This window comes from Microbulbifer discodermiae, assembly GCF_040742695.1.
Taxonomy (GTDB): domain Bacteria; phylum Pseudomonadota; class Gammaproteobacteria; order Pseudomonadales; family Cellvibrionaceae; genus Microbulbifer.
The window spans coordinates 1-47,244 of the sequence record NZ_JBFLAB010000032.1; the positions used below are offsets into that span (position 1 = coordinate 1).

General features: G+C 53.5%; 30 protein-coding genes and 1 pseudogene. 10 read left to right on the forward strand and 21 right to left on the reverse strand.

The features are described 5' to 3' along the window. The 5 genes and pseudogenes from AB1S50_RS12215 to AB1S50_RS12235 all read left to right on the forward strand — a co-directional run. Window positions 1–486, forward strand: a 486-nt coding sequence (locus AB1S50_RS12215; protein ID WP_367151021.1) for an FHA domain-containing protein, incomplete at its 5' end; no start/stop codon positions are given. A 1,375-nt stretch (window positions 487–1,861) separates the two neighbouring features. Beyond that, window positions 1,862–2,479, forward strand: a complete 618-nt coding sequence (locus tag AB1S50_RS12220) for a sigma-70 family RNA polymerase sigma factor (protein WP_367151022.1) — start codon at window positions 1,862–1,864, stop codon at window positions 2,477–2,479. A gap of 278 nt (window positions 2,480–2,757) precedes the next feature. Beyond that, window positions 2,758–3,859, forward strand: a pseudogene (locus AB1S50_RS12225) (IS3 family transposase). A 459-nt stretch (window positions 3,860–4,318) separates the two neighbouring features. Then, complete coding sequence (locus AB1S50_RS12230) at window positions 4,319–7,258, forward strand: TonB-dependent receptor plug domain-containing protein (protein ID WP_367151023.1); 2,940 nt, start codon at window positions 4,319–4,321, stop codon at window positions 7,256–7,258. A 506-nt stretch (window positions 7,259–7,764) separates the two neighbouring features. After that, window positions 7,765–10,098 (forward strand): S8 family peptidase, encoded by a 2,334-nt coding sequence (locus AB1S50_RS12235; protein ID WP_367151024.1) that lies wholly within the window; start codon window positions 7,765–7,767, stop codon window positions 10,096–10,098. A 265-nt stretch (window positions 10,099–10,363) separates the two neighbouring features. Here the strand turns inward: AB1S50_RS12235 and arsB are convergent, their stop codons facing one another. The 14 genes from arsB to phhA all read right to left on the reverse strand — a co-directional run bounded on the left by arsB (window position 10,364) and on the right by phhA (window position 26,066). Continuing rightward, window positions 10,364–11,386: an ACR3 family arsenite efflux transporter gene (gene arsB, locus AB1S50_RS12240; protein WP_367151052.1), complete on the reverse strand. Its 1,023-nt coding sequence runs from the start codon at window positions 11,384–11,386 to the stop codon at window positions 10,364–10,366. A gap of 20 nt (window positions 11,387–11,406) precedes the next feature. Next, on the reverse strand, window positions 11,407–11,817 hold the full coding sequence (locus AB1S50_RS12245; RefSeq protein WP_367151025.1) for an arsenate reductase ArsC: 411 nt from the start codon (window positions 11,815–11,817) through the stop codon (window positions 11,407–11,409). Window positions 11,818–11,861: 44 nt separating this feature from the next. Continuing rightward, window positions 11,862–12,287, reverse strand: a complete 426-nt coding sequence (locus AB1S50_RS12250; RefSeq protein WP_367151026.1) for an ArsI/CadI family heavy metal resistance metalloenzyme — start codon at window positions 12,285–12,287, stop codon at window positions 11,862–11,864. Window positions 12,288–12,298: 11 nt separating this feature from the next. After that, the gene (locus tag AB1S50_RS12255) at window positions 12,299–12,667 is read right to left on the reverse strand and encodes an ArsR/SmtB family transcription factor (RefSeq protein ID WP_367151027.1); all 369 of its coding nucleotides are present in this window, start codon (window positions 12,665–12,667) and stop codon (window positions 12,299–12,301) included. Window positions 12,668–12,985: 318 nt separating this feature from the next. Continuing rightward, window positions 12,986–14,689 (reverse strand): GC-type dockerin domain-anchored protein, encoded by a 1,704-nt coding sequence (locus AB1S50_RS12260; protein ID WP_367151028.1) that lies wholly within the window; start codon window positions 14,687–14,689, stop codon window positions 12,986–12,988. A 779-nt stretch (window positions 14,690–15,468) separates the two neighbouring features. Then, entirely contained in the window at window positions 15,469–16,278 is an 810-nt protein-coding gene (locus AB1S50_RS12265; RefSeq protein ID WP_367151029.1) for a GIN domain-containing protein, read from the reverse strand. Window positions 16,279–16,707: 429 nt separating this feature from the next. Next, complete coding sequence (locus tag AB1S50_RS12270; protein WP_367151030.1) at window positions 16,708–17,142, reverse strand: hypothetical protein; 435 nt, start codon at window positions 17,140–17,142, stop codon at window positions 16,708–16,710. A gap of 352 nt (window positions 17,143–17,494) precedes the next feature. Beyond that, on the reverse strand, window positions 17,495–19,054 hold the full coding sequence (locus AB1S50_RS12275; RefSeq protein WP_367151031.1) for an alpha/beta fold hydrolase: 1,560 nt from the start codon (window positions 19,052–19,054) through the stop codon (window positions 17,495–17,497). A 31-nt stretch (window positions 19,055–19,085) separates the two neighbouring features. Continuing rightward, window positions 19,086–19,703, reverse strand: coding sequence for a trimeric intracellular cation channel family protein (locus AB1S50_RS12280; RefSeq protein ID WP_367151032.1), 618 nt, complete (start codon window positions 19,701–19,703; stop codon window positions 19,086–19,088). A 65-nt stretch (window positions 19,704–19,768) separates the two neighbouring features. Then, complete coding sequence (locus AB1S50_RS12285) at window positions 19,769–20,953, reverse strand: acyl-CoA dehydrogenase (protein ID WP_367151033.1); 1,185 nt, start codon at window positions 20,951–20,953, stop codon at window positions 19,769–19,771. A 363-nt stretch (window positions 20,954–21,316) separates the two neighbouring features. Further along, window positions 21,317–22,486 carry a cation:proton antiporter domain-containing protein gene (locus AB1S50_RS12290; RefSeq protein ID WP_367151034.1) on the reverse strand — a complete coding sequence of 390 codons (1,170 nt, stop codon included), beginning with the start codon at window positions 22,484–22,486 and terminating at the stop codon, window positions 21,317–21,319. A 288-nt stretch (window positions 22,487–22,774) separates the two neighbouring features. Next, on the reverse strand, window positions 22,775–24,409 hold the full coding sequence (locus tag AB1S50_RS12295; RefSeq protein ID WP_367151035.1) for an aminotransferase class V-fold PLP-dependent enzyme: 1,635 nt from the start codon (window positions 24,407–24,409) through the stop codon (window positions 22,775–22,777). Between the two features lie 88 nt (window positions 24,410–24,497). Continuing rightward, window positions 24,498–24,968: an Lrp/AsnC family transcriptional regulator gene (locus AB1S50_RS12300; RefSeq protein WP_367151036.1), complete on the reverse strand. Its 471-nt coding sequence runs from the start codon at window positions 24,966–24,968 to the stop codon at window positions 24,498–24,500. Window positions 24,969–25,250: 282 nt separating this feature from the next. Then, entirely contained in the window at window positions 25,251–26,066 is an 816-nt protein-coding gene (gene phhA / locus AB1S50_RS12305; RefSeq protein WP_367151037.1) for a phenylalanine 4-monooxygenase, read from the reverse strand. A gap of 209 nt (window positions 26,067–26,275) precedes the next feature. Here phhA and AB1S50_RS12310 point away from each other — a divergent pair, with 209 nt between their 5' ends. Then, a complete protein-coding gene (locus tag AB1S50_RS12310; protein ID WP_367151039.1) occupies window positions 26,276–27,637 on the forward strand; it encodes a TyrR/PhhR family helix-turn-helix DNA-binding protein in 1,362 nt (453 codons plus the stop codon). 24 nt (window positions 27,638–27,661) lie between these two features. Here the strand turns inward: AB1S50_RS12310 and AB1S50_RS12315 are convergent, their stop codons facing one another. Then, the gene (locus AB1S50_RS12315) at window positions 27,662–28,006 is read right to left on the reverse strand and encodes an Mpo1-like protein (protein WP_367151041.1); all 345 of its coding nucleotides are present in this window, start codon (window positions 28,004–28,006) and stop codon (window positions 27,662–27,664) included. A 176-nt stretch (window positions 28,007–28,182) separates the two neighbouring features. Between AB1S50_RS12315 and AB1S50_RS12320 the strand changes: the two genes are divergently transcribed. Further along, on the forward strand, window positions 28,183–29,406 hold the full coding sequence (locus tag AB1S50_RS12320; RefSeq protein WP_367151042.1) for a CaiB/BaiF CoA transferase family protein: 1,224 nt from the start codon (window positions 28,183–28,185) through the stop codon (window positions 29,404–29,406). 98 nt (window positions 29,407–29,504) lie between these two features. After that, entirely contained in the window at window positions 29,505–30,095 is a 591-nt protein-coding gene (locus AB1S50_RS12325; RefSeq protein ID WP_367151043.1) for a hypothetical protein, read from the forward strand. A 25-nt stretch (window positions 30,096–30,120) separates the two neighbouring features. On the opposite strand, the gene asnS is transcribed toward AB1S50_RS12325, so the two are convergent. The 5 genes from asnS to metH form a co-directional block, all read right to left on the reverse strand. Beyond that, window positions 30,121–31,521, reverse strand: a complete 1,401-nt coding sequence (gene asnS, locus AB1S50_RS12330) for an asparagine--tRNA ligase (RefSeq protein WP_367151044.1) — start codon at window positions 31,519–31,521, stop codon at window positions 30,121–30,123. 197 nt (window positions 31,522–31,718) lie between these two features. After that, window positions 31,719–32,270: a DUF934 domain-containing protein gene (locus tag AB1S50_RS12335; RefSeq protein ID WP_367151045.1), complete on the reverse strand. Its 552-nt coding sequence runs from the start codon at window positions 32,268–32,270 to the stop codon at window positions 31,719–31,721. After that, window positions 32,254–33,915, reverse strand: a complete 1,662-nt coding sequence (locus tag AB1S50_RS12340) for a nitrite/sulfite reductase (RefSeq protein WP_367151046.1) — start codon at window positions 33,913–33,915, stop codon at window positions 32,254–32,256. The genes AB1S50_RS12335 and AB1S50_RS12340 overlap by 17 nt, the downstream gene beginning before the upstream one ends. A gap of 460 nt (window positions 33,916–34,375) precedes the next feature. After that, window positions 34,376–34,606, reverse strand: a complete 231-nt coding sequence (locus AB1S50_RS12345) for a DUF2970 domain-containing protein (RefSeq protein ID WP_367151047.1) — start codon at window positions 34,604–34,606, stop codon at window positions 34,376–34,378. A gap of 56 nt (window positions 34,607–34,662) precedes the next feature. Further along, entirely contained in the window at window positions 34,663–38,358 is a 3,696-nt protein-coding gene (gene metH / locus AB1S50_RS12350) for a methionine synthase (protein ID WP_367151048.1), read from the reverse strand. 304 nt (window positions 38,359–38,662) lie between these two features. Between metH and nfuA the strand changes: the two genes are divergently transcribed. Beyond that, entirely contained in the window at window positions 38,663–39,265 is a 603-nt protein-coding gene (nfuA, locus tag AB1S50_RS12355; RefSeq protein ID WP_367151049.1) for a Fe-S biogenesis protein NfuA, read from the forward strand. Between the two features lie 195 nt (window positions 39,266–39,460). Here nfuA and AB1S50_RS12360 read toward each other — a convergent pair whose 3' ends face one another. After that, window positions 39,461–40,459 (reverse strand): endo alpha-1,4 polygalactosaminidase, encoded by a 999-nt coding sequence (locus AB1S50_RS12360; RefSeq protein WP_367151050.1) that lies wholly within the window; start codon window positions 40,457–40,459, stop codon window positions 39,461–39,463. A gap of 1,347 nt (window positions 40,460–41,806) precedes the next feature. Here AB1S50_RS12360 and AB1S50_RS12365 point away from each other — a divergent pair. Beyond that, complete coding sequence (locus AB1S50_RS12365; protein WP_367151051.1) at window positions 41,807–47,053, forward strand: beta strand repeat-containing protein; 5,247 nt, start codon at window positions 41,807–41,809, stop codon at window positions 47,051–47,053. Window positions 47,054–47,244: the final 191 nt, after the last annotated feature.

The window sequence follows — 47,244 nt, forward strand, 5'->3', positions numbered from 1 at the left end:
AGGAACAGTTCGCGCCGTGTTTTGCGTTTCTTGATAGTGTATTCGGCTTCGGCGAAGGTCAGTTGGCTCATGATTGAATCTGTGTATGTTGGAAATGGGGTAAATTATGCCAGACTGGAGCAGTTTTTCAGAGGTTCCCTAGAAGACAACAGTGTCAAACATACCTTACTGGTTGACAAAGAATTTCGTTGGGGTGATAGAATATCGACGCGCCATTTTACTAATTCACTGACGGTTTATACTAACCACGGCAACCCGTCAGATAGCACTACCCAAATGGGAGATCTGTCTATTAACGGAAATTTTACTGGAAAATTATATGCGCCTTACGCTAAAGTGGTTCTTGGAAATGGAAAAATATTTAAGGGCTGCCTCTTTGCAAAAAATATTGAGTTACACCAAGATTCCGAAATCACAGGAACTAATGTAGAAACTAAAAGGGTCTGTGAGTGTAGGATCATTGAACCTGTTAATAATGGAATTTAATAATTAAATGAGTATGTGTAATTCTCTACTCATATACAATACTTGAAATGAGAATATGGGTAGAGAATTATACCATTTGTTTGAGGTTTAAAATAATCCGATCAAAATACAATGAAATTTACTCTATTCCATAATTACGTATTAATTTTATATTAAGCTCATGTTTATCAATCACAGATAAACTTAATCTGATTATATTTTAAATATAGTTTGGTGAGCTTCGTGTCTTTATTTTATACAAAAATGGTTTTAATGAAACTTCAAAAAAAGAATACTGTTTAGTGCTGAGCTTTTTGTAATTTTTCACGGCGAGCTTTATTACAAATCTAAATGCCCACTGTATTTTTTGAATTAATCCTAGATTATATCATAAATAAGTAGAGATTTTTCACTCTAACCAGTCGAAGTTCAAATAAATCAATTTAGTTTTAGTGCCAGTTTATTTACTACGTTTATAGCATCTTTAATTTATAGCAATGACTATTTTTGATTAAACTTTTCTTATTTAAAATAAGGCATAAAAATTTAACATTTATGGATGTTTAAATTTGCATAAATTCTTTTCAAACATATTTTAATAGATTTGGAAATATTTACATTTTTTCCGATCCATTGTTACACATTCTATCTCAGAAATCTATTGAAAATTTCATGGCATCAACAAAAATGTATCGCACGTAAATTCAATACATGCTGATGATAGCACGAGTATCCGACCATACTTCATAAATTCGAATTATTCTACATAAAAATAATAGTTTGAATAGTGGCTGACAAGCAATATATTTTTCTATTTCATGAAAACTTACACTGAAATATTTTTTTATTTTTGCATTTCGAGACACTTCTTTACGAAAGTTCTTCTATAATTAATAGACAGTTTCTGATGTATATACATTTAAATTTGAGAATGAATAAAAATTTTTATGCAATAAAGTATGTGTCACTTTATTATTTTTGTTTACCTAAATGCTCCGGACAATATTTTTATGGATTGTATTATTTATTAACAGTTACTGATTTATTATGCCGTAATTTTTATCGCCTATGCACAGATCGATACTTCTTTTAATTGCGATCACAGCGCTAAATTTTTCACTTTTTTTTGTATAAAAGAATGAGAAAAAGGAATTCCCATTGTTCTGACTTAGAGGAGAGATTCTGTATTTATCTAATGAACTGTAAAAACTTACTGGTCGTTGTTAGATCCGTGTTTAGAAATTGACTTGGATAAGGATGAGTCCTCTCTTCATACCAAAATGGAATTGGATTTGGACGACAACTAGGTCATTTGACTTGTTAGATATTTTGGCTTCGCTCTCAAGAGATAATTGATTTTGGAAGACAGGCTAGCCATCTGATGTAGGAGAGAACCATGAAACTCGATGCTATTCTAGGGAATAGTGATGGCAGATATAATGTCAACTCTGCTCCGTCCATAGATTTCGTGGAATTGGTAAAACTGAGAGAGCAAATGCTGTATTTTGCCACCTTAGACTTAGTGGACTCAGACCTAGCTGAGGATGCAGTACAGGAGGCTTTTATGACCGTATTGGAGGCTACGCTTTTCTTTGATGACTATGTTGCCCTAAAGGCCCGGATATTTCCAATCCTAAAAAGTAAGATTACTAGCTTGCTAAACCAACGAGGCCATTATATCGCTTTCGATAGCCTACGAAGTGTTGATTTAGAGGATGACGAGATCAATGAGCCATTTGATCAGCAGGACCACTGGCAAATTGAGGTATGCCCACCAAGATGGCAAGATCCACAAACCGTTGCTAGCAATAGGGATTTTTGGACTGTCTTCGGGATCTGTCTTAATCGTCTACCTGAACGTCAGGCTATGGTATTTATGATGCGGGAATTTATTGAGCTAGAGAATTGGGAGATCTGCGCCGCGGCGGACATCACTTTGAACAACTTGAATGTTATTCTACATCGGGCCAAGTTGCGTTTACGTAAGTACCTAGAAAGCAAATGGTTTATTTAACGATAAAAAATAGAGGAATGGCAATTATATGAATCTTGCCTGAAGCTAACTAAATTAATTATTTTTAGAGCTGGCTACTCGAAGGTACCTAGTTCCAGGTCTTTATCGAGGGCAATACTTTACATCTCAGGCTGCCAAGTAAAACTCCTATTTTTTAAAACGGTCTCCGGCTTGGACATAGTTTCGAAAAATATACTCGCGGACGACCGTAAGCTTCCCCTATAAGTAGACAGTGTCAAACTTAGCGCATTCTGACAAACTATGGTCAGGAGGCCGGCATGAAGAAATCACAGTACTCGGACAACCAGATTGTCTCGATCCTCAAGGAGGCCGAGGCGGGGATGAAGGTGAAGGAGCTTACAGTATCAGCTCCCCCACCTACTATGCGTGGAAGACAAAATTCGGTGGTCTGGATGTGTCGCAACTAAAGCGTATCCGGAAGCTGGAGGCAGAAAATGCCAGGCTGAAGCGTATGTACGTCGACAAGGCCATGGAAGCGGAAGCCATGCGGGATCTGATCGAAAAAAAGCTCTGAAGCCGATCGAGAAGCGTGATGCCGTAGCGCACTTGGTTAAGGCGCACGGGCTATCCAAACGCAAAGCCGCCCGCTGTATTGGGCTATCGCGATCGGCCCTGTATCAGCCGTTGGTGGACTGGTATGAACGAGATCGGGACGTGATCGAGCCTCTGTTAAAGCTGGCGGAGCAATGTCCGGGGCTCGGTTTCTGGAAGCTGTTCGACCGGTTGCGGCGCCAAGGTTGTACCGCCAACCACAAACGCGTTGGGCGTATATACCGGGAATTTAAGCTCAATAGGCGTCGTCGCACCAAGAAGCGGCTACCGGTGAGGAAGCCTCAACTGTTGGTTGCACCCCAGCAGCCTAATCAGGTCTGGTCCGCCGACTTCATGAGTGATGCAGTTTATCGAGGCCCAAGATTCCGCACCTTCAACATCGTTGATGAGTTTAACCGAGAATGTCTGGCCATTGAAATTGATACGTCACTGCCCAGTGCGCGGCTAGTCAGAGTCTTCGAACAGCTCAAGGAAGAACGCGGGTTGCCGGACATGCTGAGAACAGACAACGGCCCGGAATTTCTTGGACAGGTATTTACCGACTGGTGTCGGGAGCATGGCATTCTCATCGATTACATCGAGCCGGGCAAACTGAACCAGAATGCATTCATCGAATGGTTCAATCGCAGCTACCGAACCGAGGTCTTAGATGCGCACCTGTTCGAAAACCTCCGCCAGGCAAGGGAGGTGACATGGAACTGGCAGCTGGAATACAACGAAGAGCGTGATCACGATTCGCTCGATGGGCTCACACCCGCCGAGTTTTACCAACGAGCAGAAAGCTCTAGTTTTGAGTTGTCCACTTGACAGGGAAGCTTACGATTTATGGTTGAGAGACCAATCAAATGGGGGCAGGCCGAGTTGCCAAACCATTAGTATGCTTAAGTTTCGCCAAGGCACTGAAGTGTTCATTACCTGTTTCTAAATACTACATTTCAAAAGTGGACATCGAATTGGGTTAATGCAGTTAAAGGAAAAATAGATGATTATGTTGAGGTATGAATCAATTACCAGTATATTATATGCATATACATAGGAATTACATATAGAAATATTTATTTCTTAGACTTTATTCATTTCCTCAAATAAAGGTTATTTCTAGCCCAAAAAGCAAGTTCTACTCACCTCGATTTTCTTCAATGGCTTAATTTATTAAATGCAAACCAGAAAATTTTTGTTTTGTGATCTATGTCTTGTTTTAGCTTTGCATGACTTTCTATTAATTAGTACTTTAAGGTTGTAAAAGTTATTAATAGAGAATAAGACATGTTTACTAAAAAAAGGCTTTCGATCACGATCGCTACAGCTGTTAATTTTGTTAATCCTTCACTGGTCGCACAAACCCTACAGCAGGAAAACGTGTCAATACCAGAGCAGACTACAGAGATAAAAGCTGGAGCTCTGGAAGAAGTCTACGTAACAGGCAGCCGTATCAAGCGAGGGAATATAGAGAGCGCCAGTCCGATTAATACAATCCGAGCGGATGATATCAAGTTGACCGGCAATATTAATCTGGGTGACTTTTTGAATGAATTGCCTGCTTTTCGATCAACTTTTTCTAATAGCAATTCTGGTCGTTTTATCGGCACTGTTGGCTTAAATTTACTGGACCTACGGGGTTTGGGAACGGCTCGTACCCTGGTATTACAGGATGGGCGTCGCCATATCAGCTCTGCTATCGGCACCTCGGCTGTGGATATCAATACCATTCCCGAAGATCTTTTGTTGAGGGTAGATACCGTCACGGGGGGGCAGTCCGCAGTCTATGGTGCCGACGCAGTAACCGGTGTAGTCAATTTTATCACTCGGGATGACTTCGAGGGAATGAAAGTAAATCTTCACCGGATGGAGCCGGAAAGAAGTGGTGGTGAGGCAACCGAGTTGAGTGTGACTTGGGGTTCCAACCTGTTCGAAGGGCGTGGTAACTTTGCAGTCAGTGCTCAGCGCTCGGAAACCAGTCAGGTTTTTGGTAGAGATCGGCCTTGGATTGTCGATGCTCCAGGCTATCAGCTAAACGTCGAAAACACGGGTCCCAACGATGGTATTCCCGATGAGCTATTGGTATTTAATACTACTAATAACCTATTAAGCGAAAATGGCGTTATCTGGGGTGAGGACCAGGTTTCCAGAGCGCTTGGGTTTCCCGCTGACTTTATTTCGCTATTAGGTCTTCCCGGTGGTCCCTACAGCTTTACTGATGATGGTCAGTTTATCACCTTTGATTCTGGTATGTTTCCGCCAGGCGATACGACTTCCATCGGCGGCGATGGACTGAATTTCGCCAGTTCCACCCAGCTCTATCCGGAATTGGAGTCTAACAATATCTTTGCCAAGGGGCACTTTGACCTGAGTAATGGTGTACGCTTATTTGCGGAAGCAAAGTACAGCCAGACAAAGGCGGAGAGTTTTGGTCAACCTACGTTCGATTTTTTTGGTGACTTGGAAATCTCCTCGGACAATGCTTATTTGCCTTCACAATTGAGTCGTTTGCTGAAAGATAATGGTTTGGATAGTTTTTCTTACAATCGTTTTCACAGTGATTTAGGACTACGTGGTGATTTAGCAGATCGCAAAATACAACGCTATGTCACGGGTATGAATGGTGAATTTACCAATAACTGGAGCTACGAGGTTTCCGCAGTATATGGTAAATATCAGGGACAAGTTGATTTCCTTAACAACCGCCACAATTCTAGGTTTTTCGATGCAGTAGATGCAGTTCTAGATCATGCAAGCGGTGAGATAGTCTGTCGCAGTACCTCAGCTCGTGCCAAGGGCTGCCAACCGATCAATTTGTTTGGTTACCAGCTCAATAATGAGGGCGTCACTAATTATTTTATGCTGCAAAATACTAGTTCCTATGAATCTATGACCCAAAAAACACTTTCGGCCAGTACAAATGGTGATCTGCTCCACTTGCCTGCTGGCGGCGTGTCGACAGCTTTTGGATTGGAGTATCGTAAAGAGACTTCTTCGGTTGATTATGATCAAGTTATCAAGGATGGAGAAACTTTTCTTAATGCACTTGCCGCTTCCAGAGGAGAATATGATGTCTCCGAGGTTTATATAGAGTTTTCTATTCCATTGTTGGCTGGACTCCCGGGAATAGATGACTTAACCCTTGACAGCTCCGCGCGATTATCCGACTACAGCACGGTAGGCAATACCACGACCTGGGGAGCCTCCTTGTATTGGATAATGGCACCGGATATACGATTGCGCGCTACCACATCAGAATCCGTGCGGGCGCCGAATATCAGTGAATTGTTCGACCCTTTGGGACAAAACTTTTTCCCAGTGGACGACCCTTGTAGTAGAGAGAACTTGGACAATGGCCAGGATCCCGCGCAGAGGACAACTAATTGTCGCGCTTTAGGTGTACCGGAAGGTTTTAATTCTGTAGTTGATGACTCCACCGTCACGGGTTTTAGCGGCGGAAATCCCAAGTTGCAGGAGGAAACTGCTAAAAGCTACACTTATGGCTTGGTTTTCAATCCACAGTTTGCGCCAGATTTGACGGTGACTGTGGACTATTGGGATATCGAAATTACCGACGCCATCTCTGCAGTTTCCGGACAAAACCTCCTCGATCGCTGTGTAGATAGTGCCAACATTGACAATGTATTTTGTCCGCTGGTACCACGGGATACCAGTGGTGAGCTTATTTCCATTACCTCAACGGCTTTGAATATTGCCCGACTGACTGCCAGGGGAGTTGACTATCAGGTAAATTATGACCTGGACTTCTCCAGCTTGCTAGGTAATACCACCAATGATTGGGGTACATTCAAATTCAGTCTTATCGGCACTAAATTACTGGAACGCAATGACTATCCGTTTGAGGATGATCCGAACGACCCAGATGAAATTGCTGGAGAATTGGGAGATCCAATTCACAATTTGACTACTAATCTCACCTATCGCCGTGGTGGCATGCTATTAAACTGGCGTAGCCGCTATCTTGATGATATGTCACTAATCGATTTGGGTGATCGAACAGATCTACAAAGCCCTTATAGAACCGGATCGGTTAATTATAACGATTTACAGGCTCGTTACAATTTTGGAAAATTAGAAATCTATTCTGGTATAAATAACCTAGAAAATGTCGCGCCTCCTGTAGGGCTGTCCGGCGTTGGTGGCGGTTCTGGTATATACACTACACTTGGTCGTAGTTTCTATCTGGGAGTTAATTATTCCCTTTAACGGATTAATACAATTCCTTGAGTAATTTTCTAGCTAGGTTTGCGGTACATATTCGTAAATATTACACTAGAATCGAGACGATAGTATGCTTGATATAACAGTTCCCACTGCCATTTTATGGACTGAGGATTGCTAGTGCTTTGTTGACGCTATTATGCACAAGAGAGAGGTAGAATTTAAAATACAAAATACTTGATAAACTAAAATTTTCTAGAAATTTGACGTTACTGAGTTTCCACTTTATTTATGTGAACATAATTTAAATTTAGAATATTTTATTAGGCTGTAATTAACTATCCAGTTTGTTATAGCTTTCCAACCGTGTGGAATGAGTAATTTTTCAGATTACGGAATTCAATACTCCGTATTAGAAATTCTTCTATGTCAATAATACTATGTTTATTAAAGAATCCTTGGTCAAAGGGTATTGATCTTATGGAGATCAGAGAATAGCACGGGAAAAACCATTAAGCCTAATGCAGGCAGAGAGTTGGAGTATTTATATCATGACAATTGATATACTTTTTAGAAAAAATTTACGTCAGATTATATCGATCCTCATAGCCATTTTTTTTACGAGTGTTTCCATTGCTTCTAATGCGACAGAAGCGATTAACAATCGCATTATCATCAAGTTCAAGGACACTCAAGCAATGGTATCAGCCGACAGTACGGTCAAGGCAACGGAGTTGACTGTATCACAAATGGCCGGCAATGACCTCAAATATTTACGTAGTTTAGCGATTGGAGCACAGCTATATCAGCTCTCCAGTGGGCAAGATGAGTCGGAAATTACGGCTACACTCGATCGTCTAAATCAGGACCCAAGTGTAGAGTACGCGGAAATGGATCGTAGGATGTATCACATGTCAATGCCCAATGACCCAAGATATAGTGAACAGTGGCATTATTTCGAGTCTATCGCTGGTATAAATCTGCATGCTGCCTGGGATGTCACTCAGGGCGAGGGCTCTGTTGTGGCGGTAATCGATACGGGCTTCACCGATCATTCGGACTTAACTAGCAACATGCTACTTGGATACGATATGATCTCTGATCCCGATACCGCTCAGGACGGTGACGGTCGTGATAATGATGCTCACGACAACGGTGATTGGCAACCGCCATTAACCTGCCCTACGGATCCAGCAAGCAGAAATAGCAGTTGGCATGGCACCCATGTGGCTGGGACTATCGCTGCGGTAACTAATAATGGCATTGGCGTGGCTGGGGTCGCCTACAAAGCCAAGATTTTACCAGTTCGAGTACTGGGCCGCTGCGGTGGTTCCGTCTCTGATATCGCCGATGCAATTATCTGGAGTGCTGGAGGGGCAGTCAATGGAGTGCCAGCCAACGACCACCCAGCTCAGGTACTGAATCTAAGTCTGGGCGGAGGGGGTGCTTGTGGCAGTACCTTTCAAGATGCTATCGACACGGCAAGGAGTCTTGGAGCTACGATCATAGTGGCTGCTGGCAATGATAACGAAGATGCGGCCGACTCCAGTCCGGCAAATTGCACAGGTGTTGTCACAGTTGCTGCAGTGGACCGTGAAGGGAATCGCGCAGTTTATTCTAACTATGGTAACTCGGTGGATGTGGCAGCTCCCGGTGGCGAAACTAATATAGCCGGGAATGGCGTACTGTCGACTTTAAATAGTGGGACACAGGAACCGGGAAATGAAAGCTACGCCTTCTATCAGGGTACGAGTATGGCTACGCCACATGTGGCCGGTATCGCAGCTCTGCTATATGCGGTTGATCCCGATATTACTCCTGACGAAGTAGAGTCAACCTTGGTTAACAATACGCGGCCCTTCCCTGGCAGTTGCAGCCTGTGCGGTTCTGGTATTGTAGACGCTTCAGCTGCGATAAATGCGGCCTCCGTTGGTGTTACTCCTAATGATAATTCACTGGAAAATGGTGTGGCGAGAGTCGACCTGTCTGCGAGTGTTGAGGAAGAGCTGCTATTTACTTTGGAGGTTCCTGCGAACGCCTCCAACCTCCAGTTTAGAACCACCGGCAGCAATGGGGATGCAGATCTATATGTAAAATTCGGTTCGAGTCCAACCACCCAGGATAATGACTGCAAGTCAACTTCATCTACGAGTAACGAAATTTGTTCCATTGCCAATACGCAAGCTGGGACTTACTATGTCGTAGTACGTGCTTACAGAAATTTTTCGGAGCTAAGATTGACAGGTAGTTTCGATATAGCCCCGTTGAACTCGGATGATGGCCTACTGGAAAATGGCGTGTCCAGGCCTAATCTGTCTGCCAATGCTGAGGAAGAACTGCTCTTCACTCTGGAAGTGCCCTCAAACGCCTCCAATCTTCGGTTTCAGACCACCGGCAACAACGGGGATGCTGATCTATACGTGAAGTTTGGTTCCAGTCCGACCATTCAGGATAGCGACTGCAAATCAGACTCTTCTACCAGTAACGAAATCTGCTCCATTTCCAATGTGCAGGCCGGGACCTATTACGTACTGGTTCACGCCTATAGTAGCTTTAATGGACTAAGCCTGACCGCCAGTTACTCGGAAAACTTCAGTGAAGGCGACCTTTACGGTAGCGAGGGTAGTTTTGTTAATTACACACTACAAATTGGCACCGGTAAGTCGTCTTTGGCTGTTCAGCTTAGTGGCGGTGCAGGTGATTCAGATCTTTACTTACGCCACGGGAATGCCCCCACATTATCAATTTCTGACTGCAATTCCCGCAATCCGAGGAACTACGAAGTTTGCACTATTGCCAATCCAGAATCAGGCACCTGGTATCTAGGCATTTATGGCTACAGCGATTATTCCGGAGTCGACCTGGATGTGCAGGTAAACCCTTGAGTATGCCAAATAGGTAAGGAGTATCCTGTTTTATCGCAACAGAGTGCGGGCTCATTGCCCGCCCCGATTTTCCTGTATCAGATAAATGAAAAAACTTCTAATTCACTTAGTTCCCATTTATCTATTGCTATGCAAAAATAGAAGATAGACCCCTTTGTATATTTTTTATAGGATTTATATCGCGATGCAAGGGTGAGCAGTAATAAGACACTTGGCTTGAAACCGCGTTTATAAAATTCCTGGTTATCTAAAAAGATAGCCGAAATCAATTCTGATCAAACCAATGACGAGTACGATTGGAAAAAGCTACTAGCGTAAGCATAACTGGCACCTCTACCAAAACGCCTACGACTGTCGCGAGTGCTGCGCCTGAATTAAGACCAAAAAGTGCGATGGCCACGGCCACAGCAAGTTCGAAGAAGTTGGAAGTCCCTATCATACAAGCGGGGGCCGCAATGTTGTGAGGAAGATTCATTAATTTAGCAGCCCCATAGCTAATTGCAAAAATTCCGTAAGTTTGAATCAATAGAGGAACGGCAATAAGAGCAATCACTACAGGCTGTGATAAAATAGCATCTGCTTGCAATCCGAAAAGCAGTATTAGAGTAGCAAGAAGACCAGTAACTGAAATAGGTTTGAGTCGATGAATAAAATGATGAAACCGCACATGGTTGTTTGGGCTATCCAACAAACTACGGGTAATAATTCCCCCAATCAGGGGGATTACAACGTAAAGCAAAACCGACAGGATCAATGTATTCCACGGAACTGCAATATCGGTAACGCCTAAAAGAAATCCTGCTATGGGTGCAAATGCAAAAATCAGTATGATATCGTTTATAGAAACCTGCACTAAAGTATAGTTCGCATCCCCCTCGGTTAGATGGCTCCAGACAAATACCATAGCAGTACAGGGAGCGACTCCTAATAAAATCATACCGGCGATATACTCTGTCGCAGTCTGGGGATCGACAAAGTCAGAGAAGATGACGCGAAAGAACAGCCATCCTAAAGCCGCCATACTAAAGGGTTTCACCAGCCAGTTAATGAATAGTGTCAAGAATAAGACTTTCGGCTTTTTGCCAATATCTTTAATCGAGAAAAAGTCAATCTGAATCATCATAGGGTAAATCATCACCCAGATGAGTACTGCGACTATGAGGTTAACATTGGCATATTCAATTGCGGCTATTGTCTGGAAAATTCCTGGAAAAATTGACCCGAGGACGACTCCCAATAATATACACAAAATAACCCATATTGACAGATATCGTTCGAATGGGCCCATTGACGCTTGTGACTGCCCGCTCACAATAACTCCCTTTCTATTTTTTCCTTGAGGGAGGTGAAGGTATTTTCAAAGGCAATATCGATCTCATTTGTTGTGCCTTCTACTTTGTCCGGGTCAGGCGTATTCCAATTCAGTTTTTCGTGTTTGCCGAAAAATATAGGGCAGGGCTTATTGTCAATTTGCTCACAAACGGAAATAACCACATCAAACTGCACGCCTCGAAGTTCATCCCAGGACTTGCTGTGCAGTAGTTCTGTACTAATCCCGTGACGTCTCAATATTTCTATAGACTTTGGGTGTACATTTTCGACAGGTTCACTGCCGGCGCTTCTGGCGAAATATTTTCCTGCAGCAAGGACGTTGAAAAGTGCTTCCGCTATAATCGAACGGCACGAGTTGCCTGTGCATAGAACGAGCACATTTTTCATAGATCGATATAGCTCATTGATTTTGATAAAGAATCACAGAAATATTACTGCGCCGTGAGTGCTTGATTACAGCAGGCCTTTGATTCCGAAGCGCTGGAAGCCGAGAAATATTGTATATCCTTCAAAGTTTGATAGGCTTCCCAGGGAATTCCAGCAGGGTCAATGACCCAGGACTTGTCTGAGCGAGCGTAGCAGCAGTTGGTTTCACCCTCATTAAACAAGGATATATCCGCTTCTTTTATCCTTTCCCGTACTGACTCCAGTTCGGACCCGTTGTCGACCTGTATTCCTAGATGATTTACCCCTTTTTTAACCCGGGTTGAAATTGCCAGGTTAATGGTAGGGTCGTCAAGCATCCACTTGGCATAATCAGGTTTAACTTTTACAGGTTTAGTGTTGAAAAGGGCACTATAGAATTTAATGCTCTTGCAAAGATTCTCTACGCCGATATGTATATGCAGACGTTTCATGGGCATACCTTTTACTTCGCTTGTGGTTCACAGCAATAGCCGGCCAGTTCAATAATTGAGCATCCTTTTCGCTTATCTTCGCGGATGCTGGCAACTTCAAGGTTGCAGCAGTCTTTGACTATAAATCCGATTAAGTCCCGGATTGCATCGTAATTTGCGGAATAAATCACTGACCGGCCTTCCTTGCGTGACGATATAAGGCCTGCAGTGGAAAGGTGATTTAAGTGGAAGGACATAGTGTTGTGCGGAGTGTTCAGCTTTTTGCTCAGTGCTCCTGCAGCCAGGCCTGCTGGACCAGCTTGCACAAGCAAACGGAATGCTCTGAGTCGTGTTTCCTGAGAGAGGGCGTCGAATATGAGAATGCTATTTTGTATGTCCATATGTCCAGACTAATAGACTAATTTTGTTATGTCAATATAAGTCGACATAATTTTCCTAAATATCTGTAAAGCGCGTTAGTAGGTCGAGTTTAGAGGCAACTTTTGGAAAATTTATGACCGGAAATTTTATTTGGTCATAAATTGTGAAGTCTGGTCTAAGGGTCGCCTTCAAGTGCACAATCTGGGAATGGAGTTTCTGTCGTTGGTAAAACTACCAGGGGTGAGTCCGTCATTTGAGGTAGGTTGCGCCCCCGGAGGGGCGTCTGATGCCAGTGGACCTTCAAGTATCGGAGTGCCAGGCGAAGAGCGCTGTCCACATCATGGACAGCCCGAATTGTATAAGGCCAGGAAATGATCCGTATCATCACTGTCCAGTGTTCCGTATGGATAGGCATAATCCGCTTGAGGATCTCCTGACTGATGCAAAGCCATATAGGCACTTACATCATAGAAGTTTAAAGCGCCATCGCTATTGAGGTCATACGGACAGGTCGAAACTGCCCGGACTATATTGGTATTGATGCCAGGGCTGATGCTTATGCGGGAAATGTTGTCGCTGAGCAGAAACAGATCACCATATTGCGCGGTCTTGTTTGCAGGATTTCCAGAACCAGCGCCAAGCACATCCCCAGCATGCAACAATTCATTTGTTGAACGATCATAGCGAAGAATCGCCACTTTGGATCCCTGCGAGTAGGCAACAACAGTATCCTTGAACAATGAAACACCCATACCGAGTTTGCTCCCAGAAAAGTCAGGCCGATTCCATATAGTTGTTTGCTCCCACTCCATTAACGCGGGGTCATACTCATACATTGCCAGCCCACCAATCTCATTGTGGCCAGGTAGCGTATATTTTTTAATACCAACTACTGCGACGCCATCAGATACAGAAATCGAGGTGCTTGCAGAATTTCCAGAACTGGCCCCATTTGGAAGATTCAGCCTCAGCCCCTGAGAGAAGTGATATTTTGCTGTAATTGAATCCCACTTATACACAAATATTCCCGGCTGACCCACCGTTATCAACCAGAGACCATCTACGGCAAAATCCCTTGCACGCTCCAGATCGAATCCGATACCAGTCCTTGAATCAATCGGAGGGATTCCCTCAAATCCAAGTGAGGGGAAAGGCGAGCAATCGCCCACACTGTCCACAGGATCACCATTGGGTGGGATGCCATAATTGGCTTCATGCGGAAGGAAGGGTAATTCAATTGTCTGCGAAAGTTCAAATTTCCCGGTTTGCGAGGAAATTTCATAGACTTCAATCGAGCTGCTAATATTTTCGCAATGGCCAGTTCCTATTGGCCCTCCCGGCGCCGGACGCGGATCAGAATATCCAGGGCGAAAATTTCTCAGGGAACTGACCAGCAGTCGATTTTCGTGGAAAAAAACATTGTGCCCATACCGCTCACCATTTACAGGTTGCCTGTCGTATATCACCTGATCTAAAGTCCAAGCATTTGAAGCCGATTTTGGGCGCGTGTATACAAAAACAGCCCCTGTCTCATCTTTGTCGCCATAGCCGACCAAATTGTCCTGTACAAACCCTGGGGTTTTACTTGTCACATCATTCACATGCGGATAGTAAGGGGATCCCACTACCATTGTGTTGCCATTGATTGCCACTGTCCAACCAAACTGGTCATCAGGTTCGACCAGAGAAACTCCAGATGTTCCCACTACCGAATCATTCAGTCGCGCTACCAAATTAAACTCCTGGCCAGTACCCGAAGTATTTTTTCGATAAATTAGCAACTCTCCAGGGATCAACGGATCCTGTCCAGTTGGTGCAGTGTTGTAGTCAATCTTGTTTGTTCGGCCAATCACAAAAGTATCCCCATCCGTTGCAAGACCCTTGGCGCCATCAAACTGTTGGTCTGTAAAGGTGGGGTCAAAAACAGCACGAATATCTGCTGCTCCATTAATCTCAAATTTAACCGGTATTACAGGTTGAGCATTCGCCTCAAAAATTACAATGCCAATTGCCATCAATAAGCAATAACCATAGGTCTTCATAGTGCCTCTCTAATGATTTTTTTATCAAACAGATAGTTTATTCAGTTCATGCGATTGATATGTCTAAATTATATTTTTTGATTAGTTGCATTTTCTGGTTTTATTGTGTAAATAAATATATTGCTTGTTGGTTTTTGAAACAAGTACAAATTATGGGTGAGGTGCTGAATGCACAACTACGCCCATATTTGATCTGAAAATTTAAAATGAGCTGTAGATTGTATAAATTTAGGCTAATAAATATAGACGTAATTTTGTGCTTTATTAAAAGTTTGATTTTTGTGACACTCTTGCTGCCTGTATGCAAAATTTATTTTATTACAAAAAAGTATAAGTAATCACTTGCGTTTTACCGGTAATATTCTGAAGGGCTGCCAGGGTCTTATTCTTATTTGGGGCTACTCTGTAGCCGTAGTGGAGCTGGCTCTATAGTTGATGTATAGGTCTGATCAATCTTCTTTAAAACCTGTAGTTGGGAAGGGTAGTTTGGTGCCGTGAGAATTATGCGTTCCAGATATGATTAATCTAAATCCAATTATTCCTAAATAGATTCCTTGATGTATAAATTCGGATATCTTTTCATAATCGATAATTGGAGGAATTTGGATCAGGATACCCGCTTTGTCTATGAGGATGCGGGCTCATAACTGAAAGTTTGCGCCGAACGATTAACGACCGAATTTTTGAATCGACTAGCCGATTACCAGCGAATAGGGAACAGCTATACATGATTGTGCACATTCTCCGTGTGCCTGCTATCATGCCTGCCAACCCTGGATTCAATCCACCAGCACTATGTCTCCTGAACCCCAGGAGCTAAAGGATTGTTGCTTGGGGCGGCGCAGAATAATCTCGCCGGATCCTACTGTTGAGCCCACAGCAGAATCTGAAACCAGGTTGCGGCCAATAAAGTCCCCGGAGCCCATAATTCCGACAGCGAGTTTACTGACACGTCCATTGATCAAAATATCCCCGGTGCCTTTGATCCGTGCTGCCAAAGACTCTCCCGCCAGGCTATCCAGGTGCAGATCACCGGTTCCCGTGATTGAGGCTTCTCCCGTTACCATCAGAACGGTGCCCAAAGTCAGATTGCCTGTACCACTGATCTTCGCTGACAGTGAGTCGGTGGCCACCTTTGCTACGGTTAGTTCGCCAGAACCTGTTACCCTGAGCGCGAGTTTACTACTTTCAATGGTATCGGCCAGGGCTTTCCCGGAGCCACTGACTTGAATTGCTGAAACTTCGGGCAATGTCACATTAAAATGGATTGCTTGTTCATCTGTAATGGCAGCCATGCGGGATGAGTGCCGGTGTTTGGTTTGCATTCCCAGTTCGAGGGTGTCGCCGCGCACCCGGGCTCTGATATCTTTTAATGCCGCGGCCGGGCCGACCGCAATTACCTCAAAGCTGTCCCCTTGAAAGAGGTTCAAATTGGAATTTCCTTTAAGATCTACCCGATCAAAACCTTCCAGAGGAAATGGCCTAATGGTCTCGTCTTCCGCCAAAGAAGTTGTACCCCATGTGTTCGCGATGAGCGTAAGCATCAGTGCGAAGGCGGTTTGCATAGGCTTTCGGGTCATCATCTTCATTTCGCTCCCATAATTGTTCTATTTTGTCTTATTGACGCTGCGAAACCCGCTTCTGGATGCATGGGATTAATAATTAACCAGCGTGGACCCGGTGCGTCTCTTGTGTTGCTTCCTCAGACAGAGATCACCCCTGTGCTTCGTTATAAGTTGTATCTATTATTGTCGAATGTCGCCTATTCAACCCACTTGGCATGGACTTTTATTATAAGTATCGGGAATAGCTGGGTCAGGGTGGTGTATTGCGACCCATAGATTCAAAAACTAGATAAACTGCCTAACCGTACTTTTATTTTTAAATGGCTGGGTGGCGGTCAACAACAGGAATTCTGCTTCTGGTGGTAACACGCTCGCGAACCGTCGGGCTCTGGAATATTCTACCGGGAAAGGCCCTGTGCTAATTTAAGTCCAGTTGTGTATGAGATGGAAAAGTTACTCCTTAATGGTCGCTTTTCCCTCTCCTCCAAGCCGAGTGGCAAAGTATCCGATCACCAGCCCAACGATGGCGCCTTCAACAATAAACCAAAAGGGCGAATGTAATAGCCCTTTATCACCAAATGCGGAGATCAGTGCGGCCTGCATGGTCTTAAAAGTAAACAGGGTCAAAACAAAATTCATCCAGGCGCCTATTAAAGGCGCCCGGAACCACCATGGAAGGGGTAGCCTTAATACAGGGTGATAGGTAACCACCCCAAAGACACCAATAATGGCACCTAGCGTGGTGTACCAAAATAAAATTCCCCAGCGCAGGAACCAGTCACTTTCTGGATAAAAATATGGCAAAAAGATAAAACCGGCGAGGCCAAACAAAAAGCCAATGATTTTCCCCACCGCTATGCGGATTATTAATGACGGCTTGTCAAGCATAAGCTGATTTCCCTTTAGCAGGTTATTGCAAAAGTCCTTCCGGCTTCCTCAACCCGGGTTCGCGGGGCATATCCCCTGCAAGCCCTCTATTGCAAATCAGGCAGTTACACGCTTGATTTACGACCCGAACATAGCTACTTGGGGTAGCGGCCGGTTGAAAGTTACTTTTTCAGCAGCCTGTCAATAAGCCAAAGTGTCTACCCCAGTGGATCTGTTTTTTGATGCTGGCGCCTAAAAATTCAAAATCTGGCGTTAAGTGCTGTGATCCGTCAGGGTAAATTATAGTCTGCACCCTTGCGCAGTAGCGGCTTAACCAGAGAACCGGGAGTAAATAACGGGCAACCACAGACGTCTATTGGGTTGAGATGGGAGTTTGCAGAGTAGCAGTTATTTCCTCTGCACGACACTGAGTGACTGTCTCGGCCAGATCCGTGGCGGGGTCCTCCAGAAACCTTGCGGCGGCATTTTCGGCACAATTGCTGGCGGAGATCACATCGTGAGCCAGGTGCGGAAACAGCAGCCACTGGTGGTTTGGCAGCTTGCGGCGGGCTTTGTCCGCGTCGTCCGCGGCCAAAACCGGGTCCAGGCCACCATGCATCAGCAGTGTGGGGACCGGTGTTTCAATGGCTTGCGACTCCGCCAGTGGTGCCGGGGGCAGGGCCCAGATACGACACTGTGTCTGCAGCAGCTCCAGGTCGTGACGGGCCGACCCGCCCAGGATACCGATATCCGCGGCATCGACGCGGGCCTGATCGAAATCGACAAAGGGGGCCTCTTCCACGCAAAAGTGGCTCACCCCGGCGGCGTCGCCAAAATAGGGATCGAAAATTATATCCAAAAAGGTGGTCACGACACCGGTGGCCTCTTCCGATTCCCCTTTTTCCAACCCTTCGATAACGGCTGGTAATTTGCCGTAAAAGCGTTCGTCGTAGAGGGCCTGAAACAATACCCGCAGCAGGCGCTGTCCGGAGAGTACGAAAGGGTAGTCACCACCGGTGTAGGGGCGCTTGACGGGAATGGTTATCGGCGTCTCGTCGAGCGTTTGTACCAGGGTCTCCAGCCGGCGGCGCAAATTCGGATAGCGTTCATTGCATTGTTTGTCCGCCCGGCAGAATTCCAACCCCCGGCCATAGGCATCCACCGAGTCCTGCGCGAGTTTTTGGGTGTAGTTGATGTCGGGAAATACAGTGCTATTCAGCACCATGGCCCGCACGGATGTGGGGTAGTCGCGGGCGACGGTGAGCGCGTAACGGGAAGCATAGGAGACGCCGTAGAGGTTCAGCTGCGGCTCGCCCAGCTGTTTGCGGAGCGCTTCCACGTCCCGTGCAACCACGGCACTGTTGTATTGGGCCAGGTCCGCCTCTGCGCTCAGGCGGTTGTAGCAATGCTCCATGCTGAAGGTGAACACCCGGGTCTCCTCTTCCGGGGTAAGGTTCCGTTGAAAAGCGGTATCCGCGTCGTTGATAAACTCGGTGCAGCTCAGGCGCGGGCGCGCCATGCCGGTGCCGCGGGGGTCTATGAGAATCAGGTCCCGGCCGCTGTCGACGGTCATTTCCGCATAGTTGGCCCACAGCCATTCGCTGGCATTTTCGGGTTCCAGTCCCAGGTTTGCCCCGGGGCCGCCGGCGCCCAGATGAAGCAGGGGCCGCTTGTCCGGGTCGCGTTTCCAGGCGAGAAAGCGGACTACTGGAAACTGGATTTTGCGACCGGCCGGTTTGGCATAGTTTTCCGGCACTTCCATCATAAAGCACTGGGTGACAGGCCAGTTGCTTTCAGTTTCGAACCAGCAGGCAGTGGGTTTTAGTCGGGTGGTATCCGCATTCGCCTTGTTACTCGACCGGGGTTCGCAAGCGGAAAGCAACAGGCCGCACAGCAGCAGGGGAGTGACGGTTAGGGTTTTGGATACGGCCATCGATTGGACTCCGAAAAGGAATTCTGGGCACTCAGTCTGAGCCAAAGCGCGCAATAGGGGCGGACAGGTTCCACTTCAATGCAGCCAGCCGGATCCCCAGAGTGACCAGCATGGATATTCCAACCACTACTCCACCGGGGATCTTGCCGTCGGCTTGCAGCAGTACCAGTACGGTACAGCCGCTCAGAGCCGCAGTAGCGTATATTTCCCTTCGCAGCAGCAGTGGGATGTCGCCCGCCAGTATGTCGCGGGTTACGCCGCCAAAAGTGCCGGTGACAACCCCAAGCACTATTGCGATCGCCGGCGAGTGGCCCATGGCCAGCACTTTTTGCGTGCCGATCACTACAAAAACCGCCAGTCCCATGGCGTCGGCGATCATCAGCAGGCGCATGGGAACCCGCAGGTATCGGATCAGATAAAAGCTGACGATACCGGTGCCGGCGGCGAGCCACAGGTAGTGACTGGCCTGGAGCCAGAACACCGGGACGTTGAGGATCAGGTCGCGGACGGTGCCGCCCCCGGTGGCGGTTACGCAGGCGAGCACCACTGCGCCAAACAAATCCATTTTTTTGTGGCCTGCAGCCAGCACGCCGGTAAATGCGAACACCACTATGCCGAACAGTTCACACCAGTACAGCAGTTGTTCCATTCTATGGGCTCACAGGGCGGCCATTGCCGCGGCGGAAATGGCCGCGGCAATGGTGGTTGGATGAATCAGAAGAAGGCCTGCAGTCCGGTTTGGGCCCGACCCAGAATCAGCGCGTGGACATCGTGGGTGCCTTCGTAGGTATTGACGGCCTCGAGGTTCATGACGTGGCGGATCACATGGAATTCATCCGCGACGCCGTTGCCGCCGTGCATGTCCCGGGACACCCGGGCTATATCCAGTGCCTTGCCGCAATTGTTGCGTTTTACCAGGGAAATCATGGTGGGGTCGAAGTTGGTATCTTCATCCATGAGGCGACCGACGCGCAGTGATCCCTGCAGGCCCAGGGCGATTTCTGTCTGCATATCGGCGAGCTTTTTCTGGAACAGTTGGGTCTGCGCCAGCGGTCGATTGAACTGTTTGCGGTCCAGACCGTATTGGCGCGCCGCGTGCCAGCAGTACTCCGCGGCTCCCATCGCACCCCAGGAGATTCCGTAGCGGGCCCGGTTCAGGCAGCCGAAGGGCCCGCGCAGGCCGCCGATGTTGGGGAACTTGTTTTCTTCCGGAACGAAGACACCGTCCATCACTATTTCACCGGTAATGGAGGCCCGCAAGGAGAATTTGCCCTCGATTTTCGGCGCGCTGAGTCCCTCCATGCCCTGTTCCAGCACAAAGCCGCGAATCACGTCTTCGTCGTCCTTGGCCCAGACCACGAACACATCGGCGATGGGGCTGTTGGTGATCCACATCTTGGAGCCGGACAGGCGATAGCCGCCATCCACTTTCTTCGCGCGGGTTTTCATACCGCCCGGATCTGAGCCGGCATCCGGCTCAGTGAGTCCAAAACAGCCGACCCATTCACCACTGGCCAGTTTTGGCAGATACTTTTCTTTTTGCGCCTCACTGCCATAGGCCGCAATGGGGTACATCACCAGGCTGGACTGAACGCTCATGGCAGAGCGGTAGCCGGAGTCCACTCGCTCCACTTCTCTGGCCACGAGTCCGTAGGAAACATAGTTGAGGCCGGCGCAGCCATAACCTTCGATGGTCGAGCCCAGCAGTCCCAGGCTGCCCATTTCCCGCATGATTTCGCGGTCGAACACTTCGTGGCGGTTGGCCTCGAGAATACGCGGCATCAGCTGCGACTGGCAGTATTCGCGGGCGGTATCGCGAACCATTCGCTCTTCGTCGCTCAGCTGGCGGTCCAGCAGCAGTATATCGTCCCAGTGGGAGAGGGGCTGGTGTTTGCTCATTACTTCTCTCGTCTCATTCGTTGCTTTGTCGGTTTGAAGCGGGCCGGCGTCGCTTGGTTCACGGGCGGGGAGGTGGAAAGCAGCCGCTGAGACCGCTGCGGCGAAGCTCCGTTGACCTCCCGATTGGCGTGACAGTCGACAGGCCGAGGGATTCAGTGTCGGGCGCATGATACCGGAGTCCCGCCCCCAAGGCACTCCCCCAGACTGGTGATAACGCGGTGCTGTGGGGCAATATCGCGCCTGCTCCCATCCTGGCAGCTCCGGCCGGAAACCAGAGCTGATGCCGTTCCGGAACAGGGGGGCTGTAGCTAAGCCGATGGTTTACTTGAGACAGGCCCTGGGGCAGGGAAGCAAAGATAGGGGTCAGTCGCGCCGCAGTTCGTCCCTGATAGCGATGGGGTTGGGGAAATTCAGCACCACTATGTAGGAGGACGCCAGAAAGGTCAGTATGGCAGTGGCCTGGATCAGGTGCGAGGCGGCGCTACCGATCAGGTTCTGGTTAGCAGCCAGAAAGGCGATCAGCAGGGAAAACTCACTGATCTGGCCGAGACGGAAGCCGATATCCCAGGCCAGCACCTTGTGTTCACTCTGATTGCCCAGCAGGAAGCGAAATACCACCGGTTTGAAAGCGAGCACCGCGGCCGCGGTGATAACAGCAGGCAGAGCTATCTCGGCCAGCATGGATAGTTGAAACTGCGCTCCCAGGCTGAAGAAAAACAGAATCAGGAAAAAGTCCCGCAATGGCTTCAAGCTCAGCGCGATATACTGCGAGATCCGGCTGGTGGCCAAGGTGATTCCCGCAATAAATGCGCCTATTTCCCGTGAAAGTCCACTCATTTCCGCCAGCTCCGCCAAACCCATGCACCAGCCCAGCGCCAGCAGAAATACGTATTCGTGAAAGCGGTCAAAGCGGGTCAACAGGGGCAGCAGCAGGAATTTCACCGTCACCCAGGCAAACAGGCTCAGCAGAGGTAGTGCGGCGAAGGACAGCGCCAGTTGTGGCAGGTCCAGTTGGTTGCTGTTGCCACTAAGAAGGATCATCAGGCAGACAATGGCGACGAAATCCTGGAACAGTAGCAGCCCCACCATCAGCTCCCCCAGATGCTTGTGGTGCAATACTGTGGTGGGCAGCAGTTTGATGCCGATGATGGTGCTGGAAAACATCATCGCCATACCGATTACCCAGGACTCTGTCCCGCTAAAGCCGAACAGCTGACCGATGGTGAACCCCAGTGCCAGGAAAACAGCGCAACTGGCAATACCTACAAAGGTGGCTTTGCGCATGACGGAGATGAGTGCCTGGGGCTGCATGTCCAGGCCGAGGAGAAACAGCAGGAAGATAATGCCGATATTCGACATCTCCGCCAGCAGCCGTACATTGTCGATGGTGGAGAGGCCCGAGGGGCCCAGCAGAACACCCAGTGCGATATAGGCTACCAGCAGCGGCTGGCGCCCATATAGCGCCAGCGAGGCCAGCACGGCGGCACCGCTAAAAATGAGGAAAAACGACTGGAAGAGAGAGGTTTCCGCCACCGGCTTTCCTTGTGTTAGCGCAGCCAGGGTTGATACCGCCGTGGCCACTCAGCGGCCTTAGGACGCAGCGCCGGCTCAGCCTCCGGCCACTGAAATCAACGGTCCAAGCTGTGCTGGCTGGGGAGCGCCACAGTGGGCTGAGCACTCTGGCTGGCCGCCATCACTCCGGTGCCGACGGGACAGAGAACTCTCAACCGGCGCCACCTCGGGTTTCATTATGCACCGCTGTGGCCCTGACGAAAACCGGGGCCACAACTGGTGGCGGCTCGGTACAGGTGAAGGGCCTGTTCAGAGATCAAACCAGCGCAGGTCTTCCGCCTGTGGCGACAGAATAGGTTTCTGGCAGATTTCCCCTTCCGGTTCCAGCATTGTCTCCCTCGCCTGTCGCAGAAATTTCTTTAAATCGGTTTCCACCTTTACCCCTTCGCTGGCGGCGGTGGCACTGCCGTCCAAACGCAATCGCAAAGTGGGTTCTGCCGGCTGGCCCTGGTAACGCCATACCCCGGCCACCACATCGTATTGGTAGTAGGGTAGCAACCGGTAGCCCAGCTCTGCAATCAGCTCCACGGCTTCAAGCAGATAATCGGCAGTTTCCTGATCCAGAAAATAGTTGAAGTTGAGCCTTACCCAGCCGGGCTTCAGCAAACTCTCCCCGGCACTCACCACTTTTTCCAGCGACTCACTCTGTTCCGGTGTCAGGTGCAACAGGTAGTGACCGTAGGGGCCGGCGCAGGAGCAGCCGCCGCGCACCTGTATGCCAAACAGGTCATTGAGCAGTGCGACCACAAAACCGTGATGGAGTGGCCGGCCATCCCTGAGGATATGCAGCGAGACAATGCCCACCCGGGGCATTTTCGTACCGCCGAGAATCTCGATGTTGGGGTTGTCCCGCCAGCGCCCGAAGGCGCGCTGCAGCCAGTGGCGCTCGCGGGCCTCAATTTCCTCGGCACCGACCATGTCCTTGAGTTCGAAAACCAGGCCGGCACGAATCGATTCCACTATGGCGGGCGTACCCGCCTCCTCGCGCCGCTCCCCGGCGGGCAGGTAGGTGTGCTTGTCGGGCCCCACCCAGGATACGGTACCGCCGCCGGTGACGGCGGGAAACTCCTGTGGCAGCAGGGATTTGCGTACCACCAGGATGCCCGGTGTACCCGGTCCTCCGACAAATTTGTGCGGGGAGAGGAAGAGGGCATCTTTGCGCGTGCTGTCGCCGTCCCCGGTCACGTCGATGGCGATATAGGGCCCGGCCGCGGCATAGTCCCAGAAGGATAGGGCTCCGTGTTCGCGCAGCAGTCGCGTCACCGCATCCACATCAGTGCGTATGCCGGTGACGTTGGACGCGGCGGAAAAGCTGCCCACCCGCAGTGGCCGCTCCCGATAGCGCTGCAGTGCCTCGCGCAGGGCGCCCAGGTCCACAGCGCCGTGCTCATCCTGGGGGATGGTAACCACGTCGGCGATGCTCTCCCGCCAGGGCAGGTCATTGGAATGGTGTTCGTAGGGCCCGATAAAGACCACCGGTCGCAGCTGCTCGGGGATCTGCGGGTTTTCCGCACCAAAGCGATCATAGTGCGCGGGCCGCATACCCAGGCTGTCCACCAGGCGGTTGACACCTGCAGTGGCGCCGGAGCCGCAGAAGATCACCGCGTATTCCTGGTCCGCATTGACGGATCGGCGCACCGAGGCGCGCGCCTGCTCGCGAAAGCCGTTGGTTCTGCGTCCGGTGGCGGAGGTTTCGGTGTGCGTGTTGGCGTACCAGGGTAGAACCTGTGTGCGGATGGTGTCTTCGATAAAGGAAAGACTCCGGCCCGAAGCGGTATAGTCGGCGTAAATCAGCGGCCTTACGCCAAAAGGCGTGGAGAGCGGCTGGCGTTCGCCGATAACATTGGAGCGGATACGTGCGAGAAGGGCTTCACAGTCGGCCATGACTACCTCGAATACTACGGCACGGATGTGACTCCGTGCCTTCGGATTTATCTTGTTTTGTGCGGGTGTGTAATCGAGCTGGCTCCACTCAGTCGCCGGGGGGAATAGGCAGCTCCGTTGTGCTTTTGATCTGCTCCAAGGCGAAGTTGGACACTATGTCACTGATGCCGACCTGGCGGATCAGCTCTTTGTAAAAGCGATCATAGGCGGCGATATCACTGACCACCACCCGCAGCAGATAGTCGTAATCACCGGCCATCCGGTGGCAATCCACCACCTCCGGCAGTTCCGCCATTCGCGCGGCAAACTGTTCCGCCCACTCCGGGGTATGTTCGCCGGTTTTTACCTGGGCGAACACAGATACCGACAGGCCCAGGATCTCTGCGTTCAGCAGCGCCACCTTGCGCCGAATAATGCCACTTTTTTCCAACTTCTGTACCCGGCGCCAGCAGGGCGTCTTGGTGAGACCTACCCGCTCGGCCAGCTCTTCGATGGAGAGGCTAACATCTGCCTGCAATATGGCAAGAAGTTGTCGATCAATCCGGTCTATTGAGGACATTGTTCTACAAAGCTCCCTAAACCGCGGGGCCATGTTTCCTGTAATGTCGAGTTTCACGCCTTCAGTGGCAAAATATACCCCGGTGAAGTCAAGGCTGGCGGGAGCGTCCGAGTTGTCGCGGACTCCCGGACTCTCTCTCCAGTCACCGTTGTAACGATAATCTCAGGGAAGCGCTATTGGTAGCCCGCATTTCCTTCCCGGCACAGGGGGTGCTGGCCGCAGCGTGGAGCCTGGAGCCGGAGCCGGTGCCGGTGCCGGTGGTCGCCGGCTCCGAGGCGGGGCTCAAGCGGCGTCTTTGGGCGGGAAACGCGGTTCGAATAGGCCGAGTTCCATGGCCTGCTGCACCCTGCTCATCAGGTCTATCTCGGTCAGCTCCTGCAACTGCTGCAGGCTGCCGAGGACGTAATAGATGGGTTGCACTATATCGATGCGGTAGGGTGTTCTGAGTGCGGTGAGGGCGTCAAAGGGAAAGCGTTCCGGTTCGTCGCTGAGCGCGTAGAGGGTCTCCTTGGGCGATGAAAGAATACCGCCGCCGTAGATCCTCAATCCATCGGATGTTTGAACCAGACCGAATTCCACCGTAAACCAGTACAGGCGGGCCAGATAGGCGCGTTCCTTGGGTGTGGCTTTGAGGCCCAGCTGTCCGTATTTTTGCGTGAAATTGGCGAAGGCGGGATTGGTGAGCATGGCGCAGTGGCCAAAAATCTCGTGGAAGATATCCGGCTCCTGCAGGTAGTCGAACTCTTCCGGCGAGCGGATAAAGGTCGCCACGGGAAATTTGCGCTCCGCCAGCAGGGAGAAAAACGTCTCGAAGCCGATCAGGGCCGGGACCCGCGCCACCTGCCAGCCGGTCTCCCGGTGCAGAACAGCGCTGATGTCGTCCAGTTGCGGAATGCGGTCGCGGGGCAGATCCAGCAGCTCCAGGCCGTGGATATATTCGTCGCAGGCGCGTCCGGAGACAACCTCCAGTTGGCGCTCGATCAGGCGCTGCCAGGTTTGATGCTCAAGCTCCGGGTAGGCGATAAAGCCATCGGCCGAGGGTTCCCGCGCTACATACTTACTGGCTTTCTTGCCGCCACTTTGCGGTTTCTTGTTCATTGAGCACTCTCCTCCTGTCCGGTGCAGGTTCTTTTATGTTGTTCTCACCTCCGTATTTTTAGGTCGTCCGTATTCAAAGGGGAGTTCAGTGGCGCTGCACTGGCCAGACAGGTGGTGCCGAAGTTAAACTTTTTGTAAACATATGTTTACATCAGCTTATGAGAATAGAGATCACTTGTGAAAATCGTGTGGGTATATTGCAGGAAATCATGCATATATTCGCCGATTATCGGATAAACATAGTTTCTGGAGAGTTGGGTGGCGACAGCGGCGACAAGGTCTACCTTGCCGCGCCGGGTATGCTGGACACCCAGTACCGGGCAATCGAGCAGTCGCTGTTGCGGGTCTGGGGCCTCAAGCGGGTGCGCCGAATCGACCTGATTCCGTCGGAGAGACGCCATTTTGAACTGGACACTCTGCTTCGGCATGTGGCTGAACCGGTGCTGTCAGTGGATCGCGAGGGGCGCGTGATAGCGGCGAATCTGGCCGCGGCACGTGCCTTTGGGGTCAGTCTGGACCGTGTGCCGGGGCTGCAGCTGCAGCGGTTTCTGCCCCTGCTCCAGGTGGCACCGCTGCTGCGGGATTTTACGGTGCCCCGCTACGGTATTCCGGTCACTCTGCGCGGACGCGGTTACCACCTGGAGTGGACGCCCATTGCCGTGGCCGACTCCCCTGGGCAGGTGGAATCGCTGGCGGGCGCGGTGCTGACCATGCAAGCTGTGCCTGCACCCGGCCCCGTTTTCCCCGCGCCGGACCCAGTGGCCCTGTGGGATTTTGACCTGCGTCGGGACTGTTGTCTGAAGTTGCAGGAGCTGGCTTCACTCAATGCGCCGCTGTTGATACGCGGCGAGCGCGGAAGCGGCAAAAGCACTTTTGCCAGTGCGTCGCACCACCTGTCGCCACTGGCCGCCAGTGGAGAGTGTGTGCAGTGGCGGCTGGCGGATGGTGATGGTCAGCCGCACTGGCCCCGGTCAGGGACGGTGATTATCGAGGATCTGGAGCGCCTGACAGAGACGCAGCAATTACAATTGGCCAGGCAGTTGCCGCAACTGCCGGTATCCCTGCGCATTGTCGCCACCTGCCGTCACATCGACGGCCTGGCCCCGGTCCTGGTGCAGTTTTTCTCCGGCCTGACACTGCAGCTGCCGCCACTGCGGAATATGCGGCCGGCACTGGCCCGGTTTGCGGAGACCCTGTTGCGCACCGGGGAGGGTGTCTCCGGGGAACTGCAGGAGGTGGTGACAGAGCGCCTCGCCGAGCACGACTGGCCGGACAACTTTGCTGGCCTGCGGGACTTTCTGCTGGCCGCATCGAGCGCCTGCCGCCGTCGGGGCGGCGCGGCGATTCAGCTGGAGGACCTGCCGGACCTGCAGCCGCAAACTCTGGGGCCCTGGAGGGAGTGGGCGCGGGGGCTGGGTTACCGGGACATCATGGACAGGGTCGAACGGGAGTTGTTACAGGACCTCTGTCGCGGGTGCCACTCCACCCGGGACCTGGCCCGCAGGTTGGGCATCTCTCATACAGCGGTGGCCAACAAGCTTCGCAAGCATGGCCTGACGCCGGCCCGGTAATGGAATAGTGCAAAGCAAGTAGTGCTATCTTTCGATCCGCCCCAGCAGCATATCTTTGAACATGACAAAGTCCCCCCACAGGCTGTAGAGAGGATATTTGAATGTGGCGGGGCGGTTGTGTTCAAAAAAGAAATGCCCGACCCAGGCAAAGCCGTAACCGGCGAGGGGCAGCGTTGCCAGCCACAGGAAATTGGCGCTGGCGAAGGCGGTGACGGTCAGTAGGATCACCAGTGCAGTGCCGACAAAATGCAGGCGCCGGCAGGTGAGATTGCGGTGCTGGTGCAGGTAGAAAGGATAAAACTCGGAGAAAGAGCGAAATTGCTTTTCCCCGTTGGATGCGCTCTGGGGCTGTTGGGAACTGGCTTTCATGGATAACCGCCTTGTTGTTTTTGGATGATTATCTCGCGTCAGTCTAAGCGCAAACGAAGTCCTCTCCAAGCCGGGAAGGGCAGCACCTTGCACCGCATTCACGCGGCAACTGATTTAGTTGTCGGATGAATAATCTGGTAGGCTGCGGCAAATTTTGCGTTAGCAGTGGGGAAGTCATGTCCGGGCCTTTGTCGCAACTGAAAGTTCTTGATCTCAGCCGGATTCTCGCCGGGCCCTGGGCCAGCCAGGTCCTGGCGGACTTTGGTGCCGAGGTGATTAAAGTGGAGCGGCCGCAGCGGGGCGATGACACCCGCCACTGGGGCCCCCCCTACCTGCGGGATGAGCAGGGCGCGGACACGGCGGATGCGGCCTACTATCTGAGTGCCAACCGGGGCAAGAAATCCATCACCATTGATATCACCTCGGAAGGGGGCCAGGCCCTGGTGCGGGAGCTGGCTGCCGAGTGCGATATCCTACTGGAGAATTACAAGGTTGGTGGATTGCAGAAGTATGGCCTGGACTATGCTTCTATCCGCACCCTGAATCCCAGGCTGGTGTACTGTTCGATTACCGGTTTTGGCCAGACAGGGCCCTATGCGGGTCGCGCCGGTTACGACGCCATGATCCAGGGTATGGGGGGGCTGATGAGTATCACCGGGGTACCCAAGGGGGAGCCCGGTGCCGGTCCGCAAAAGGTGGGCGTCGCGGTGGCGGACCTGATGACGGGCATGTACGCCGTATCCTCGATACTGGCGGCCATAGTGCATCGGGACCGGACCGGGCAGGGGCAGCATATCGACCTGGCGCTGCTGGATACCCAGGTGGCCTGGCTGGCCAATCAGGCGCAAAACTATCTGGTCTCCGGACAAACGCCGCAGCGACAGGGTACTGCCCACCCCAATATTGTTCCCTACCAGGCGGTGCCATCCAGCGACGGCTATTTCATGCTGGCTGTGGGCAATGATGAGCAGTTCAAACGTTTCTGCAGTATTGCCGGGCTGGATCAGCTGGCGGAGAACCCCGCTTATACCACCAATGCAGCGCGGGTGTTGGCCCGCGAGCGGCTGATTCCACTGATCGAGGAGGCCACAAGCGGGCGGCCGTCCGCCTGGTGGCTGGAAGAACTCAGTGCAGCCCAGGTCCCCTGTGGTCCTATCAACGACCTGGAGCAGGTATTCGCCGATCCTCAGGTGCGGGCGCGAGGTATGGTCATCGAGCAGAAGCACCCGGCGGCCGGCAAGGTGCGCACTGTGCGAAACCCAGCGGTTTTTTCCGAATCCCCGCTGGAATACGAGCTGGGCCCGCCGCTGCTGGGTGAGCACACCGATGAAGTGTTGCGGCAGCTGTTGCACAAGGACGACGACACTATCGCATCCCTGCGCGCCAAGGGCGTGGTCTAGGGGCTTTTGTCCACAAGCTGCTAGCCTGAAAGACAGTATGCGTCGCAGCGCCAACAGAAGGGAGGCTTTCACGCCGCCGGTGTGGAAGCCTGGCGAATATGAAGGGACAGCACAAACCGGTTGAGAATGCGCTTTATATCCAGCTGTGGGCAAAGCGTATCCGGGTGACGGATATAGGTACAGGCGGGATCGTCGACGAGGCGCCGTTGCTGGCGGTACAGGTATCCAAGAACCGGCGCAAAGTCGTCGCCTGGGGGAACCGCGCCTCTTCCGTGCCGGGCCATGGGGTGGAGGTCATCAACCCTTTTTTACATCCGCGTTCCCTGCTGGTGGAACCGGAAGTCGCACAGAAACTTCTCGCACTGATTTTCGCCCGTCTCGGGGGTGGTGGCCTGTTGCCGCCGTCGCCATTGGTAGTGATTCAGCCGATGGAGAAAAACGAGGGCGGTTTGACGGTGGTGGAGCTACTGGGGTTTGAGCATCTGTGTTTGCGGGCCGGCGCGCGCAAGGTCTACGTCTACCAGGGGCCGGAGCTGACCCGCCACACCTTTGACCTCGACAAAGTGGTGGCGGCCAGCCCGCGTCCGGCATCCGATGGGGAAGGCGGTGGCAGTTCCCGGACCCAGTGGATCTGGATCCTGATCTGGTTTGCCATAATCGCCGCGACCATGATCGCCCAGCACTTCTAGCCGCCCCCTGACACAAGGCTTCGGTTTAGAAAGTGGCGTTCTTGGGTGTTCGGGGAAAGGGGATTACATCGCGAATATTGCCCATGCCGGTGATATAGGAAACGATGCGATCGAAACCCAGGCCGAAGCCCGCGTGGGGCACGGTACCGTAGCGACGCAGGTCGCGGTACCAGTCCAGGTGTTCCCTGGGGATTGCCATCTCATCCATGCGCTCGTCCAGCTTTTCCAGGCGCTCCTCCCGCTGTGCGCCGCCGATAATCTCGCCGATGCCCGGGGCCAGCACATCCATGGCTGCTACGGTTTTGCCATCGTCGTTCAGGCGCATGTAGAAAGCCTTGATATCCTTGGGGTAGTTCAACACTATCACCGGCTTTTGAAAATGCTTTTCGGCCAGGTAGCGCTCGTGCTCCGAGGCCAAGTCTATGCCCCAGGCCACCGGGAATTCAAATTTTTCATCGCACTTTTCCAGAATCTCAATGGCTTCCGAGTAGTTGATGCGGGCGAAGTCATTGTCGATGATGTTTTCCAGCCGTGAAATAGCCTCTTTGTCGATGCGCTGGGCAAAGAAGGCCATATCGTCGGCGCGCTCTTCCAGCACCGCCTGGCAAACAAACTTGAGCATTTTTTCTGCCAGATGGGCAATGTCCGCCAATTCTGCAAACGCCAATTCCGGCTCCACCATCCAGAACTCCGCCAGGTGGCGGGTGGTATTGGAGTTTTCCGCGCGGAATGTGGGTCCGAAAGTGTAGACCTTGGACAGTGCCAGACAGTAGGCTTCGACATTCAACTGGCCGGATACGGTGAGAAAGGTTTCCTGGCCAAAGAAGTCCCGGCCATAGTCGATGTCACCCTTGTCGGTACGCGGCAAGTTTTGCAGATCCAGGGTGCTGACGCGAAACAACTCGCCGGCGCCTTCGCAATCGGAGGCGGTGATGATCGGTGTGTGTATCCAGTTAAAGCCCTGCTGGTGAAAAAAGCGGTGGATCGCCTGGGCGATACAGTTGCGCACCCGCACCACCGCGCCGCCGACATTGGTGCGGGGGCGCAGATGTGCATGTTCCCGCAGGTGTTCCATGGTGTGCCGCTTGGGGGACATAGGGTAGGTGTCCGGGTCGTCCACCCAGCCCACAACATGCACCGTCTCCGCCAGTAATTCGATGGACTGGCCCTTGCCCTCCGAGGGCTTGACAGTGCCTTCGATATCCACGGCGCAGCCGGTGGTCAGGCGCCGTATATCTGACTGGTAATTGTTGATGGAGCTTTCGACCACCACCTGCAGGGGATCAAAACAGCTGCCGTCGTGCACTGCCACAAACGACAGTCCCGCCTTGGAATCGCGCCGGGTTCTCACCCAGCCCTGGATACGCACCCGCTGGCCTTCCCGGTCAGTGGATTTCAAAAGAGTGTCTATGGACTCAACTTGCATTGTTTTGGTTTACCTGATCTCTCGCTGCAATAGAGGCACTGCTGGCAGTCCACCAGCGGCGCCCGCGCCGGGTTACGGCGGGCATATTGACGTTTTGGCGGGCTTAAATCCAGCCCCAATTGAAAGGACGGAAGAGAAGAGGGGAGAGACGCCGCCGCGCGGAGCGGCGACCTTGTTGTGCCTTAGCGCCAATAGGCCTAGCGCAGTCCGCGGCGGCGGAACAGGGGAAGCGGCTGATCGACCGCCGCCTGGTAACTCTCGCTGAAATCCTCCAGCGACTGCAGTATCTGTGCCAGCGACTCCTCTCCCTCGAAAGCGAAAGCGTTATAGCCGCACCGGCGCAGGAAGGTCAGTTGATCCCGCATAAAGGCGCCAATCGCCCGCAGTTCGCCGGCGAAGCCATAGCGCTCGCGCAGCAGGCGGCCGGTGGTAAAACCGCGCCCGTCGCCGGCCAGGGGAAAGTGGACTGCAATCAGTGGCAGCTCTCCCGCGTCTGCGGCCACCAGGGATGCGGATTCACTGCTGTCGAGCCAGACTCCCAGTTCCCCTTTGCGGTGTTCCAGGTTCCCGCGCTCGGCCTTCCAGCGGGAGTAGGGCAGTATCACTTTGCCGGGGGGCACCGGTTCGGCGGTCGACGGCTCCTCTTCCAGTTGCAACAGACGCCACTGGTTATCCACCACCGCACCGTCGACAATCAGCCGCTCCGGGTTGGCCGGCTGGGGTCCGGGTGATTTAGCTGGCCTGGGCATAGACGCTCTCCTTGAACGGCTCCAGGCCGATACGGTGGTAGGTATCGATAAACAGCTCACCCTCGCGGCGGGCGCCGACGTAGACATCCAACAGCTTGCGAATCACCCCCGCCACTTCCGCGCGGGAGAAACTGGGGCCGAGCACCTTGCCCAGACTGGCGCGCTCCGATGCACTGCCGCCCAGTTGAACCTGAAAATACTCCTCGCCTTTCTTGTCCACGCCGAGAATGCCGATATGGCCCACATGGTGATGGCCACAGGCGTTCATACAGCCGGAAATGTTCAGGTTCAGATCGCCCAGGTCGTAGAGGTAGTCCATATCGTCGAACTCCCGCTGGATCGCCTCCGCCACCGGAATGGATTTTGCGTTGGCCAGGGAGCAGTAGTCGCCGCCCGGGCAGCAAATCATATCGGTCAGGGTGCCGATATTGGGCGTAGCCAGGCCGTGTCCGCGCGCTTCGCGCCAAATTTCATACAGCTGGTCCTGCCGCACATCCGCCAGTACCACATTCTGGTCATGGGTGACCCGCGCTTCGCCAAAGCTGTAGCGCTCCGCCAGATCCGCGATGGCCTCCATCTGGCTGTCGGTGACATCTCCCGGGGGTACGCCGGTGGGTTTGGTGGACAGGCGGACCGCGCGATAACCGGCTACCCGGTGGGGGTGGGTGTTGCGCTCCAGCCACCGTGCAAACCCCTTGTCTGCGGCGGCCTGAGCGGCCAGGACGGTATCGCTCTCAGCGCCGTCGAAGTGGGTGTAGTCGGGACTGCGGAAAAAGGATTTAGCCCATTCGATGGCCTCCGGGGTCAGCTGGTCGGCGCCCTCTTTGACAAGCTGCCACTCGTTTTCCACCAGGCGGCCAAATTCTGTGGCGCCCATGGCTTTGACCAGTATTTTGATCCGCGCCTTGTACTTGTTGTCGCGACGCCCCAGCTGGTTGTAGATGCGCACTATGGCTTCCAGGTAGGACAGCAGGTGGCGCTCGGGCAGAAACTCGCGGATGCGCTCGGCAATGACCGGTGTGCGTCCCTGGCCGCCTCCCACATAAATCTCAAAGCCGATTTCGCCTTCGCGACGCACCATTTGCACGCCGATATCGTGCACCCGGATGGCCGCTCGATCGGATTTGGCACCGTTGACCGCTATCTTGAATTTGCGCGGCAGATAGGCGAATTCCGGATGGAAGGTGGACCACTGGCGAATCAGTTCACAGTATGGGCGCGGGTCCAGTATTTCGTCCCGGGCCACGCCGGCATAGGGGTCGGAAGTCGTGTTGCGGATACAGTTGCCGCTGGTCTGGACCGCGTGCATCTCCACTTCTGCCAGCTCGGTCAGAATGTCCGGCACATCCTCGAGATTCGGCCAGTTCAGTTGCAGATTTTGGCGGGTGGTGAAGTGGGCATAGCCCTTGTCGTAATCGCGGGTGATGCGCGCCAGACGGCGCAATTGCCGGCTGCTCAGCAGCCCGTAGGGCACCGCGATACGTAGCATGGGGGCCAGGCGCTGCACATAGAGGCCGTTTTGCAGGCGCAGGGGCAGGAACTCCTCTTCGCTGAGCTCACCCCGCAGATAGCGCTCCGTCTGGCCGTGGAACTGTTTCACACGGTCTGTCAGGAGGGCGCGGTCCCGGTCGTCATATTGGTACATAACAGCTTGATTCTATTGACTTTTTACAAGGGCCCAAAAATCAGGTCAAGGCCCCGCCGAGTTTTCACCGCCGCATAACATACCAGCGCGCTTATACAAAAAATAACAATTTTTTCCGCTATGTTAGTAACTAAAGGTTATATCAGCCGGGGGTTAGAGCGGCCGGTCGGTTGCGCAGCGGTTGGGTATTTGGTCTACTTGGCCCACCGCTCTGTAGCGGTGGACCTCAGAAGATAAGAATAATCAGCAATCGGAGTACTGCGATGAATGAAGAGGCAGCTGTAACCAGTGATAGTGACAACCTGGCGGACGCAATCGCGGCAGTGGCATTGGTAGCGATTTTCGTTGCCGTGTGCATCTACTGGGTCGCCATTCAGTAAACCGCCACCTCCCTCGCTGCCCGGGTTCGTGTTGTACCGGGCTGGTTTCCGGCCCTTCCGGGGCCTCCGGATATCGACCCTCAGCCCATATTGGCCAGCACTGTCTTGACCACCAATACCAGGGCGCACACGAACAGGGTGGTGAAAATAACCCCGGCGGCAATGTAGGCGCCGAAACTGCCGCGGCTGAAATCCCGCTGTCGGTTCCTGTCACTCTGCACCCCCACCGCCGCAGCCAAGGTGCTCATCACCACCTGGCCGAAAGAGGGTTTGTGCGGCTTCTGCTGCGAGGATTCCGGTGTTTCTTTCATAGGTAGTTTGTCTCCATCATTATTAACCCTGCAATCCAGTGGATGATCCCTCACCGCTACTCCTCCAGATTCGGGGCCAGCCAGCGTTTCAGCTCCTCCACCGGCATACCCTTGCGCCGGGCCAGGCTGGTGACCTGGTCGCTGCCGATCTTGCCCACGTTAAAATATTTGGCGCCCGGGTGCGCGAAGTACCAGCCACTTACCGCGGCCGCCGGCGTCATGGCAAAATGCGATGTCAGCTGGACGCCGGTATTCTCCTCCGCATCCAGCAGCCGGAATAGGGCGGCTTTCTCCGTATGGTCGGGACAGGCCGGGTAGCCCGGTGCCGGGCGGATACCGCGGTAGGCCTCCCTGATCAGTTCCTCGTTGCTCAGGGATTCGCCCTCGGCGTAACCCCAGTAATCCGTGCGGACCCGGCGGTGCAGATGTTCGGCGAAGGACTCCGCCAAACGGTCGGCCAGCGCCTTCACCATAATTGCGTTGTAGTCATCGTGGGCGGCCTCGTACTGAGCCGCCAGCTCATCGGCGCCTATCCCGGTGGTCACCACAAAGCCGCCCACATAGTCGGCAACGCCGCTTTCCACAGGAGCCACGAAATCCGCCAGTGAGCGGCAGTGTCCGTCGCCGCCCCGTTTGTTCACCTGCTGGCGCATATGGTGCAGGCGGATCAGCTCTTCGGTGCGGGACTCGTCCTTATACACGATGATGTCGTCCCCATCGCTGTTGGCGGGCCAGAGTCCGATCACCGCGCGGGCGCGGAGCAGTTTTTCGTCGATGACCTTTTGCAGCATCCACTGCGCGCTCTTAAATAAATCCGTCGCCGCTTCACCCACCACCTCATCGTTCAGAATAGCGGGATACTTGCCGGCCAGATCCCAGGAGATAAAGAAGGGCGTCCAGTCGATGGTGTCCAGCAGCTTTTGCAGCGGGAAGTCGTCGATCACGGTGATGCCCAGGCGGTTGGGCACGCTGGGCGTGTAACTTGCCCAGTCAAACCTGGGGGCGGCTGCCAGGGCTTCGCTATAACTGAGGCGGGTATCAGTGCGCCGGCGGTTGCCGGAGCGCTGGCGCACCTTGTGGTACTCCTCCCGGACGCCGCTGACAAAGCCGGGTTTCAATTCACTGGACAACAGGCTGCTGGCAACGCCCACCGCCCGGGATGCATCGGCTACGTAGACGGTCTGATCCTGTGAATACAGCGGATCGATTTTTACCGCCGTATGGGCCTTGGATGTGGTGGCGCCGCCAATCAGCAGGGGGATGTCGAAGCCCTGGCGCTCCATTTCAGCGGCCACGTGCATCATCTCATCCAGGGAAGGGGTGATCAGCCCAGACAGGCCGATGATGTCACAGTTTTTTTCGGCGGCGGTCTGTAGAATCGTTTCCGCCGGCACCATCACTCCCAGGTCGATCACCTCAAAATTGTTGCAGGCCAGTACCACTCCCACAATGTTTTTGCCGATATCGTGCACGTCCCCTTTTACCGTGGCCATCAGGATGCGCCCGTTGGACTGGCGCGGGCCGCTTTTCTCCGCCTCGATATAGGGTTGCAGATAGGCCACCGCCTGTTTCATCACCCGCGCCGACTTCACCACCTGGGGCAGGAACATTTTGCCCTCGCCAAACAGGTCGCCGACCACGTTCATGCCGTCCATCAGCGGGCCTTCGATCACCTCCAGCGGGCGGTTTGCCGCCTCCCGCGCCTGCTCTGTATCCTCTTCGATATAGGTGGTGATCCCTTTTACCAGCGCGTGTTCCAGGCGCTTGTTCACGGGCCACTGGCGCCAGCTGAGATCCTCCTTGCGCGCTTGTCCGCTGCCATCGCCGCGGTAGCTTGCCGCTATTTCCAGCAGTCGCTCGGTACTGTCCAGGCGCCGGTTGAGGACCACATCCTCCACCCGCTCCCGCAGCTGTTGCGCGAGGTCGTCGTACACTGCCAGCTGTCCGGCGTTCACTATGCCCATATTCAGGCCGGCCCGGATGGCGTGATAGAGGAACACCGAGTGAATGGCTTCCCGCACCGGATTGTTGCCGCGGAAAGAGAAGGACACATTGGACACGCCGCCGCTCACTTGTGCGCCGGGCAGGTTTTCGCGAATCCAGCGGCAGGCCTCGATAAAGTCCACCGCGTAATTATTGTGTTCGTCGATGCCGGTGGCGACGGCAAAGATATTGGGGTCGAAAACGATATCCGAGGGCGCAAAACCGACTTTTTCCACCAGCAGGTCATAGCTGCGGCGGCAGATCTCGATTTTTCTCGCCAGGGTGTCCGCCTGGCCCGTCTCGTCGAAAGCCATCACCACCACGGCGGCCCCATAGCGCCGGCACAGGTCTGCCCGCTGGATAAATTCCGTCTCGCCTTCCTTCAGGCTGATGGAATTGACGATGGGTTTGCCCTGTATGCACTGCAGGCCGGCCTCGATCACCTCCCACTTGGAGGAGTCCACCATAAAGGGCACCTTGGCGATTTCCGGTTCACCCGCCGCCAGGTTCAGGAATCTGCGCATCGCCGCGGTCGAATCCAGCATCGCTTCATCCATATTGATATCGATGACCTGGGCACCGTCCTCCACCTGCCGGGCGGCCACCTCCAGGGCGGTGTCATAGTCCTCCTCGAGGATCAGGCGTTTGAACCGCGCGGAACCTGTTACGTTGCAACGCTCCCCCACATTCACAAACAGGGAGTCGCTATCCACCACAAAGGGTTCCAACCCCGCCAGGCGGAGAGCGGGCTTGGCCGGCGGTGGTTTTCGCGGCGGTATATCGGCGACCGACCGGGCGATAGCGGCGATATGATCCGGTGTGGTACCACAGCAGCCGCCGAGAATATTGACGAATCCACTCTGGGCAAACTCGGTGACAATGGTCGCGGTCTCTTGTGGTGTCTCGTCGTAATCGCCGAACTCATTGGGCAGGCCCGCGTTGGGGTGCGCCGAAACAAAGGTGGAGCAGATACCGGAGAGGGCCTCCACATAGGGCCGCAGTTCCGTCGCTCCCAGAGCGCAGTTGAGGCCCACACTCAGCGGCTCCGCGTGGGCCACCGAATAATAAAAGGCCTCCGTGGTTTGGCCGGACAGAGTGCGGCCGGATGCATCGGTGATGGTGCCGGAAATCATAATCGGCAGCTCGGTTCCCAGGTCGTCAAACAGCTGCCTAACGGCGTAGATAGCCGCCTTGGCGTTGAGCGTATCGAACACCGTCTCGATCAGGATTATGTCGCTGCCGCCCTCTATGAGCGCCTGTCCCGCCTCCACATAATTGTCCACCAGCTGCTGGAAAGTGACGTTGCGCGCCCCCGGGTCGTTCACGTCCGGCGAAATGCTGGCGGTCCGCGATGTGGGCCCCAGCACCCCGGCCACCCACCGGGGCCTGTCCGGGGTCGACAGCGCATCGGCGGCCTTGCGGGCTATTTGGGCGGCGGCCAGGTTCAGTTCTGTGACCAGCTCCTCCAGGTCGTAGTCGGCCTGGGACAGGCGGGTGGCATTAAAAGTGTTGGTCTCAATAATATCGGCACCGGCCTGGAGATAGTCCCGATGCAGTTGTTCGATCAGGTCCGGCCGGGTGATGTTGAGCAGGTCATTGTTGCCCTTGAGGTCCCGGTGGTGGTCGCCGAAGTGCTGGCCGCGGTAGTCCGCCTCGTGCAGCCCCGCCTGCTGGATCATGGTTCCCATGGCCCCATCCAGAATCAGGATACGCCGGGCCAGGGCGGCGTGAAGCTGTTGAATACGCAGGCGGCGGGAATCTGAAGACATGGAAACACTCTTATTGCGGACCGGGGCGGGCGGCGGCAATCTTAGCACAACCGCCGCGGGTGGCCCCGGTTGCCGGCACTCCCAAAGCCCTCCCCGAGATTGGTATGGCGCCTTACAGCAGATCGGTATCGCCGGTGATGACCCACCGGTCTAACCCGTAAGAGGCGGATGCCGCTATTGGGTCGCAGAAAGACACCATTTTTCTGCTTGGCCGGACTAACCCACCTTATTTCGGTTCAGGTTCCACTGCAGGGTCTCAGGGAGTAGAATACCCGACAAGGAAACTAGGTTATTCGGGAAAGCTATGTCAGAGCAGAGCGCAGAATTGAATGTGACCATCACCGAGTCCGCCCAGGCGTACCTGCGTGAGTTGTTGGAAAAACAGAACTGTGAGGGCATTGCCATTCGCATGTTTGTATCCAGCCCCGGCACTCCCAACGCCGAAACCTGTATCGCCTACTGCCGCCCGGGTGAAGAGCAGGAAGACGATGTGGTTGTGGAACTGGAGGGTTTCAGGGCCTACTTCGAGAATCGATCGGTTCCCTATCTGGATGAGGCCCGGGTGGATTACGCCAGTGACAAGATGGGCGGCCAGCTGACCATCCGCGCGCCCAACTCGCGCATGCCCAAAATCACTGACGACAGCCCCATCGAGGACCGTATCAATTACGTTCTCTACAACGAGATCAACCCGATGCTGGCTGCCCATGGTGGACAGGTCAGCCTGGTGGAGTTTACCGATGACCACTATGCGGTACTCAGGTTTGGGGGTGGCTGCCAGGGCTGCGGTATGGTGGACATGACCCTGAAGGAGGGCATAGAGAAGACTCTGAAGGAGAAGATTCCGGAACTCGCCGGAGTCCGGGACGTCACCGACCACAGCGATAAAACCCAGGCCTACTACTGATATGTTGCTGAGAAAGCCCTCCCTGGCTTTTCTCAGCTCGGGTTTGCGGCGCATGTCCGCAAACCTTTCACGACAAATTGAGCAATTACCGGCTTGATTTGCCCCCCGAACACCCCTGTTCGAAACAGCAGGCTGCAGACGAAGTCTTTTTTGACAGCCCGCTATTAACCCTGCAATCCCAGCTCCGCGACCCGCTCACTGGGCCTCGAAAAACTCGAATTCGTCTACATTGTCCAGATAGGCGCCGTCATACCCCGCATCGATGATCCGGTCCAGGTAGGCGCCCTCCCCACCGAACAGTATCTCCTGCCAGGGCTCCAGCCAGTAGCGCACATGGTAGTTTGTTGCACTCTCTGCGACCTGCTCGTCCAGCCAGATCGGAGGATTGGTGAGCCAGAAATCCTCCCAGTAAAAGAGGTCGCTCTGCGCCTGGCCGATACTCATGTAGGCCAGCAGCAGCCGCTCCCCGCCGTCCCGCTTCAGGCGCATCTGCTGCAGCTGCTCCTGGCTGTATGGTTCGCCATTGAAAAAGAAATCCAAAATCACCACGTCGTAATCCGTATCAGCCACCGCATCCACAAATGCCTGCGGACTCGCAAAGCTGCTCGGATTGATCAACTGCAAAAAATTGCGCGCAAAAGTGAGGTCCTCTATATCCGCCCGGTTTTCCCCCGGGAGCACCGTCGGGTGGGACGGAATTGTATTTAGAAGCCTTTGTGGTGCCGCGAATCCCAAATAATCCGCTTCCTGGTTGAGGCGGATGGACTCGTCGATATTCGCCTCACTGCTGGCAAAATCCGTCACCAGTGCCACCAGGTCCCCGTCGTCCCTGGCAATATTCAGCAACTGCTGCAGATTGTCCGATTGCGCCGCCGGCGTGGGTTGATCGACTGCCGTGTTGAGCCCGAAAAAAACGCCCTGTTGCGCAATGCCATCCAGTGCATTGAGGTAGGCGGTTTCCGGGGTCCCCGAGGCCTGTCCACTGCTGGTCACCAATGGCAAAGCATCCTGGGGCACTATAATAAAGTCCCTGTCGCGGCGCTTGGCATAGCGACTTATTTCTATCACCAGGTCGCGCATTTCCTGTCGGTAATCGGTGGTAACGCCGTTGTCCGGCAGAAAATCCGGCACGTCGTCAAAATCACAGGCGAAGAGGGGCAATGCCAGTAAAACGATTGCGAGGCGTTTTAGCATAGTCTTTTCCTTAAGCAGTGCATTTTATCCGCCCCAGCTTGGTATAGCCGGCTGAATCCCTGTCCACTTATAGGGTGGAGCTGCGCAAACAGGTATTAAGTCGCTGTATAAGCCGCTGAATAGGGATGAAGGGCTGGTGACTGTCGCTTATTCTGTCTATTCATAGATTCCCGGTCAACAGCCCTGGCCGCCCTTAACCTTAATTTACTGAGTTAAATGGGACACACAGATGTGCCACTGATGTCGCTTGCCGGATTAATCTAATAGATTTAAATAACAGCGGCCAACAGTGAATAGCTGTTTGGTGCTTCAGTCCCCACTGGATCTTTGGTCTTCTCCGGACAGGCTTATCCCGACCCGGTATCCAAGTATTGCAGTTTTGGCGGATATTGAAGCAGTGCTGTTCCAAATCTGTCCGCAACAGTCGTTTTGCTGAAAATATTGAGTTTTTCTTCAGTTTTGCCGCCCCGAATAGCTGATCCGCTGTCGACCCAAATGGGCAATGCGCACTATTCTTCAGCCATTTGTGGCTTGACCTGTCAGGAAAAGTGCATCGGAGCAACAGCCCCTTATCCAGTGTTTCAGGCTCAGCCACCAAATCAGCAGATTTGTAGCTGGAGTAGGGAAACCCCTGGCACTGGCAGCGGGAAGGCAAAGAGGGGGCGTTGGCAGGCTGCAGGCAGAGCTTTTTTCAGCAGCAATTTTGAACTGTTCGCTTGACGGGAAAGCTTAGGGCAGAGCTGTTGCTACGGTATTGAGGGCAGAACAGAGGGAATTTGTACAAGAAAAAATCTGATCGATTGTTTTTATACCGAATTGCTCGCAAATTGGGCCGAAAGGCTTGGTGTGCACACTTCACAATTTGACAGGTCAAATGTAAACTTTCGCGCCATCTACAGGCATGTGCAGATCCGGTGCGACCTCCTTTTAGTTTGCGCCAGATTGCGAAGCCATTGGGTGTTTGCATAGGACCTGGCGAATCACAGGACTCCGGTCCCCGGTCACTTCTTTTTTTAACTATGGCCCCCGCCTGGCCGTCGAATACTAGCAGGTTGTTGAAAAAGCCCTCCCTGGCTTTCCTCAACCCGGGTTTGCGTCGCATGTCCGCAAACCCTCCACGACAAATCAAGCATGTAACTGCTTGATTTGCGGCCCGAACATCCCTGTTCGGGACAGCAGGCTGTTGAAAAAGTGCTTTTCAACAGCCTGCTAGGGATAAAGACTGCTTTCTCATGAGTGGTACGGCTTGGGTAAGCTTTTTCACGCGCATCGACCTTCACTTGAGGTTTGTCGACAAAAACAATAACCGGGGAAGTGTTGCTCACCTGGGATATCAAAGGATAAACAGTGTCATTTAGTAAGCCTCTTCTGGTCGCTTTGGCCGCTCTGATTAGTACCATCCTGGCCGGCTGTGACTCCGGTATTTGGGATTCCCCCGCGGCCCAGCTGGAATCCATCCAGGTAACGACGCCGCAGGGCACCTCCACCGATATCTCGCTGACGGTGGGCGACAGTCAATCATTGACTGCCCTGGGCCGCTACAGTGATGGCAGCACCGCCGATATCACCGACAGTGTCAACTGGCGCAGTGACAATGCGGCCATCGCCGCTGTCGATGCCGATGGCAGGATCGCCGCTATCAGTCAGGGCAGTACCCGCATCTCCGCCAGCTTAAATGGCATTACCAGCAATACCGTCACCGTCGCCGTCGCCGACCCGGTCTTGACCAGTATCCAGGTGACACCGGCGGTGGTGAAGCTGCCCAAGGGTAACAGCCAGCAATTCACCGCCCTGGGCCGCTATAACGATGGCAGCACCGCCGATCTCACCAGCAGCGTCAGTTGGCGCAGCGACGATACCGACATCGCCACCGTGGACAACCTGGGCGAACTTAAGGCCGTGGCTATCGGCAGCACCGCTGTCACTGCCAGCCTGGGCGATATTGTCAGCAATCGTGTGGCGGTCACCGTCACCAATGCCGTCCTGACCGCCATTCAGGTGACACCGCCAAGCGCCAGCCTGCCCAAGGGCAACAGCCGGCAACTCACCGCGCTAGGTACCTTTAGTGACGGCAGCACACTGGATCTTACCGACAGCGTCAGTTGGAGCAGCGACAGTACCGCCATTGCCACCGTGGACAACCTGGGTGAACTCACCGCAGTGGACCTGGGTAACACCACCATTTCTGCCAGCCAGGACGATGTTGTCAGTAATAGCGTGGCCATCACTGTCACCAGTGCCATTTTAACCAGCATTCAGGTCACACCGCCCAGCGCTAACCTGCCCAAAGGCAATACCCAACCGCTTGCCGCCCTGGGCACCTATAGCGATGGCACCACTGCGGATCTGACCAATAGTGTCGCCTGGACCAGTAGCGATACAGGGATTGCTGCCGTGGATAGCCAGGGTGCGCTGATCGCTGTCGACGAAGGCAATGTGACCATTTCTGCCAGCCAGGACGATATCGTCAGTAATACGGTGACAGTGACCGTGTCCAGTGCCGTATTGACCGGTATTCAGGTGACCCCGGCCGTGGTCAGTCTGCCCAAGGGCAACGCCCAGCAACTCACCGCCCTGGGCACCTATAGTGACGGCACCAGTGTCGATCTCACCGACAGTGTGGACTGGCATATTGGCGATACCGCCATTGCCACCCTGGATATGTTGGGTGAACTCGTGGCGGTGACCGAGGGCAGCACCACGGCCTTTGCCAGCTCCGAAGGTATTGCCAGTAATACTGTCACGATCACGGTCACCGGCGCCGAGTTAACCAGTATTCAGGTGACCCCGGCCAGCGTCGACCTGGCCAAAGGCAATACCCAACAGCTCACCGCCCTGGGCCGCTACACCGACGGCAGCAGTGCCGATATCACCGACAGCGTCGACTGGCACAGCGACAATACCGCCATTATCACCGTGGACAGCCTGGGGGAAGCGACGGCAGTAGAGGAAGGCAGTACTACGGCCTCTGCCAGTTGGGGTGGCATCGTCAGCAATACAGTGACCGTCACCGTGAGCGGTGCCGTTTTGACTGCGATTCAGGTAACGCCGGCCAGCAACAGCCTGGCCAAGGGCAACAGCCAGCAGCTCACCGCCCAGGGTACTTTTAGTGATGGCACTACGGCTGATCTCACTAGCAGTGTTGCCTGGACCAGTAGCGATACCAATATTGTTACGGTCGATAGCAGTGGTGAACTGACGGCGGTCGATGAGGGCAACGCGACAGTGTCCGCCAGCCAGGATGGCATTGTCAGCAATACCGCCACAGTCACCATCACCGGTGCCGTCTTAACTGCGCTTCAGGTAACACCGGCGACCATCAGACTGGCCAGGGGCAACAGCCAGCAACTCGCCGCCATGGGCACCTATAGCGACGGCAGCACTGCTGATCTGACCAATAGTGTCGCCTGGACCAGTAGCAACACGGCCACCATAACGATCAATACCCTTGGCCAAGCGGTGGCCGTCGGTCTGGGCAATGCCGAAATCTCTGCCAGTCAGAACGGCATTGCCAGCAATACCGCAGCAGTTACCGTCACCCCCGCCGTATTGACCGCGATTCAGGTGACACCGGCCACCGTCGATCTGGCCAAAGGCAATGCCCAACAGCTCACCGCCCTGGGCCTCTACAGTGATGGCACTATCGCCAGTCTCACCAGTGTGGACTGGCACAGCGACGATACGGCAATCGCCACTGTGGATATAGGGGGCCAACTCACGGCGGTGGAAGAGGGCAGTACCATCGCCTACGCCCGTTTGGGTGGCATTGCCAGCAATCCCGTAACCGTCAATGTCACCGGCGCCGTATTAACCGCGATTCAGATAACGCCCGCCAGCAACAGTCTGGCCAAGGGCACCACGCAGCAACTAACGGCCGAGGGCACTTTTAGTGATGGCACCACTAGCGATCTTACTAGCAGTGTTGCCTGGAGCAGTAGCGATACCCATATTGCCACGGTGGATAGCAGTGGTGAACTGGCGGCGGTCAATGAAGGCAATGCGACTGTCTCTGCCAGCCAGGCGGGGATTGATAGCAACACCGCCACAGTCACTGTCACCGGTGCGGTATTAACCGCGATTCAGGTCACACCGGCCAGCAATAGTCTGGCTAAGGGCACCACGCAACAACTAACGGCCCAGGGCACTTTTAGTGATGGCACCACGGAGGATTTGACTGATAACGTTGCCTGGACCAGTAGCGATACCCATATTGTTACGGTCGACAGCCAGGGCCAACTGGCGGCGGTCAATGAAGGCAGCGCGACGGTTTCCACCAGTCAGGATGGGGTTGCCGGCAATGCGGTGGCAGTTACGGTTACCCCCGCGGCGTTAACCGGTCTCCAAGTGATACCGGCGAGCGTCAGCCTGGCCCTGGGCAGCAGCGAGCCGCTCTTCGCCGAGGGCACCTTTAGTGATGGCACTACGGCTAATGTGACCGACAGTGTGAGCTGGAGCAGTGACGATACCGCGATTGCCCGCGTAGACACTCAGGGCAAACTGATAGCAACGGGTCTGGGCAATACGACGGTGTCTGCCAGCCAGGATGGCATTGTCAGTAATACTGTGGCGGTCACAGTCACCGCTGCCGTATTAACCGCCATCCAGGTGACACCGTCCACGGTCAGCCTGGCCAGGGGCAATCGCTTGCAATTAAGCGCCCAGGGTACCCTTAGTGATGGCAGTACCGCCGATCTCACCAGTAGTGCCAACTGGAATAGCGGTGACCACGCCATCGCCACCGTAGATAGCCAGGGTGAAGTCACTGCTGTGGGCGTGGGCAGCACGACGGTGTCCGCCAGTCAGGAGGGGATTGTCAGCAATACGGTGACGCTCACTGTGCCTTCCCTGGAAAAGGTACAGGATGTCACGCTGAATTTTGAGGCCGTCAAGCGTTTTCGTTTTGACTGGACCGAGGTTGCCGGCGCTAGCCATTACCGGCTATTGGAAAACCCCGATGGTATTTCCGGCTTTAGCCCGGTTGGCGAAGAGGTGACAACGGGTACCCTGGCACTGGAAGTGCCCCTCTACGCCCGTACCAATGCGCAATATATCCTGCAAGCTTGTGCCGGCCGGGGTGCTGGGGAGCTGTGTATCGACTCGGATCCCATCTCGGTCAGCGGCACCCTGGTGGGCAGTATCGGCTACTTTAAGGCCAGCAATACGGACAGGCGTGATGGTTTTGGTTTCTCTGTGAGCCTGAGTGCCGACGGCCATACCTTGGCCGTGGGGGCTCCCGGTGAAAGCAGCAATGCTGTGGGTATCAACCCGGCTGGTCAGAGCAACAACGCTGCCGTTAATGCCGGCGCTGTGTATCTATTTGTTCAACAGGACGGCAGCTGGGTCCAGGAAGCCTATATAAAGGCCAGCAATACGGATACAGGCGATAGCTTTGGTGGGGCTGTGAGCCTAAGTGCCGATGGCAATACCCTGGCGGTGGGGGCATTTGGTGAAGAGAGCAATGCCACTGGGGTCAACAGCACTGGCCAGGAGGTTAACCCGTTTCCAGCTGCCGGCGCCGTCTATACCTTTACCCGCGATCAAGATGGCTGGGTTCAGCAGGCCTATATCAAGCCCAGTAATACGGATGCAGGCATGAGTTTTGGTGGTTCCCTGAGTCTGAGCGCCGATGGCAATACCCTGGCGGTGGGGGCTGGGCGTGAAGACAATCAGGCCACTGGGGTCAGCAGCCAGGGGCCGCGCAATGGCGGTGCCCGCGACTCTGGCGCTGTGTATGTGTTTGCCCAAAATAACGGTATCTGGGCCGAGCAGGCCTATATCAAGGCCAGCAATAGCGAGGCAAATGATCTATTTGGTCTTGCTGTGAGTCTGAGCGCCGATGGTAATACCCTGGCGGTGGGGGCCAACGGTGAAGACAGCCCCGCCACCGGGGTGAATGGCAACCAAGGCAATAATTTTCGCCAAACGCAAACGAGCGGTGCTGTCTATCTATTTAGCCGCGATGCTGTGACTGGCTGGGATCAGGAGGCCTATATCAAGGCCAGCAATACCGGTGAAGCGGACTTTTTTGGTACGAGCGTCAGTCTGAGCGCCGATGGCAACACTCTGGCGGTGGGGGCAGAGGGTGAAGACAGTAATGCCACCGGAATCAATGCAGACCAACAAAATAATGATGCCTTCAGATCCGGTGCTGTCTATGTGTTTAGTCGCGATGCTGTGACTGGTTGGGATCAGCAGGCCTATATCAAGGCCAGCAATACGGATAGAGACGATGGCTTTGGTGCGGCTGTGAGCCTAAGCGCCGATGGTAACACCCTGGCGGTGGGGACAATCAAGGAAGACAGCCGCACCACCGGAGTCAATGCTAATTCACAAAATAATACTGCCTCCAGGTCCGGTGCTGTCTATGTGTTTCGTCGCAACGCGGGCAGCTGGTTCGAGCAGGCCTATGTCAAGGCCAGCAATACGGACATCGGCGACGAATTCAGTAGTTCGGTCAGTTTAAGCGGAGACGGCACTACCCTGGCCGTGGGTGCACTCGATGAAGACAGCGATGCCACCGGAATCGGTAATGATCAGAGCAATAGTGCTGATGATCCTTTTGATTACAATGGTGGCGCCGTCTATGTGTACTGAGTCTGGATTCCTGGCAGGCTGTTGCAAAAGTGTTTTTCAACAACCTGCTAGTGGGCTATGCGGAAAATAAGGTTACGTGATTTGATTTCATGTATACTTGCCCCATGGATACTCCGGACGTTTTTACAATTACCGCTCATGATGCAGCGACCCTGGAAAGCTGGATTCGCAGCACCTCGCTTCAGCAGGGT

What these genes read in the sequence shown, in the direction of transcription:
- AB1S50_RS12220 (WP_367151022.1), top strand. Translation starts at nt 1,862, where the DNA reads ATGAAACTCGATGCTATTCTAGGGAATAGTGATGGCAGATATAATGTC.
- AB1S50_RS12230 (WP_367151023.1), top strand. Translation starts at nt 4,319, where the DNA reads ATGTTTACTAAAAAAAGGCTTTCGATCACGATCGCTACAGCTGTTAAT.
- AB1S50_RS12235 (WP_367151024.1), top strand. Translation starts at nt 7,765, where the DNA reads ATGACAATTGATATACTTTTTAGAAAAAATTTACGTCAGATTATATCG.
- arsB (WP_367151052.1), bottom strand. Translation starts at nt 11,386, where the DNA reads ATGGGCCCATTCGAACGATATCTGTCAATATGGGTTATTTTGTGTATA.
- AB1S50_RS12245 (WP_367151025.1), bottom strand. Translation starts at nt 11,817, where the DNA reads ATGAAAAATGTGCTCGTTCTATGCACAGGCAACTCGTGCCGTTCGATT.
- AB1S50_RS12250 (WP_367151026.1), bottom strand. Translation starts at nt 12,287, where the DNA reads ATGAAACGTCTGCATATACATATCGGCGTAGAGAATCTTTGCAAGAGC.
- AB1S50_RS12255 (WP_367151027.1), bottom strand. Translation starts at nt 12,667, where the DNA reads ATGGACATACAAAATAGCATTCTCATATTCGACGCCCTCTCTCAGGAA.
- AB1S50_RS12260 (WP_367151028.1), bottom strand. Translation starts at nt 14,689, where the DNA reads ATGAAGACCTATGGTTATTGCTTATTGATGGCAATTGGCATTGTAATT.
- AB1S50_RS12265 (WP_367151029.1), bottom strand. Translation starts at nt 16,278, where the DNA reads ATGAAGATGATGACCCGAAAGCCTATGCAAACCGCCTTCGCACTGATG.
- AB1S50_RS12270 (WP_367151030.1), bottom strand. Translation starts at nt 17,142, where the DNA reads ATGCTTGACAAGCCGTCATTAATAATCCGCATAGCGGTGGGGAAAATC.
- AB1S50_RS12275 (WP_367151031.1), bottom strand. Translation starts at nt 19,054, where the DNA reads ATGGCCGTATCCAAAACCCTAACCGTCACTCCCCTGCTGCTGTGCGGC.
- AB1S50_RS12280 (WP_367151032.1), bottom strand. Translation starts at nt 19,703, where the DNA reads ATGGAACAACTGCTGTACTGGTGTGAACTGTTCGGCATAGTGGTGTTC.
- AB1S50_RS12285 (WP_367151033.1), bottom strand. Translation starts at nt 20,953, where the DNA reads ATGAGCAAACACCAGCCCCTCTCCCACTGGGACGATATACTGCTGCTG.
- AB1S50_RS12295 (WP_367151035.1), bottom strand. Translation starts at nt 24,409, where the DNA reads ATGGCCGACTGTGAAGCCCTTCTCGCACGTATCCGCTCCAATGTTATC.
- AB1S50_RS12300 (WP_367151036.1), bottom strand. Translation starts at nt 24,968, where the DNA reads ATGTCCTCAATAGACCGGATTGATCGACAACTTCTTGCCATATTGCAG.
- phhA (WP_367151037.1), bottom strand. Translation starts at nt 26,066, where the DNA reads ATGAACAAGAAACCGCAAAGTGGCGGCAAGAAAGCCAGTAAGTATGTA.
- AB1S50_RS12310 (WP_367151039.1), top strand. Translation starts at nt 26,276, where the DNA reads ATGCATATATTCGCCGATTATCGGATAAACATAGTTTCTGGAGAGTTG.
- AB1S50_RS12315 (WP_367151041.1), bottom strand. Translation starts at nt 28,006, where the DNA reads ATGAAAGCCAGTTCCCAACAGCCCCAGAGCGCATCCAACGGGGAAAAG.
- AB1S50_RS12320 (WP_367151042.1), top strand. Translation starts at nt 28,183, where the DNA reads ATGTCCGGGCCTTTGTCGCAACTGAAAGTTCTTGATCTCAGCCGGATT.
- AB1S50_RS12325 (WP_367151043.1), top strand. Translation starts at nt 29,505, where the DNA reads ATGAAGGGACAGCACAAACCGGTTGAGAATGCGCTTTATATCCAGCTG.
- asnS (WP_367151044.1), bottom strand. Translation starts at nt 31,521, where the DNA reads ATGCAAGTTGAGTCCATAGACACTCTTTTGAAATCCACTGACCGGGAA.
- AB1S50_RS12335 (WP_367151045.1), bottom strand. Translation starts at nt 32,270, where the DNA reads ATGCCCAGGCCAGCTAAATCACCCGGACCCCAGCCGGCCAACCCGGAG.
- AB1S50_RS12340 (WP_367151046.1), bottom strand. Translation starts at nt 33,915, where the DNA reads ATGTACCAATATGACGACCGGGACCGCGCCCTCCTGACAGACCGTGTG.
- AB1S50_RS12345 (WP_367151047.1), bottom strand. Translation starts at nt 34,606, where the DNA reads ATGAAAGAAACACCGGAATCCTCGCAGCAGAAGCCGCACAAACCCTCT.
- metH (WP_367151048.1), bottom strand. Translation starts at nt 38,358, where the DNA reads ATGTCTTCAGATTCCCGCCGCCTGCGTATTCAACAGCTTCACGCCGCC.
- nfuA (WP_367151049.1), top strand. Translation starts at nt 38,663, where the DNA reads ATGTCAGAGCAGAGCGCAGAATTGAATGTGACCATCACCGAGTCCGCC.
- AB1S50_RS12360 (WP_367151050.1), bottom strand. Translation starts at nt 40,459, where the DNA reads ATGCTAAAACGCCTCGCAATCGTTTTACTGGCATTGCCCCTCTTCGCC.